A 56,442-nucleotide genomic window follows, 5' to 3' on the forward strand; every position below is an offset into this window, starting at 1 on the left:
AAGCGCCGTCATCGGCCAGCCCGGCCTGCAGCACGTCGAGGTTATTGGCCACGCTGGACACCGACCAACTGGCCATCTCCAGTGCCAGATCCTTGGCCTGGCTGAGCGAAACGAACTCGTCAAAGGCCTTGCGGTAAGCTCCCAAGGACTGCTCGACGTCATTCATCACCGGCACGTTGGCCGCAGACGCCGCTTTCAGTTGGGTTGCCAGAGCGAGCAGGCCGTCAACGCCCTCGCGCAGCGCGTCAGCGGTTTTCGGGTTGCCGTGCAAGGCGTATTCCTGCTCGAGCAGTCTCACCTTGAGCAAACCGCTGTTGAGCGACGACATCTGCTTGAGCCCGTCGAAGCGCTGGCTGATGGTTTGCAGGGACCATACGCCGATGGCCGCCACCAAGGCCGTCAACAGCAGCACCAGTACAAACCCGACACCCAGTTTTTTCGCCATACCGAGGTTGGCAAAACGTCCTTGCACGGCCGAAATCATTGCACTTAGTCCCCTGACATAGTCTGTTGACGCAGATTCGCAACGGGCCTGTATCAACACAAGTCTCTGGCGTCTGAATAATGGCAAAAAGCTACGCCTCCGTCGTTTTCAGAACGCTTGAGGTCGATCCAGAGCGGTGGCCTGAAAAAACGCCCGGGCTCGCGGATCACAGGCATAGGCCACATTGATACGCTGCCAGTCACTGGCCTCTGCGGTGGGACTGAATGCCGTCGCAGAAGACAACAGGACACCGAAGCGCTGGGCTTGTTTGCGCACCTGAGCGTAGTCGGACATCCGCGATCGCGCCCAGATGAACAGGCCTCCGACCGGCTTGCCGAAAACCTCCCATTCGGCGTCTTCAAGCACTTGCAACGCAGCCTCCCTGTCATTGCTCAAACGCTGGCGCTGGCGCTGGACCAATTTGCGGTAGGCACCGCTGGCTAAAAGGTTTGCCAGCACCGACTCGAAAAACCGTGAAGCGCCCATGCTGCTGATCATCTTGACCTCGGCCAGCCGCGAAATAACCGCAGTGCCGGCCACTACAAAACCGACCCGCAACGAACTGCTGAGGGTTTTGGAGTAGCTGCCGACGTAGATCACGTTGTCATCGATACCCAACGCAGCGAGGCGCGTACCGGGGCCGCTGTACAAATCCGCATAGACGTCATCTTCGATGACCAGAACGCCATAGGTTTTGGCCAGTTGCACAACCCGCTGCGCCACCGCCGGCGCCAGGCTGCTGCCAGTGGGATTGTGATAGAAGCTATTGATAAAGATCCCGCAGGGCCTGTATTTAACCAACAGTGCCTCAAGCGCTTCAACGTCCGGACCGTGCGGGGTTCGCGGCACCTCGATCATGCTGACACCGTGCAGCCGGAGCAAATCGAACAGCAAGGAATAACCGGGATTCTCCACCACCACGCAATCACCCGGCTTGAACAAGGTCCGCACGATCAGGTCCAGCCCCTGACTGGCCCCCGCCGTTGTCAGGATCTGGCTTTCCTCCACCTGGATATCGAGCTGTTTCAGCCGTTTGTGGATCTGCTGGCGTAAGGCTGGCAGGCCCAGCGGCGTGCTGTAGTTAAATAGGCCGCTCATGTCGGTGCGACTGACCTGACGGATCGCGTAGCTCAGGTCGTCAGTTTCGCGCCAGCTCTCGGGCAGTCCACCACACCCCAGTTTGAGTTCGCCCGAAGTGCCGCCCTGCTTCACTTCTGCCCCCTCGAACCTGGGACAATCCTGTTGCCCCTGAGCGGCCAGCGCTGGCGTGGCGACAATGAATCCGGCGCCATGACGCGACGCCAGCACCCCTTGAGCCACCAGGCGCTCACAGGCCTCAACGACGCTGGACTGACTGAGCAAATTGATCCGGGCGATTTGCCGCACGGAAGGCAAACGCGTCCCCGGTGGCACCTCGCCACGGCAAAGCCGGCAGGCTAGCGCGTCGACGATTTGCTGTACGACCGGCACCAATGCCTGTCGATCGATTCTCAACTCCATGAGCAAGCAAACTCCTGTCCGTTTTGCGGGAAACAGTTAATCACAGGAACGGTCAATCAGCTGTGCGACAACGCCGCTAAAACCGTCGGTTCTAACCATTTGAAACACATTGTCCGGCACCTTTAAGGAACCGAAAAAAAACCCGCACAAATGCGGGTTTTTTCCTACGTTTCACGGCCTGGATTCAGAACGCTGTCACGCCACCGTCCACCGCCAGTGAATGCCCCGTGGTGAACGCTGCGCCGTCGCTGCACAGGTACAGCACCGCACTGGCGATTTCCTCGACCTTGCCGATGCGCCCGACCGGGTGCATGGCATTGGCAAACTCGCCTTTCTTCGGGTCGGCCTCATAGGCACGGCGGAACATGTCGGTGTCGATCACTGCCGGACACACCGCATTCACCCGAATCTTTTTCTTGGCGTATTCAATGGCTGCCGACTTGGTCAGGCCGATCACCGCATGTTTCGAGGCCGCGTAAATGCTCATCTTCGGCGCAGCCCCGAGGCCGGCTACTGATGCGGTGTTGACGATTGCACCGCCGCCCTGGGCCAGCAGCAACGGCAACTGGTACTTCATGCACAACCAGACGCCTTTGACGTTGACGCCCATGATCGCGTCGAACTCATCGACCGTACCTTCGGCCAACTTGCCTTTCTCGATCTCGATGCCGGCGTTGTTGAAGGCATAGTCGAGACGGCCGTAGGTATTGACCACTTCGTCCATCAGATTTTTTACTTCGCTTTCCAGCGTTACGTTGCAGCGTACGAAGGTGGCTTCACCGCCAGCGGTACGAATCAGCGCCACCGTGCCCTCACCACCCGCCACGTCCAGGTCGGCCACTACCACTTTCAAGCCTTCAGCGGCGAATGCCTGGGCAGTCGCGCGGCCAATGCCATTGGCGGCGCCCGTTACAACGGCGACCTGGCCAGAAAACGTCATGCTCATTGTTATGTCCTCGAAGAGAAGATGCGGGGGATCGCGTGTTCTCAATCTAGCCACAAGGGCCTGCGGCACGGCAGCACTATCAGAAGGCCGGTTGGGCGCCCATGAGTGACAGTGATAAAACCGCCGGCACGACTATCACTGCACTGGATCGATGTGCATTCGCCGCATCAGCCAAACTTGCGGCATCGTTCATGAAGGTCTATCAACAAGTCTTCATTCATCTTGAGTGCCTGTCATGACTACCCAGACCAATCGCCAGTTCCTGCTCGCCAAACGTCCGGTGGGCGCGGCGACCCGCGAGACCTTCACCTATCAAGAAGTACCGGTCGGCGAACCGGCTGCGGGTCAGATCCTGGTCAAAAACGAATACCTGTCCCTGGACCCGGCCATGCGTGGCTGGATGAACGAGGGCAAGTCCTACATTCCGCCGGTCGGTATCGGCGAAGTGATGCGCGCATTGGGCGTAGGCAAAGTCGTTGCCTCGAATAATCCGGGCTTCGCGGTCGGGGACTACGTCAACGGTGCCCTGGGTGTGCAGGATTACTTCCTCGGCGAGCCACGAGGTTTCTACAAGGTCGATCCGAAACTGGCGCCTCTGCCGCGCTATCTGTCCGCGCTGGGCATGACCGGGATGACCGCTTATTTCGCCCTGCTCGATGTCGGCGCGCCGAAGGCTGGCGACACCGTGGTGCTGTCGGGCGCGGCCGGTGCGGTGGGCAGCATTGCCGGGCAGATCGCCAAGATCAAAGGTTGCCGAGTAGTCGGCATTGCCGGGGGCGCGGACAAGTGTCAGTTCCTGATCGACGAACTGGGTTTTGACGGTGCCATCGATTACAAAAACGAAGACGTCCACGCCGGCCTCAAGCGCGAATGTCCAAAAGGCGTCGATGTGTATTTCGATAACGTCGGCGGCGATATCCTCGACGCGGTGTTGAGTCGCCTGAACATGAAGGCGCGAGTGGTGATCTGTGGCGCCATCAGCCAGTACAACAACAAGGAAGCGGTCAAAGGCCCGGCCAACTACCTGTCGCTGCTGGTCAACCGCGCGCGGATGGAAGGTTTTGTGGTGATGGACTATGCCGCGCAGTTTGCCGCCGCCGGGCAGGAAATGGCCGGCTGGATGGCCAAGGGGCAGCTCACAAGCAAGGAAGATATTGTTGAAGGACTGGAGACGTTCCCGGAGACGCTGATGAAGTTGTTCAGCGGCGAGAATTTCGGGAAGTTGGTGTTGAAGGTTTAACGCAGAAGATCAAAAGATCGCAGCCTTCGGCAGCTCCTACACAGGATCGCATTCCCCTGTAGGAGCTGGCGCAGCCTGCGATCTTTTTAGGCCAGTTCGGCGACTACGGCTGCCAACGCCTTGGCCGGATCCGCTGCCTGGCTGATCGGACGGCCGATCACCAGATAATCCGAACCGGCATCCAGCGCCTGACGCGGCGTCAGAATGCGGCGCTGATCGTCCTGGGCGCTGCCCGCCGGACGAATCCCCGGAGTCACCAGTTGCAGCGACGGGTGCGCCGATTTCAGGGCCCGGGCTTCCAGGGCCGAGCACACCAGACCGTCCATCCCGGCTTTTTCCGCCAACGCGGCCAAGCGCAACACTTGCTCCTGCGGCTCGATATCCAGGCCGATACCCGCCAGGTCTTCACGCTCCATGCTGGTCAGCACGGTCACGCCGATCAGCAGCGGTTTCGGACCGGTGCGCTGGTCAAGCACTTCGCGGCACGCGGCCATCATGCGCAAACCACCGGAGCAGTGCACATTGACCATCCACACGCCCATTTCCGCAGCCGCCTTGACGGCCATGGCGGTGGTGTTCGGGATGTCATGGAACTTGAGGTCCAGGAACACTTCGAAACCCTTGTCACGCAGGGTGCCAACGATTTCCGAAGCGCAGCTGGTGAACAGTTCTTTACCGACTTTGACCCGGCACAGCTTCGGGTCCAACTGATCGGCCAGCTTCAGTGCGGCGTCACGGGTGGGGAAATCCAGGGCGACGATGATAGGAGTCTGGCAGGCGGACATGAGTGGGCTCTCAGGCAGGTCGAAATCGGCGCGCATTGTAGCGGAACCAGCGCCTCTGCGGGACCCGATGATCGGTAATTCGTCGAGGCGGCTCAAGCAAGACTAGCCCTTGCGCCCATTGTGTCGAGTCAGATACACACATGACACGCCTGCAACACCCTTCAACGTTACCTTCGGCAGCCGCAACACGTCCTACAGCACTTCCCGCCTCCGGGCCGGACGCCTATGCTGAAACCACAACCTCGCAGCCTATCTTTGTGGTTGGCAGCCTACCTGGCAGATGAACGCACGCATGCACAACCTCCACGCACCTGTGAACGACGATCAAAAATCGCCCGGCGACGACAAACGCTGGAGCATTCGCGCCCTGATCGTCGACGATGACGTCCCGATCCGCGAACTGATGATCGACTATCTGGCCCGGTTCAACATTCACGCCAGCGGCGTCACCGATGGCGCCGCGATGCGCCTGGCGCTGCAAGCGGAGCATTTCGACGTGGTGGTGCTCGACTTGATGCTGCCCGGCGAAGATGGTTTGTCACTGTGCCGCTGGCTACGCGCCGAATCGGACATCCCGATTCTGATGCTCACCGCCCGCTGCGAACCCACCGACCGGATCATCGGCCTGGAACTGGGCGCCGACGACTACATGGCCAAGCCGTTCGAGCCCCGCGAACTGGTGGCGCGCATCCAGACGATCCTGCGCCGGGTACGCGACGATCGCACTGAACAGCGGGCCAACATCCGTTTCGACAACTGGCGCCTGAACAGCGTGCTGCGCCAGTTGATCGCCGCCGATGGCCTTGTGGTGCCGTTGTCCAACGCCGAGTTCCGTTTGCTCTGGGTGTTCATCGAACGTCCGCGTCGGGTACTCAGCCGCGAACAATTGCTGGACGCCGCTCGCGGTCGCTCGATCGAAGCCTTTGATCGCAGCATCGACTTGCTGGTCTCGCGCCTGCGCCAGAAACTTGGTGATGACCCGAAAGCGCCGCAGCTGATCAAGACCGTTCGCGGTGAGGGTTACCTGTTCGACGCCCGAGACATCGGCTGATGCGTGCGCGCTTCGATACGCTCTTCGGCCGCCTGTTTGGCATGCTGCTGGTGGCGATCATCCTGGCGCACGTGTTGGCGTTTTTCTGGTTTCACTATTACGGCCCGCCCCCGCCCCCGCCGCCGCCGGGGTTTTCCGAAAACTTCGACGGACAGCGCCCGCCGATGGACCCGCGCTTCGGAAATCGGCCACCGCGGCCGTGGTTCGGCGGCCCGTTGGTACCGCTGACCTTTCAACTGGTCTCGCTGATCATCGCCGCCTGGTACGGCGCCAAACTGCTGAGCAGGCCGATCCAGCGCCTGAGCGATGCGGCCGAGCGACTGAGCGAAAACCTCGACAGCCCGCCTCTGGATGAGTCCGGCCCACGGGAAGCCCGGCAAGCGGCGCACACCTTCAACAAGATGCAGCAACGCATTCGTGAACAAGTGCAGCAACGCTCGCGGATGCTTGGCGCCGTCTCCCACGACCTGCGCACGCCGCTGTCGCGGCTCAAGCTGCGGCTGGAGCAGATCGACGACAACAAACTGCAAGGCCAGATGCGTCAGGATCTGGACGACATGATCGGCATGCTCGACGCCACGCTGACTTACCTGCACGAGCAGCGCACCAGTGAGGCCCTGCAGTGGATGGACGTGCAGGCGCTGGTCGAATCCCTCAGTGAAAACGCCCAGGACCAGGGTGCCGATGTTCTGACCAGCGGCCACTGCGCACCGTTGCAAGTGCAGCCGATGGCCTTGCGCTCGTGCATCAACAACCTGCTAGACAATGCCCTGCGCTATGCCGGGCAGGCAATGATTACGCTTGAAGACACGCGCGAAACCCTGGTGATCCGGGTCATCGACCATGGGCCGGGTATTGCGGCGGATAAACGTGAAGCCGTGTTCGAGCCGTTCTTTCGTCTGGAAGGATCGCGCAACCGTAACTCCGGCGGGGTCGGGCTGGGCATGACCATCGCCCGCGAAGCGGCCGAACGCCTGGGTGGGCAGTTGAGCCTGGAAGAGACGCCCGGTGGTGGCCTGACAGCAGTGATTCGTCTGCCCCGATCCTGATCACCGCTCTGTGTACCGCTCGGTACAAACCTCACATACCCACGACAACTTGCCCCTTGAGGCTGCATAAGCCGGTGCACCCACCGGCTATCCATTCCAAGGAGTGAGCGCAATGATCGGTAGCGTCAGCAGTTACACGAGCTATACCAGCACCAGCAGCACCACAACCAACACCGCCCGCAGTCAGCAGTTTCAGAAAGATCTGCTCGCCAAACTCGACAGCAACAGCGACGGCGCGGTGGATCAGGATGAACTCAAGAGCGCCCTGTCGCAGAAAACCGACGACGGTCTACTGGTCAGCCTGAGCAAGAATTTCGCCGACCTGGACAGCGACGAGAGCGGCAGCCTGAGCAGTGAAGAAATGGCCGCGATGGCTCCTCCGCCACCACCGCCACGGGACCAGGCACCGAACACCGAACTGGCTGACGCGCTGATCAGCGCTCTGGACGCCGACGGTGACGGCGCCATCAGCAGCGATGAACTGAGCAACGGCCTGGCCAGCGCCGGCAGCAGCGCCGACAGCACAGAAATCTTCTCGGCCCTGGACAAGAACGAAGACGGCTCCGTCAGCCAGGACGAACTCGCCGCCAGCCTCGCCCCGCCTCCACCGCCACCTCAACAAGTGTCCAGCGAAGAACTGTTCAGCCAGCTCGATACGGACAGCGACGGCAGTGTCAGTGCCACCGAACTGACCAGCGCGTTGCAGACCAGCAGCACCTCTTCGACCAGCACCGATACCAGCGCCGCGTTGCTCAAAGTGCTGGATAGCGACAGCAATGGCGGCGTCAGCAGCGACGAGTTGAACGCGGTGTTGCAAGCCGGCCGCGAGCGAAACACCGACAGCTCCACCGATCAGTCGAACGTGACCGAAGCCCTGAACAAAATGATCGCCAACCTGAGCAAGCAGTACTCGCTCGACAACGTGGCGACCGTGGGTAAGTACCTGAACGTCGCGACCTGAATCAAAAGCTTCGCGGGCAAGTCGGATCGCCGCACCGCTCGCTCCTACAGGTTTAGTGCATGACCGTAGGAGCGAGCGGTGCGGCGATCCGACTTGCCCCAGAAGGGGCCCTAAGCTTCAACCAAAAATCTCAGGGCCGGCGATCCTCAACCCGAGCCTGACTTTTGCTCCAGTCGTTCAGCAGGCTGTAGGCCACCGCCAACAACGTCGGGCCGATGAACAAGCCAATAAACCCGAAGGCAATCAACCCGCCAAACACCCCGAGCAGGACAATCACCAGCGGCAAATTCCCGCCCCGGCTGATCAGGTACGGTTTGAGCACGTTGTCGACGCCACTGATGATGAACATCCCCCAAATCCCGAGAAACACCGCCATCCCGTACTCACCCTTCCAGGCCAGCCAGGCCGTGGCCGGAATCCACACCAGCGGCGGCCCCATCGGAATCAGGCTCAACAAAAACGTGACGATCCCCAACACCAGCGCCCCGGGCACCCCGGCAATCAAAAACCCGATCAACGCCAGAACCGCCTGGGCCGCCGCCGTCCCGATCACGCCGTTCACCACCCGCTGCACCGTGCCCGCCACCAATTCAATGTAATACCCGGCACGGTCACCAATCAGACGTTCCAGCAACCCGTGAACAAACGCCGCCAGACGCGGCCCGTCACGGTAGAAAAAGAACACGAAGACGATACTCAACGTCAGCTCAAGAATCCCGCCACCAATCTGCGCGCTGCGCGCCAGCAACCAATTGCCGACCTGGCCCAGGTAAGGTTTGACCGCCAGCATCATCGCCGCGCCCTGCTGATCGATGCTGTTCCAGACCCCGACCAACCGCTCGCCCACCAAGGGAATGCTGCCCAGCCAGATCGGCGCTTCCGGCAGCCCGTCGACCTGCACATCCTTGATGAACGCCGTGGCATCGCGCACATGGTCCGCGAGGTTGAACCCCAGCCAGACCAACGGCAACGCCACCAGCAACATCCAGCCCAGTGTCAGCACTGCGGCCGCCAGAGATTCGCGACCATTGAGCAAACGCGTCAGTAAACGCATCAGCGGCCAGCTGGCAAACGCCAGCACCGCGCCCCAGAACAGCGCCGACCAGAACGGCGCCATCACCCAGAAGCTCGCGCCAAAAAGCACCAGGAGCAGGATCTGCACCAACAGCCGATCGTTATTGATCATCTAAATCTCGAAAAAAGTCAGTCCGCAAAAGAGTAGGCGAACGCAGTGTCTGCGTTCGCCTGATAAAGCTTACCGCAACAGTTCGATGTGCAAGCCAGCGCCTTCGACGTTACCAGCTTCCATCCTGGCGGCACGCACACCCTGCCCGATCAGTGCCTGACGCCAGGCTTCGGCCTTCGGCCCGGAAACACTGACCCGCAACGTGGTGTCCAGATTCAGCCCACGAGAGATCAGGCGCAGCCAGGCATCGTCAGGATCGCCGGTCAGTTTGGGGAAATCGAGCTCACCGGTGCTTTTGAGCTCTCGAAGCAAGGTTGCAGACGTCGGCAGCAAATCACCCAGCGGCGCAGCGGCGCTGAACTGTTCGACGTGCAGATACGCTTTGCGATTGCCACGCGTGATGCTGTAAAGCGCCACCAGTGTGTTGTCCTGTGGGGCCGCCAGGCGCAACAGCAAGAAGGCTTGCTGATCATCAGCGCCATAGAGCTTGGCATTGCCGAAGACATCATTGGCCCACAGACTGCTTTCGCCGCAATCACGGGCCTGGCACCAGAACAGCAACTGGGCGTCCTGCTTCTGCAACGCTTCACGAGCGGCGGTGAAGGCCTCGGTGGAGGAATGCTCCGGCGGCAACTCGTAGGTCACCGAAGTGGTTTGCCCCCGGGCAGCGACCTGGCCGTCAAAGCGCAACTGGCCACTGATTTTGCGGATCGAGCCCAGTGGATAGATCCGCTCAAGTTCGGCGACCGGGCGATAGTCAACGATCTGCGCATCGGCCATACGCGGCACGATCGGCAGGTCCTGACTGCCCGGGACATCGGCAGCAAACAACAGGGGACTGAAACAACACAGCGCCAGCAGATTGAGTGAACGCATGGATAGACTCATCGGATCAGCATGGCCTGGGCACCCTTGATGATACTGGCGTCATCGATACGCTCAGGCACCAGCAAACCACGCTGTACCGCCGGACGCGCCTCCATGGTTGCCATCCAGCGCTGCAAGGCCGGCAAACCGTCGACTTCGACACCCGACCACTCATGGCCACGAACCCACGGAAAAGTGGCGATGTCGGCAATGCTGTACTCACCGGCCAGAAACTCCACGGCTTGCAGGCGCGTGTCGAGCACTTCATAGAGGCGGCGGGTTTCATGTTGATAGCGATCGATGGCGCCTTGGAGTTTCTCCGGGAAATAACGGAAAAACACGTTGGCCTGGCCCTGCATCGGGCCGATTCCACCCATCTGGAACATCAACCATTGCAGGACCACTGAACGCCCCTTGGGGTCTTTTGGCAGCAGTTTTCCGCTCAGTTCAGCCAGGTAAATCAGGATCGCGCCGGATTCAAACACGGCGAAATCGCCGTTGGCGCGGTCGACAATCGCCGGAATTCGGCCATTGGGATTGATCTTGAGGAAGCCCTCGGACTTCTGTTCCTTTTTGTCGAAACTCAAGGCGTGCACCGTGTAGGGCAGGCCGAGTTCCTCGAGCACGATAGAGACCTTGTGGCCATTCGGGGTCGCAGCGGTGTAGAGATCTATCATGGTTGTCTCCCATTTCAACCCGCCCAGCCTCGACAGTTGCCCGGCGCAAGTCAAGGAACGGCGAAGAACCGATTGAAACAGTCTGCGACAAGATCGGCACCGGGTTCGTCATTCAGGTGCAAATGATGACCGCCAGGCAGCTGTTCACGGCTAAAGGGTAGACGCTCCAGCAACTCGGGATGTTTGGCGAGCATGCCGCCGGCAGCCACCACCAGTTTTGCAGGACAACTGACCCGCTGGACGAAGGCCATCGCCTGTTCGGTGGTCAGACGCAGCGGCGACGGTAAGGTCAGGCGGTTGTCGGTGCGCCAGGTATAACCGCCCGGCACCGGCATCAATCCACGTTGGGCCAGCAGTTCTGCGGCTTCGCGACTGACAGCGACCAAGCCTTTCATGCGCGCCTCGATGGCCCGGTCGAGGGTGTTGTAGACCGGTTTGCGCTTCTCCCGCAAATCCAGCTGCGCTTGCAGGGCCATGCCCATCCGTTCGGCAGCGTTTTCGCCTTTGTCTGTAGGAGGAATGACGCCGTCGATCAACGCCAGATGGGTCACGCGCTCCGGCAACGAACCGGCCAGCACCAGCGAAACGATCGCGCCCATGGAGTGCCCCAGCAGGCCAAAGCGCTTCCAGCCCAATTGCTCGGCCACTTGCAGCACGTCATGGGCGTAGTCCCACAGTGCGTAACCGGCACCGGTCGGCCGATGCCCGGAATGACCGTGACCGGCCATGTCCAGCGCGATGATGCGCAAGCCTTTGAGCTTCGGTGCCAGCCGGGCGAAGCTGTTGGCGTTGTCCAGCCAGCCATGCAAGGCGATTACCGGCAGGCCGTCTTCGGGGCCGAACAAGTGCGCTGCCAGCTCGATGTGCGGCAGACTCAGGCGAACTTCTTCAACGACATTGTTCATGCGCAATCCTGTTGGCGGCGACCTTCCCAGCGGCTGAACAGGTTCTTCAGCAGCGTGGCCGTGTCCTGGGGACGTTCGAGGGGAAACATGTGGCCGCCCGGCATGGTCAGGGACTCGCCCTGCGGCAAGCGCCCCACGAGGCTTGCGTGATGACGCATCACCACCCGGCTCTTGTGCCCGCGCACCACCGCCAGCGGCACTTTCAATTGCCGTGTGCGGCCGGGACTGGTGTGCGGCACGCCGCGGTAGATACTGATTTCCGTGGCCGGGTCGAAGCGCAGGCGCAGCGTGTCGCCCACCTTGTGCAAGCCGTGTTGCAGGTAAGCGTCGAAGCATTCCGGGTCGAAACTGCGGAACAGGGTTTTGCCAGCGAAATAGAGTCGGGCAGCTTCCAGATCGGCGAATTCTTCCCGACGTCCCAACGTACGGCCGGCCGGGGTCAGGCGATCGATGAAACCGAAGCGTTTGGCGGCGCGGATCACCCATTGATCAGCGCGGGTCAGCACCGGCGAATCAAGCATCACCACGCCGCGATAGAGCTCGGGACACCGCAACGCCGCGTGCAGATGCAGCACGCCACCGAAGGAATGGCCGACGCCCCACACCGGTTCCGGTTGCTGCTTGAGGTGATGAATCAGCTCGTCGACCAGGTTGTACCAGTTGTCGTCCGCCGGAAAACGCGGGTCGTGGGCGTGCTGCTGCAGATGCGTCACCTGATACTCGGGCGCCAGCGCCGCGAACAACTTGCCATAGGTGCCCGAGGGGAAGCCGTTGGCGTGGGCGAAAAATATCTGTTGCGACATACCGGTGATCCATCAACGAAAACAAGGATTGATTGTCCGTAAGACGACGTTCTACAGCAATGACCGTAAGTGCCAGGAATGATGACAGTCCGGTCAAGGGGGATGCGAGACTGTGGATGTTCTGAGTTTGTTGCAAGCCTCAAGATCCACCCCTCACCCCAGCCCTCTCCCCACGGGGGAGAGGGGGGAAAGGGAGCAGATCGGGGGCTTTTCAAGACCGGAGTTCGACTCGGACTTTCAGGTCGATGTAACTCGAAAGAACACCTCGGTCAGTCCCCTCGCCCCCGTGGGGAGAGGGTTAGGGTGAGGGGTGGATCTAATTGAAGAAACACACTCTTACCGCGCCGGTGGATTCTCACCCAACGGCACCACCGCCATGGTCAATCGCGACACACAACTGGCCTTCCCCTCATCACTGGTCAACCGGATATCCCAGACATGCGTCGTGCGGCCAATGTGAATCGGTTTGGCCACCGCCGTGACCCGCCCGCTGCGCAAGCCGCGCAAATGGTTGGCGTTGATTTCCAGGCCCACGCAGTAAAACTTGCTGGCGTCGATGCACAGATAACTGGCCATCGAGCCGACCGTTTCGGCCAGCACCACCGAGGCGCCGCCATGCAGCAGGCCGTAAGGCTGGTGAGTGCGATGGTCGATGACCATGCTCGCAGTCAGGGACTCGTCGTCGAAGGCTTCGAAGCGAATATCCAGCACTTCGCCGATGGTGTTTTTCTGGATTGCGTTCAACTGTTCAATGTTGGGATGGGTACGCCACAAGCTCATTGCTGACATCCTTTGTTGGTTTTATTCGTGACTCAATCCTGCCACAGCACCGCTTCGCTGCGCGCGCTCCATTCTTCGAAACGGGCGCCGTAAGCCGCTTCAATCACGTTGCGTTTGATCTTCAGGGTCGGCGTCAGGAAGCCGTTTTCCACTGCCCAACTGTCCTTGACCACCACCAATCGACGCAAGCGTTCGTGTTTGTCGAGGACGCCGTTGACCTCCTCCAAAAGTTTTTCCAGGCTTGAATGCAGGCCCGCCCTCGCCGTTCCGCTGGCGTCCTGCTGACCGACCGCCGAGAGCACGCACAACCCCAGCGGCGCACTCAGGCCATCGCCCACCACGCAAACCTGTTCGATGCGCGAATGCTCCGCCAGACGATTTTCGATCGGTGCCGGGGCGATGTATTTGCCTTTGCTGGTCTTGAAGATTTCTTTCAGTCGCCCGGTCAGGCGCAGGTTGCCTTCGGCGTCCTCTTCGCCCTTGTCCCCGGTGCGCAGGAAGCCATCCTCGGTGATGGTTTCGGCGGTTTTCTCAGGTTCCTTGAAATACCCGAGCATGGTCGCGCCGCTGCGCACCATGACCTCGCCCGACTCGGCGATCCGCACCTCGACCTCCGGGCAGGGTTTGCCGATCCAGCCGGGTTTGTTCTGGCCCGGCAGGCCAACGTGCGAATAGCCGCAGCTTTCGGTCATGCCGTAGACCTCCAGCACATCCAGCCCCAGTTTGCGGTACCACAGCAGCAAGGTCTGCGGCACTGGCGCGGCGCCGGACAAGGCGATGCGCAAGGCATCCAGCCCAAGCCCGGCCAGGACTTTGTGGCCGACCCGCTTGCCGATGATCGGCAGACCGAGCAGGAAGTCGAGGCGCTTTGCCGGGATCTTGCTGTACACGCCCATCTGGAATTTGGTCCAGATCCTCGGCACGCCGAACAGCGCGGTCGGACGTGCACGGCGCAAATCGGTCAGGAAGGTGTCGAGGCTCTCGGCAAAAAACACCGTTTGCCCGGTGTAGATCGACGCCAGTTCGACGAACATCCGCTCGGCGACATGGCACAGCGGCAGGTAGGACAGCAGCCGATCCGACTCATTCAAGTCAAACAGCTGCGTGCCGCGAGTGGTGGCAAACCCCAGATTGGCGAAGCTGTGCATCACGCCTTTGGGCATGCCAGTGGTGCCGGAGGTGTAAATGATGGTCGCCAACTGGTCGGCGGACGGCTTGGGATCGTCCTGGATCGGTGAGCTCTTTTGCAGGTCGGCCCAGCTGAAATCGAACGTCCCAGGTGGATGCAACGGCAGGCTGATCGTCGGCAGATCAGCGCTGACCCCGCGAGACATGCCAGGCCAGTCATCGAGTTTGCCGATGAACGCCAGCGCCGCTTCGGAGTGTTCAAGGACCTGGGCCACGGTCTCGGCGGTGAGGTTCGGGTAGAGCGGCACCGACACATGGCCGGCCATCCAGATCGCCAGGTCGGCGATGATCCAGTGCGCGCAGTTTTTCGAGATCAAGGCGATGTGGCTGCCTTGGGGCAGTTCGCGTGCGCGCAGCCAATGCGCGGCGCAACGCGCCTGATGCCCGACGTCTTCCCAGGTCAGCGTTTCGACCTGGCCGCCGCCCGTGGGCTGGACCAAAAAGCGCTGGCGGGGATGGCGCGCTTCACGCTCGTAGAAAACGTCCAGCGGCAAACGAAAAGCAGCAGGCATGCGACTCGCTCCTTTATTTCTGGTCTGGAGCAAGCGTAGCCAACCAAGCAGTTGCTCGGCTGACTATTTTACGGGTGCTTGATGCCGTTGAGCTTCATCGCGCCGGCCAGCGGCAAATCACCTTCAAGTTCTGCAAGGCCGGCGGTGCGGACCGCTTCCGGGTCCTGCACATGTCCATGCTGAAGGTAACCCAGCAAGTTACCCACCAGCGGGTTATGACTGACCAGCAACGCGTGATCCACAGACACCAACTGCTCCGCCACCGCTTGCGGGCGGTTGTCGGGTGTCAGCCAGTCGACAGTGCGAATCTCCGGCGCGAAATTCAGCGCTGTACGCACAATTTCTGCGGTCTCCTGCGCTCGCAGGTAAGGACTGGCGTAGATCGCGGTCAGCGGCTTGCCGGCCAACTCGGCGGCACTGCGCAGCACTTCTTCACGACCATGGGCAGTCAGTGCCCGTTCCGAATCAGGACGCTTGCCGTGTGGCTCGGCTTCACCATGACGCAATACCCAGAGTTTCATAGTTTCGGTTCCTCATCTCGAGCCGGATGCGGGGCTGGCGCCACAACGTGCGGCGCTTCACCTTCCGGTGTACGCGGCGTCGGCCAGTCGGCGAACGGCCACGGTTTCTGGTCGCTGTGGAAGCTGCCGAAACGACCGATCTGCGCCAGGAACTGGCTCAGGCTGTCGCCGAAGTTCATCAGGCTGGCGCTCGGGGCGCCATATATCAAACGATAGATCAGTTGAACCAACACCACGGCGCCGAGGATGAATTGCGCCACTTGCCAGACCAGCACGTAGACGATCATCCACAACACGCGCAGCAGGATGGATTCGTACTTGGCTTCTGTTTTCGGATCGTTCATGTCTCGCTCCCTGCCCCTGTAATTGAGTGCTCAGTTGAAACCGCTGGTGGAAATAAAGTCGACGTCGGTTTTCGGCTCGGCACGCATCAATAGACCGATTACCTGCTCCAGCGTGCGCCCTTCGAACAGAATGGCATGCAGCCCGGCGACCAGCGGCATGTACACGCCCACCTCCTGAGCCTTGGCCTTGAGCACCTTGAGGGTGTTCACGCCTTCAGCGACTTCGCCCAGGCGCGTCACCGCGTCTTCCAGGCTCAAGCCCTGACCGAGGGCGAATCCGACCTGGTAGTTACGGCTTTTCGGCGACGAGCAGGTGACGATCAAATCCCCGACGCCCGCCAAACCGAGGAAGGTCATCGGGTTGGCGCCCTGATTCACCGCAAAGCGGGTCATTTCCGCCAGCGCCCGGGTGATCAACATGCTCTTGGTGTTTTCGCCCATGCCCAGCGCCACCGCCATGCCGGCGATGATGGCGTAGACGTTTTTCAGTGCTCCGCCCAACTCCACGCCGAAGCGGTCGGCGCTGGCGTACACGCGAAAGGTCCGGCCGTGCAACGCCTCCTGGACCCGCTGGCAGAGTTCTTCGTCTTCGCTGGCGACCACCGTGGCGGTCAGCGCGTGTTCGGCGATTTCACGGGCCAGGTTCGGCCCGGACAGCACGCCGATTCGCGCTTGCGGGGCGATCTCTTCGAGGATTTCGCTCATCAGTTTGAAGGTGTGGGCTTCGATGCCTTTGGTCAGGCTCACCAGCAATTTGCCGGTCAAACGTTCGGCGTGCGGCATCAATACCGAGCGCAGCGCGCTGGACGGCAGTGCGACGAAGCACAAGTCGCAGGCTTGCAGAGTGGCCAGCAGGTCGGTGACCGCTTCCACGGCCGGCAGAATCTTGATGCCTTTGAGGTAACGCGGATTCTCGCGATTGACCCGAATGGCCTCGGCCTGCTCGGGGTCACGCATCCACAGCCGGACCTGATGCCCGTTCTCGGCCAGCAGGTTAGCCACGGCGGTACCAAAACTTCCGCCTCCCAGGACCGCAATTGGGCGCTGTTCAGTCATATGCAATCCGTTAATCCATACCAGTGGCGATGTCGGCATTATACGGAGCGGCCCAGTGGCGGCCAGCCCCCGCATCAATTACCGGTACTTGTAGGAAGAAGACCAAGAAAACCGAGGAAAATGCCCACAACGTGACTGGAAAAGTCATTGCGCTCGGTTAACATGCGCGCCAATTGTTCGCTATCAAGGATGTGTTGTGTCGTTTGGCTCTCCATCACCTCGCTCGCCGCTGGTACTGGCGCTGATTTTCAGTTCGCCATTGCTTGCCGACGACTTGTTCCTCGACAGCGAGCCGCTGCCGCAAGTATTGACCGCGACGCGACTCAAGCAGTCGCCGGCCGCGGTACCGGGGAGCATGACGGTGATCGACAGCGAACTGATCAACGCCAGTGGCGCCAGGGACATCAGCGAGTTGCTGCGACTGGTGCCGGGCATGATGGTCGGCAACATCAACGGTAACCAGGCGGCAGTGAACTATCACGGCACCAATGCGACCGAAGCGCGGCGCATGCAAGTGTTGATCGACGGCCGTTCGGTGTACCGCGCCGGCCTGGCCACGGTGGACTGGAGTGATATTCCGGTGGCCCTGGAAGACATCGAACGCATCGAGGTTTTTCGCGGCCCGAACACCGTCAGCTATGGCGCCAATGCGCTGATGGCGGTGGTCAACATCATCACGCGCAACCCGGCCGACAGCCACGGCACGCGGATGAAAGTCACCCGTGGGCAGCGCGGCATCGACGACTTTTACGCCAGCCAGGGCGTGGGCTGGGACGGCGGCGACCTGCGTCTGTCACTGTCAGGCCAGCAAGACGACGGTTTCGACTCGGACCGTAATGGCGCCGATTATCGCGACAGCCGCCGCTTGAACCGCTTCAACCTTGCCGTCAGCCAGACGCTCACTGAAAACCAGAGCATCGACTGGCAATTGAATGCCAAGGACGGGAGCAACCAGCGGCCGTATACGTACCGCCCGGTCTTCTCGGGGATTACCGATGCCGGGAACAATTCCGACGTCATCGCCAAGGACTACGCCGGCTCGCTGCGCTGGAACCTCGACATCAATCCCGATCACAGCCTGTACATCCAGGGCTCGGCGCAACACTGGGATCGTCAGCAGACCTGGCGTGCCTGCGATGCCGAGGTTTCGTTCAGCCCGCAGTTGACCGAACTCTGGCAGCTCAACCCGAATTACACCGAACGCCTGGCACGCAACATGGAACGCTACACCGGCCCCGGCGCACCCGCAGGTGATCCGACCCAGCGCGCACTGGCCAATCAAGTGCTGGATCAATGGCGAAACGGCGCCCGGCAAACCCTCTGTGGCGATATTGACCAGAGCACCCGGGAATCGCGCTACGACCTTGAGTTGCAGGACACCCTCAGCCTGTCCGACAGTCTGCGGCTGGTCAGCGGCATGAACTATCGTTACGACCGGGCAGATTCCGAGACCTACTTCAATGGCACCCTCGACGACACCACCTGGCGGGCGTTCGGCCAGCTCGAGTGGCGCGCCACCGAGCATTGGTTGCTGCAGGGCGGCGCAATGTTCGAAGACACGCAATTGATCGGCAGTTCGCTCACTCCGCGGGTGGCGGTCAACTACCTGATCAATCCGCGCCATGGCCTGCGGGCGGTGTATTCGGAAGCCGTCCGCTCGCCGGACATGTTCGAGAACAACGTCAACTGGAGCTATCAGGTAAAGAACCTGCGGCCCAGCGCCTATGGCCAGTCCAGTGCCCGTTATTTCGTCAAGACCCGTGGCCCCGGCGACCTCGAACAGGAACACATGCGCTCCCGGGAGCTGGGCTACAACGGCTACTTTGCCGAAGTCGGGCTGGCGGTCGATGTGAAGCTGTTCTACGACGAAATCACCGGGATGATCAGCGAACCGCTGCGCAACAATCAGTACATCGCCAGCAACTCAAACAGCGCGCGCCTCGAAGGGGCAGAAACCCAGCTCGACTGGCGGATCAGCAGCGCCGATCGCCTGCGCCTCACCTATGCCTACGTCGATGCCGAGGCGAGCAACCCGTTGGATGCACAACAAACTGCCCGAAACAGCGGTTCCGCCGGTTGGCTGCGCAACTGGGGCCATGGCTGGAACAGCGCGCTCTTCTACTATGGTGACGATGCCCTGAACGGCTACCGCTTCGAACGGGTCGACACGCGCATCGCCAAACGCATCGGCCTGGGCAAGGCCAGCCTGGAACTGGCCGGCGTCCTCCAGCAACGCCTCGACAGCCAGCCCACAACCTTCGTCGACAACAACTACGACGAGCGCCGAGTGCTTTACTTCAGCGCGGAGCTGACGTTTTAAGATGCTGTATCGCCCGTCACGCAAGACGCCAATCCTTGGCCGCCTGCTGGCCGGGTTGTGCCTGGTGTTTGCCGGGCTTCTGAGCAGCCTGGAGGCCAGCGCCGCGGACATTTTGCTGACCGGCGCCGAGGACAGCCCGGGCATGCAATCCTTCACTCAGGCCCTGAGCGCTTTGCGGCCTGCCGATAACGTGCACTTCCAGCCGCTGGCCAGTCTGCCGGCGCCAGGCAAACTGCCCGCCGGCACCCGTTTGATTCTGCTCGACCTGCCGAGTCTCGACTGGCGCCTGCAAGACGCCCAGGGCCCGGCGACGCTGGTGCTGCGCATCAGCCGCCTGCAAGCCCGTCAGCATCTGGGAGCCACCCTGCCCTCGCACCTCAGCCTGCTCTGGAGCGATCCGCCCCTGGACCGACAATTGCGCCTGACCCGACTGCTGCTGCCGCAGGCCAAACGGGTCGGCGTACTCTTCGACAGCCACAGCGAATTTCTCTTGAAAGAACTGCATCAGGCCGCCCACGCCCTGGACCTTGAAGTGGTCACCGAGCGCTGGGATAACACCAACGACAGCCGGCCGTTGCAGGCGTTGCTGAAGAACAGCGACGTGTTGCTGGGCCTCGACGACCCCGATCTGTACAACCCGAAAACCGCGAAAAACCTGTTACTCAGCAGCTATGCACGGCAATTGGCGCTGATCGGCCCTAACGCCGGGTTCGTCAGGGCCGGGAGCCTGGCCAGCACCTACAGCGATCAGAGCGATTGGCTGGCGATGCTCGACGAACTGCTCGACCGGCCACCGGCCACGTGGCCCCGCACGCACTACCCGCAACGCTTCAAAGTCTTAAGCAACCCGCAAGTGGCTCGTTCATTAGGGATTAAACAGATGAACGAAGCGTCTGTCGCAACACAGTTGGCCGAAGGAGAAAACCGCCCATGACCTTCCGTCGCCGTTGGGACATCAATACCCGCACACAAATTATCAGCCTCGGCCCTGCCCTGTTGCTGACGTTGCTGTTGATCAGTTTCTTCACCTTCGTGCGGATCCAGGACCTGCGTCAGGAGCTCAACCACACCGGGCAATTGATCGCCAACCAACTGGCACCGGCCACCGAATACGGGGTGATCTCGGGCAACAACGAAGTGCTCGACAGTTTGCTCAAAGCCACCCTGGCCACGCCCAATGTGCGCTTTCTGGAAGTCCAGGACAGTGCCAACCGGATTCTGGTGTACGTCGAGCAACCGTCGGAAACCCACAACCGCTCGCACCAGGTCGAAGTGTTCCAGGCCCCGGTGCGGCTGCAACGCATCCCGCTGCACAATGATTTCCTGCAAGGCAGCCGCGTCGCCAACACAGCGCCCTCCGAGGATTATCTGGGTCGGGTGATCGTCGGCCTGTCCAATGACGCCTTCAGCCAGCGTCAGCAGGAAATCCTGTTCAAGGCCGGGATCCTGGCGCTGTTCGCCCTGTTGTTTACTTTTCTGCTCGCCCGGCGACTGGCCGGCAGCCTGTCGCAACCGATTCGCGACATCGGCAACGCGGTCAAGGCGATTCAGGACGGCGACTACAAAACGCCGCTGCCGATCGTTGACGACACTGAACTGGGCGCGCTGTCGCAACACATCAACAACCTCGCCAACGGGCTCGAACAAGCCAGTCGCGAACAGCATCAAGCGATGGCGCAGTTGATTCAGACTCGCGAGGAAGCGGAAAAGGCCAACAACGCCAAATCCGATTTCCTTGCAATGATGAGCCATGAACTGCGCACGCCGATGAATGGCGTGCTGGGCATGCTGCAACTGCTGGAAACCACCGAGATGACCGAGGAGCAGGTCGAATACGCGGCGCTTGCCTCGGAGTCCACCGAACACCTGCTCAAAGTCATCAACGATATTCTCGATTTCTCGCGCATCGAGCGTTCGGAACTGGAGCTGGAGCACATTCCGTTCAACCTCGCGGACCTGATCGGCAATTGCGCCCAGTCGTTCTCGCACAGCGCCGTGCAACGCGGGCTCGACCTGGCGCTGTCGATTCCGGACGACATGCGCGCATTGCAGGTGCAGGGCGACCCGACGCGGATCCGGCAGATCCTGGTCAACCTGATCGGCAATGCGCTGAAATTCACCGAACAGGGCCGCGTCAGCATCGAACCGCAATGGCAGTCGCTGGATCACGAACTGCTGTGGTTCACCTGCACCGTACGCGACAGCGGGATTGGGATCTCGGCTGAAAGCCTGGAGTTGATGTTCAACGCCTTCCAGCAGGCCGACAGTTCTATTTCGAGGCGATACGGTGGCACCGGGCTGGGCCTGCCGATTGCTCGCACGCTGGCTGAACGCATGGGCGGCACGTTGCGCGCCCAGAGCGAGGAAGGTCGCGGCTCGGTGTTCACCCTGGAAATCCCGCTGGCGCTCTATAAACAGACGCTGCCAGTGCTGGCGCCGCGCGCGCAGACCCGCACCGGTGATGGCGAAGGGCGCAACGTGTTGCTGGTGGAAGACAATCCGGTCAATCAGACGGTCATCGAAGCAATGTTGCGCAGTCTGGGCTTTACTGTCAGCGTCGTCACCGATGGCGCCCAGGCAGTACGCAGCGCCGAGAGTCTGATTTTCGAAGCGATTCTGATGGACTGCCGGCTACCGATCATCGACGGCTACGAGGCTACCCGACAGATTCGCCAATTACCCGGCTGCACAGACTTGCCGATCATCGCGCTGACCGCCAACGCCTTGCAGGGTGACCGCGAAGCCTGTTTATCGGCGGGAATGAACGATTACCTGGCCAAGCCCTTCAAACGCACAGATTTGCAGCAAATTCTGCAGCGCTGGGTGCAGTAGTGCAGGCCTTTCGGCTATCTGCGACTGGCGTGAAAGGCGAAAGTGCGGCAGTCTTAGGCACCCGAACAGGCCCGAAAAGGGGCTTGAATAATAATTTCAGTGCACAAGTGTACATTCATGTCCTTGGTGCTGTGACTTTCACCACAACGCAATAGTCTATGAGTAGGCTGCTGACTCGAGGCATGAACGCTTCGATCGGCCGGGAAGATTTGCCCCACCTGCCGCATGGGACTATTGAGGAGCTCGCATGACCAAACAAAACGCCTTTACTCGGGAAGACCTGCTGCGCTGCAGTCGCGGTGAGCTGTTCGGCCAAGGTAACGCGCAACTGCCCGCCCCGAACATGCTGATGGTGGATCGCATCACCCATATCAGCGAAGAGGGCGGCAAGTACGGCAAAGGTGAATTGGTCGCCGAGCTGGATATCACTCCGGACCTGTGGTTCTTCGCCTGCCACTTCGAAGGTGATCCGGTGATGCCAGGCTGCCTGGGCCTCGACGCCATGTGGCAACTGGTCGGCTTCTTCCTCGGCTGGCAAGGTCTGCCGGGCCGCGGTCGCGCCCTGGGTTCGGGCGAAGTGAAATTCTTTGGTCAGGTTCTGCCGACCGCCAAGAAAGTAACCTATAACATTCAGATCAAGCGCGTACTGAAGGGCAAGCTGAACCTGGCCATCGCCGATGGTTCGGTCAGCGTCGACGGCCGCGAGATCTACACCGCCGAAGGCCTTCGGGTCGGCGTTTTCACCTCCACTGACAACTTCTAAGGGTTATCCGCATGCGCCGCGTCGTTATCACTGGTCTGGGCATCGTTTCGTGCCTGGGCAATGACAAAGAGACCGTCTCCGCTAACCTGCGTGCAAGCCGCCCTGGCATCCGGTTCAACCCGGAATATGCCGAAATGGGTCTGCGTAGCCAGGTTTCCGGCTCCATTGACCTTCCCCTCGAAGAGCTGATCGATCGCAAGATCTTTCGCTTCGTCGGCCACGCGGCGGCTTACGCCTACCTGGCCATGAAAGACGCCATCGCCGACTCCGGTCTGACCGATGAGCAAGTCTCCAACGTGCGTACCGGCCTGATCGCCGGCTCCGGTGGCGCGTCGACCTTGAACCAGATGGAAGCGCTGGACATCCTGCGCGAGAAAGGCGTCAAGCGCGTAGGCCCGTACCGCGTCACGCGGACCATGGGCAGCACCGTTTCGGCCTGCCTGGCCACGCCGTTCAAGATCAAGGGTGTGAACTACTCGATCTCCTCCGCTTGCGCCACCAGTGCTCACTGCATCGGCAACGCCATGGAACAGATCCAGATGGGCAAGCAGGACATCGTGTTCGCCGGCGGCGGTGAAGAAGAACATTGGAGCCAATCGTTCCTGTTCGACGCCATGGGCGCACTGTCCAGCCAGTACAACGAAACCCCGGAAAAAGCTTCCCGTGCCTACGACGCCAAGCGTGACGGTTTCGTCATCGCCGGCGGTGGCGGCATGGTCGTGGTCGAAGAGCTGGAACACGCTCTGGCCCGCGGCGCGAAGATCTACGCGGAAATCGTTGGCTACGGCGCGACCTCCGACGGCTACGACATGGTCGCCCCAAGCGGCGAAGGCGCCATCCGCTGCATGCAGATGGCCATGTCCACCGTTGACGCTCCGATCGACTACCTGAACACCCACGGCACCTCGACTCCGGTCGGCGACGTCATGGAAATGAAAGGTGTACGTGAAGTGTTCGGCGACAAGGCACCGGTCATCAGCTCCACCAAGAGCCTGTCGGGTCACTCCCTGGGCGCCGCCGGCGTTCACGAAGCGATCTACTGCATGCTGATGATGGAAGGCAACTTCATGGCGGGTTCCGCCAACATCGACGAACTGGACCCGGAAGTGGCTGACATGCCGATCCTGACCAAGACTCGCGAAGACGCCACCATCAACACCGTGATGAGCAACAGCTTCGGCTTCGGTGGCACCAATGCCACGCTGGTACTGAAGCGCTGGGCCGGTAAGTAATACCCCCGCCTACGCCGCACATAAAAACGCCCCGACTGGTTCGGGGCGTTTTTTTTGTGCTGAATAAATGTGGAACACCGCAATCCCTCGAGGTTCCAACCGCGGTTTTCGTCGTCGCAAACATGAAGCTTTTGTCATGAAACTCAACGCCCTGCGACCAAATGCCGCGTGTTTAGCGGGCTGCAGGACTTTTACCGAACTCGCAAAAGTCCGTTACCAAACTCAGTCGTTTACTTAGCAGGCTAACCAAACATATAACGGAGTCCTGCACACGCCTTGCTGCAGATAACAGAGATTGGAGCTAGCAGATGACTGTAAAAGTAACTGAACGCGACGATTCACATAAGTCCCACGAAGGCGTAGCCGCCGGTATCCGGATCTGGGACGTGCACCAACAAGACATGCTGGTGGGGATGTTCCACTCCGAAACCGATGCCCACAGCTACAAGGCCGAGCTGGAAAAACTGGAGCAGCAACGAGAGCTCCAATCCGCATAAGCAATGACAGCATTGAAAACGACAAACCCCGCCATGAGCGGGGTTTGTCGTTGTTGCAGCCTTTAACGGCTTACCACATCAGATCGTCGGGGATCTGATAGGCGGCGTACGGATCGTCCTCGGCAGCGACTTCTTCGGTCTTCACGTTCATCTGCACGATACGCTGTGGATCGCGCTCCTGGATCTTCAGGGCCGCTTCACGCGGAATGACTTCGTAGCCGCCGGCGTGGTGCACGATGGCCAGCGAACCGCTGCTGAGCTTGTTGCGCATCAGCGTGTTGACGCAGATGCGCTTGACCTTCTTGTCGTCGACGAAGTTGTAGTAGTCCTCGGTCGTCAGCTTCGGCAGACGCGAGACTTCGATCAACTGTTTGACCTGAGCAGCACGAGCCTTGGCCTCGACCTTCTCCTGTTGCTGACGGTTCAGCTCCTGATCGCGCTTGACCTTCTCGGCCATGGCTTCCTGAGCCGCCCGCTGCTGCGAATCATCAAGTTCGATCTGACCTTTGTGGGCCAGACGCTGCTGTTTCTGCTTCTCTTTGCCGACCTGTTTGGCCTGCTTCTGGTTGACCAGCCCTGCTTTGAGCAACTGGTCGCGAAGGGAAATGCTCATGGTGCTTATTACTCACTTAGGCAACTGCTCAACCGCAGCTGGGCAAATTCTTTTCCTGACGTTTGGCTTCGCCCCACAAGGCGTCCAACTCTTCGAGGGTGCAATCTTCTATGGGACGGTGGGTGTCGCGCAATGCCTGTTCGATAAAACGGAAGCGTCTTTCGAACTTGCTGTTGGCGCCACGCAGTGCAGTTTCGGGATCGACCTTGAGATGACGCGCCAGATTGACCACGGAAAACAACAGATCACCGACTTCATCGGCAATCGCTGCCGAGTCATTGTCGGCCATGGCCTCGAGCACTTCATCGAGCTCTTCGCGCACTTTGTCGAGCACCGGCAAGGCGTCAGGCCAGTCGAACCCGACCTGCCCCGCGCGTTTCTGCAACTTCGCCGAACGGGACAATGCCGGCAGAGCTGCGGGTACGTCGTCGAGCAACGACAACTGCGTTGGCGTGGATGATTTCTCGGCGCGCTCTTCAGCCTTGATCTCTTCCCAGCGCTGCTTGACCTGATCTTCATTCAAACGCGGAACATCCAGCGGCGCGTACAAATCACCGGTAGGAAACACGTGAGGATGACGGCGGATCAGCTTGCGAGTGATGCTGTCGATGACACCGGCGAATTCGAAGCGCCCTTCTTCCCGTGCCAGCTGGCTGTAATAAACCACCTGGAACAGCAAATCCCCCAACTCACCCTGCAAGTGATCGAAGTCACCGCGCTCGATGGCGTCGGCGACTTCGTAGGCTTCCTCAAGGGTGTGCGGGACGATGGTTTCGTAGGTTTGCTTGATGTCCCACGGGCAGCCGAACTGCGGGTCGCGCAGACGGCTCATCAGGTGAAGCAAGTCTTCAAGGCTGTACATCGGTTTCACGGCGTCCGGTTACGGCGGGTTTCGATGATGTTCGGCAACTGGGAAATCCGCCCCAGCAACCGCCCCAGTGCATCCAGCCCCGGAATCTCGATGGTCAGGGACATCAACGCGGTGTTGTCCTCTTTGTTCGAGCGGGTGTTCACCGCCAGCACGTTGATCCGCTCGTTGAGCAGCACTTGCGAAACGTCACGCAGCAGACCGGACCGGTCGTAGGCACGGATGATGATGTCCACCGGATAGGTGAGCACCGGCACCGGGCCCCAGCTGACCTGGATGATCCGCTCGGGCTCGCGCCCGCCCAGTTGCAGCACCGAGGCGCAGTCCTGACGGTGAATACTCACGCCGCGGCCCACGGTGATGTAACCGACGATCGCATCCCCCGGCAGCGGCTGGCAGCAGCCGGCCATCTGGGTCATGAGGTTGCCGACGCCCTGGATCTGGATGTCGCCGCGCTTGCCCGGTTTGTAACCGGTGGCCTTGCGTGGAATCAATTCCAGCTGTTCGTTGCCGCGCTCCGGTTCGACCAGTTGCTGCGCCAGATTCACCAGTTGTGCGAGACGCAAATCGCCTGCGCCCAACGCGGCGAACATGTCCTCGGCGGTTTTCATGTTGGCCTTCTCGGCCAGCTTGTCGAAATCTACCGCTGGCAGACCGAGGCGATTGAGTTCGCGCTCGAGCAAGGTTTTACCGGCGGCGACGTTCTGATCGCGCGCCTGCAATTTGAACCAGTGAACGATCTTCGCCCGTGCCCGCGAGGTGGTGATGTAACCCAGGTTCGAGTTCAGCCAGTCGCGGCTCGGGGTGCCGTGTTTGCTGGTGATGATCTCGACCTGTTCACCGGTTTGCAGGCTGTAGTTGAGCGGAACGATGCGCCCGTTGATCTTCGCGCCACGGCAGTTGTGACCGATTTCGGTGTGCACGCGGTAGGCGAAGTCCAGCGGCGTCGAGCCTTTCGGCAAGTCGATGGCGTGACCGTCCGGGGTGAAGATGTAGACCCGGTCCGGCTCGATATCGACCCGCAGCTGATCCGCCAGGCCGCCGATGTCACCCAGTTCTTCATGCCACTCGAGGACCTGACGCAGCCAGGAAATTTTCTCTTCGTAGTGGTTGGAACCGGATTTGACGTCGGTGCCCTTGTAGCGCCAGTGCGCGCAAACGCCCAGCTCGGCTTCTTCGTGCATGGCGTGGGTGCGGATCTGCACTTCCAGCACCTTGCCCTCGGGGCCGATCACCGCGGTGTGCAGCGAGCGGTAGCCGTTCTCTTTCGGGTTGGCGATGTAATCGTCGAATTCTTTCGGGATGTGCCGCCACAGGGTGTGGACGATACCGAGCGCGGTGTAGCAGTCGCGCATTTCCGGCACCAGCACGCGAACGGCACGCACGTCGTAGATCTGGCTGAACTCCAGACCCTTGCGCTGCATTTTGCGCCAGATCGAATAAATGTGTTTGGCCCGGCCGCTGATGTCGGCATCGACGCCGGTCGCGGTCAGCTCATTCTTCAGTTGGCTCATCACGTCAGCGATAAAGCGCTCGCGATCCAGACGTCGCTCATGCAGCAACTTGGCGATCTGCTTGTACTGATCGGGCTCAAGGTAACGGAAGGACAAGTCCTCCAGTTCCCACTTGATGTGACCGATACCGAGACGGTGAGCCAAAGGCGCGTAGATGTCGAAGACTTCACGGGCGACGCGGTTGCGTTTTTCGTCATCGGCGGTTTTCACCGCACGGATCGCGCAGGTGCGTTCGGCCAGTTTGATCAGCGCAACGCGAACGTCGTCGACCATGGCGACCAACATCTTGCGCAGGTTCTCGACCTGGCCCTGCGTGCCCAGCACCAGGGATTGACGGGGGCTGAGGCTGGCGCTGATCGCCGCCATGCGCAACACGCCGTCGATGAGTTTGGCGACCACCGGACCGAAGCGCTGGCTGATCGCCGGCAATTCAATCTGGCCTTCGCGCACGCCGCGATACAGGATCGCGGCAACCAACGAATCCTGATCGAGTTTGAGGTCGGCGAGAATCTCGGCGATCTCAAGGCCCGTGCGGAAACTCGAGGTCCCTTCGGACCACAGGTTTTTTGCCGCATTGGCTTGCTGTTCGGCCTGTCGAGCGAACTCGCAGGCTTCCTTCAAGGCTTCGCGATCCAGTGCCGGATCGACACTGACCGCGTGATCGAGCCAAGCCTCGAGATTGATACTGCCGTCGGTGTTGATCGGCTGGTGTGCTCTCACCTGTACCATCTTGCTTACCTTCCCTACGACGCAGATTCAATGCGTCAAATCGCTGACCTTCGTTGCCCGTGCGCCCACATCAGGGCCGGTACGCGGCTGCACGGGCGGGCCAGTCGGACCAGACGAGCCGTCCTAGCTCGCTTCAAATAACGCCATGGCCTCGACATGTGCCGTCTGAGGAAACATATCGAGAATCCCGGCACGTTTTAACCGGTAGCCCTGCTTGATCAATTCGACCGTATCGCGCGCCAGCGTTGCCGGATTGCACGACACATACACCAACCGTTTGGCGCCCAGGGACGCAAGCTTGCGCACTGCCTCGAAAGCACCGTCACGCGGTGGGTCCAAGAGTACCGCACAAAAGCCTTCGCGCGCCCATTCGGCATCGGCCAAAGGCTGGGATAAATCGGCCTGAAAAAACGTCGCATTATGAAGATTGTTGCTAGCAGCGTTTGCAGCTGCCCGCTCGACCATCGCCTGCACACCTTCCACCGCCACCACTTCGCGAACGACCTTGGCCAGCGGCAAGGCAAAGTTACCCAAACCACAGAATAGATCGAGAACGCGTTCATCCGCCGTCGGTTTCAACCAGTCCAGCGCCTGGGCGATCATCGCTTCGTTGACCCCGGCGTTGACCTGGATGAAATCTCCCGGTCGGTACGCCAGGTTCAAATCCCACTGCTCAAGCCGATAACCCAGCGACTGGAAAGCCTCGACCGGTTGCGGTTCGCCGTCACCGTGCAGCCACAATTGGGCTTCATGGAAGGCGCAGAAATCCTTGAGGATCGTCATGTCGGCGTCGGACAGCGGCGCCATGTGCCGCAACAACACCGCCAACGACGAACCGCTGAACAACTCCACATGCCCCAGCGCCTGAGGTTTGCTCAAGCGCCGAAGCATTTCCGGCAAGCGGGTCATGATCGGTTGCAAGGGTTGTACCAGCACCATGCATTCGTTGATCGCAACAATGTCCTGACTGCCAGCGGCGCGGAAACCGACTTCGAGTTTTTTCGCCTTCATGTCCCAGCGCACCGCCACTCGGGCGCGACGCCGGTAACCGAATTCCGGACCGATCAACGGCGCGGCCCATTCTTCGGGTTCGACACCGGCGACCTTCGACAATTGCTCGGCGAGCATGCGCTGTTTCAGGGCGAGTTGTTCGTTGTGCGGCAGATGTTGCACGCTGCAACCGCCACAGCGACCGGCATGCGGACACGGTGCCGGGCGACGCAGTTCGCTGGCCTGGAACACCCGTTCGGTGCGCGCCTCGACCACTTTGCCGTGGGCGCCCAACACACGTGCTTCGACTTCTTCACCGGCCAATGCGCCGATGACGAACCAGGTGCGACCTTCAAAAAACGCGATACCGCGACCGTCATTAGCCAGGCGCTCGATACTCAAGCGCTGCTTTTTGCCGGTCGGAATTTGCGGGGCCTTGCTGCCGCCGGTGGGCTGGAAGCGCAGGCCTCTCTCTTGTTTGGCCATCAGTTAGGCGCGTCGAAAATGCCGGTCGACAAGTAACGGTCGCCACGGTCGCAGATGATCGCGACGATCACCGCGTTTTCAACTTCTTTGGACAGACGCAGCATCGCTGCCACCGCACCGCCCGAGGACACGCCGCAGAAGATGCCTTCTTCGCGGGCCAGACGACGGGTCACGTCTTCGGCTTCGCTTTGCGCCATATCGACGATCCGGTCCACGCGCTCGGCCTGGTAGATCTTCGGCAGGTATTCCTGCGGCCAGCGACGGATGCCCGGAATCGCCGAGCCTTCCATCGGTTGCAGACCGATGATCTGCACGCTCTCGTTCTGCTCTTTCAAGTAGCGCGAGACGCCCATGATGGTACCGGTGGTGCCCATGGAACTGACGAAATGGGTGATGGTGCCTTCGGTCTGACGCCAGATTTCCGGGCCGGTGGTGGTGTAGTGCGCTTCCGGGTTGTCGCCGTTGGCGAACTGATCCAGCACCTTGCCGCGGCCTTCGGCTTCCATTCGCTGGGCGAGGTCGCGGGCGCCTTCCATGCCCTCTTCCTGGGTGACCAGAATCAGCTCGGCGCCATACGCCGTCATGGCGGCTTTACGTTCGGCGCTGGAGTTGTCCGGCATGATCAGGATCATCTTGTAACCCTTGATCGCGGCGGCCATCGCCAAGGCGATCCCGGTGTTACCCGAGGTCGCTTCGATCAGCGTATCGCCGACGTGGATCTGCCCGCGCAATTCAGCGCGGGTGATCATCGACAGCGCCGGACGGTCCTTGACCGAACCCGCCGGGTTATTCCCTTCGAGCTTGAGCAAAAGGGTATTGCTGGTGGCGCCAGGCAGGCGCTGCAAACGGACCAGCGGAGTGTTGCCGACGCAATCGGCGATGGTTGGGTACTGCAAGGTCATGGCGTAATTCGCAATCCAGACTGCGGGGGCGCCTATCATACCGGCAAACCTTCGCAGGCCATATCACGCAAAGTACGGTGCTTATGGTTTATCGGAATAAGGGGCTGGATCAGTACTCTTCGCCTTGCGCGACATTCAATGCATAGAACTCATGCAACTTGGCCTGCAACAACTGTTTGTCCGGTAGCTGCACCTGGTATTCAGCGATCAGCGCTGGCGACAGGCTGCGGTTAAGGGCGTATTCGACCACCTCGTCATCCTTGCTGGCGCAGAGCAATACACCAATGGCCGGATTTTCGTGGGGTTTGCGCTCCTTGCGATCCAGCGCTTCCAAATAGAAGTTCAGCTTGCCCAAATACTCCGGCTCAAAGCGACCGACCTTAAGTTCAATGGCCACCAGGCAGTTAAGCCCACGATGGAAGAACAGCAGATCCAGGGCAAAATCACACCCACCCACTTGAAGCGGATACTCGGAACCGACAAAGCAGAAATCGCGGCCGAGCTCGCTCAGGAATTCTTTGAGGCGCGCCATCAACCCTTTATGCAGATCAGTTTCGGCATGGCCACCCGGCAGGTCGAGAAACTCAAGCATGTAGGCGTCGCGGAATATCTCAAGCGCTGCCGGGTGGGCTTGTCTCAGCACTGCTGAGATTTTTGCGGGCTGGGTCACGCTTCGTTCGAACAGTGCGGTCTTGAACTGACGCTCCAGTTCGCGCTTCGACCATTTTTCCTGAACTGCCAAACGGACGTAGAACTCCCGCTCTTCCGGCCGTTTACTCTGGCTGAAAATGATCAGGTTGTGCGACCAGGACAATTGTCGCACCAGTGGTGCGACTTTCTTTTCAGCGTGGTAGATCTCATAGAATTGACGCATCCGGAACAAATTCGACCGGGTAAATCCGCGCAATCCTGGTTGAGTCTGAGCCAGATGTTCAGCCAGTTGGCTGACCACAGAATCGCCCCACTCAGCCTGTTCCAGCTTGCGACTGATGTAAGCACCCACCTGCCAATACAGCTCGATCAACTGGGTATTCACCGCCTGCATGGCCTGCTGTTTGGCGCTTTGAATCAGCGCAAGCACTTCATTGAAACGGTCGTCGGCTGCGTTGCCGGGGACGCTGGATGCATTCATGCCGAACTCCTGGAAGACGAGAAAAACGCGAGTCTATTCCGTCAAGTCAGGCTTAAGGTGTCGGCAATACCCTTTAGGAAAGGTCGTACAAGATAACGGGAACGCTCCGGCAAAATCAGAATGGTGGTGTCAGTGACGACGCTATCGCGAGCAAGCTCGCTCCCACAGGGGGATCGGGGTGATCACACCATTTGTGGCCGACACACATCCACTGTGGGAGCGAGCTTGCTCGCGATAGCGTCATCACTCACACCATCAATATCAGCCACCAACCGCATATTCAGCCGCAACCCGGACTTAGTATTCTCAGCCCAAAGACTCCCGCCCTGACGTTGCACCGCGTTGCGCGCAATGCTCAACCCCAACCCGAACCCACCATCCCCCGGCCGCGAACCGTCGAGCCGAATGAACGGCGAGAAGATCCGCTCAAGATCCGCCTCAGCCACCCCGCCGCCCTCATCCTCCAGCCACAAATGCCAGAAGTCGCCATCGCGCTGCCCACCAAGACGCACAACGCCGCCCTGCGGTGAATGACGAATGGCATTGCGCAGGATGTTTTCCAACGCCTGAGCCAACGTATTGAGATGGCCGCGCACCCAGCAGGACGAATCCACCGCACACCGCAACTGGCTCGCCGGCCAGCCACTTTCATAGCAGGCATTTTCCGTGAGCATTTCCCACAACGCCTGAATCTGGATCGATTCGTCGGGCAGCGGCGCGCGCTCGGTGTCGAGCCAGGCCAGTTGCAGGGTGTCTTCCACCAGACGCTGCATGCCATCGACCTCTCGGCCAATGCGCTCGCGCAATTGCGTCAACCCCTGCTCGCTTTCGCTGGCCACCCGCAGGCGACTCAGTGGCGTGCGCAATTCGTGGGACAGGTCGCGCAACAGTTGTTGTTGCAGGGCCACCGTGCTTTGCAGGCGCTCGGACATGTGATCGAAGGCCCGGCCCAGTTCACCCAGCTCATCCGGGCGATTGGTGATGCGGCTCGACAACCGCACGTTCAACGGGTCGGCACGCCAGGCATTGGCCTGTTCGCGCAGACTGTTCAAAGGCACGACCAGCAACCGATACAGACCGACGCACAACAGTAAGGTGAACAGCCCGGGAATCACCCCGTTGGTGATCACCCGCCAGAACACCCGGTAACGGCCGGGCACGAAACGCTGGGGCAGTTCGATCACCAGACTGCCAGCGGACGGATCGTTGGGAAAAGGCACCCTCAACCACGGCAAACCTTTGGTATGGCGACTTGTCGGCCAATCCAGACCGCGTAAAAAAGTCAGGCGCTGGGTTTCTTTTTCCGTCAGCGGGTAACTGCTCAATGACTGCAAATCGCCGCCAATCACACCGACCCATGTCGACTCGCGATGGCCGACGCTATGCAACCAGGCATCGACGCCTGCACTCTGACGCAGATTCCACGCCTGCTCGGCCTCGGTGGCGTAGCGCATCAGCGTGCCCCGTGCCTCGTCGGACAGGAACAGGTTTTTCTGTTCCATGTAGCGCCCCCAGGACCAACTGAGCCAGATCATCAGCAGACAGAACGCCACCAACAAACACGCCAGTTTCCAGAACAGCGAATGCTTGCCCGGCAGGTCAGTCCACTTCATCGACAGCACTCAATACGTAACCCTTGCCCCACACCGTGCGCACTTCGCGCTCGAGGTAACCGACGGCCTTGAGCTTGCGACGGATCTGGCTGATGTGCATGTCGAGGCTGCGGTCATGGGGTGCGTAACCGCGCTGCAATACATGCTGATAAAGGAAGGCTTTGCTCAGGACTTCATCGCCATTGCGATTCAGCGTTTCCAGCAACCGGAACTCACTGCGGGTCAGGCCGGCAGCGTGTTCGCCATAAAAGACATCACAGCATTCATCGTCGAAACGCAGGCTGTCCGCCGAAGGGGCAATCGGTGCTGGCACTGGCCGGCGGTCGAGCGCAACACGCCGCAGGATCGCTTCGATGCGCACCCGCAACTCGACCATGCTGAAGGGTTTGGGCAGATAATCATCGGCGCCCAGCCGAAAACCACTGATGCGATCCGCCTCGGCACCGAGCGCCGACATCAGCACCACCGGGGTGGAATGGCTCTGGCGCAACTGCGTCAGTACATTCAGCCCGTCCAGGCCCGGCAGCAGAATATCCATCAGCACCACATCGAAGGCTTGCTGGCGGGCGATGGTCAAGCCTTCCAGACCGTTCTGGCACCACGTCACCTGAAAACCGCAACGTCCCAGGTGCTCATGAACATAAGCACCGAGCACGAGGTCGTCTTCTATAGACAGGATACGAGGGTGTCCAGCAGCGATGGGAGTCATGACTATCTGCAAATAATTCTCAGTTGTGGATTATTCAAGATTGCCTCGCCGCGGGCAACACAAGGTTTGCCCGTGAGGTAAAAGTGGCGATCCTGCCGACGAATGCCGACATCAATTTTACGAAGATTGCCCGCCTGCAAATCGCTACACTGCGCAGGTGGCGCGTGCTGGACGTACGTGCAGGTCATTAAATCGCTGGATGCAGGAGAGATGCGTGCTCAAGAAACTGGGAATTAAAGGCCGCGTGCTATTGCTGACCCTGTTGCCGACCAGCCTGATGGCCTTGGTTCTGGGCGGCTATTTCACCTGGATGCAGCAATCCGACCTGCAAACCCAGCTTATGCAGCGTGGCGAAATGATCGCCGAACAACTGGCGCCCCTGGTGGCCCCGGCCATGGGCCACAAGAACACCGAGCTGCTGGAACGCATTGCCACCCAATCCCTCGAACAACCGGACGTGCGCGCCGTATCGTTCCTCGCGCCCGACCGCTCCCTGTTGGCCCATGCCGGCCCAACCATGCTCAATCAGGCGCCGATCGGCAACAGTTCGCAGATGCTGCGCCGCAGCGGCAATGACGCGACGCGTTACTTGCTGCCGGTGTTCGGCAAGCACCGCAATCTGGCCGGTGACTTGATTCCCGAAGAAGCCGACCGCCTGCTGGGCTGGGTCGAACTTGAACTGTCCCACAACGGCATGTTGCTGCGCGGTTACCGCAGCCTGTTTGCCAGCCTGCTGCTGATCGGCGCAGGCCTGGCCGGTGCAGCGCTGCTGGCGTTACGCATGGGCCGGAGCATCAATCGGCCGCTGAGCCAAATCAAGCAAGCGGTGGCGCAACTCAAGGACGGTCATCTGGAAACCCGTTTGCCGCCCCTCGGCAGCCAGGAGCTGGACACACTGGCGTCCGGCATCAACCGCATGGCCGGCACCCTGCAAAACGCGCAGGAAGAATTGCAGCACAGCATCGACCAGGCCACCGAAGACGTGCGTCAGAACCTGGAAACCATCGAAATCCAGAACATCGAACTGGACCTGGCACGCAAGGAAGCCCTTGAAGCCAGCCGGATCAAATCCGAGTTCCTGGCCAACATGAGCCATGAAATCCGCACGCCGCTCAACGGCATTCTCGGTTTCACCCATCTGCTGCAAAAAAGCGAGCTGACCCCTCGCCAGCTCGACTATCTGGGCACCATCGAAAAGTCCGCCGACAGCCTGCTGGGGATCATCAACGAGATTCTCGACTTCTCGAAAATCGAGGCCGGCAAACTGGTGCTCGACCATATTCCGTTCAACTTGCGCGACCTGCTTCAGGACACGCTGACCATCCTCGCCCCGGCCGCCCACGCCAAGCAGCTGGAGCTGGTGAGCCTGGTTTATCGCGATACGCCGCTGTCGCTGGTGGGTGATCCGCTGCGGCTCAAGCAGATTCTCACTAACCTGGTCAGCAACGCGATCAAGTTCACCCGCGAAGGCACCATCGTCGCCCGGGCCATGCTCGAGGAAGAGCACGAAGACAGCGTGCAACTGCGCATCAGCATTCAGGACACCGGCATCGGGCTGTCGAACCAGGACGTGCGCGCCTTGTTCCAGGCTTTCAGCCAGGCTGACAATTCGCTGTCGCGGCAACCGGGTGGCACCGGTCTGGGGTTGGTGATTTCCAAACGTCTGATCGAACAGATGGGCGGCGAGATCGGTGTCGACAGTACGCCCGGCGAAGGCTCGGAATTCTGGATCAGCCTGAGCCTGCCCAAAACCCGCGACGACGCCGAAGACCTGCCCGGTCCGCCGTTGCTCGGGCGTCGGGTGGCGGTGCTGGAAAACCACGAACTGGCCCGTCAGGCGTTGCAGCATCAACTGGAAGACTGCGGCCTCGAGGTCACCCCGTTCAATACGCTGGAAAGCCTGACCAATGGCGTGACCGGCGCGCATCAAACCGATCAGGCGATCGACCTGGCGGTGCTCGGCATCACCAGCAACGACATGCCGCCAGAGCGCCTCAACCAGCACATCTGGGACCTCGAACATCTGGGCTGCAAGGTGCTGGTGTTGTGCCCGACCACCGAACAGACGCTGTTCCACCTCTCGGTGCCCAACCCGCACAGCCAGCTCCAGGCCAAACCGGCCTGCACCCGCAAGCTGCGACGGGCCTTGTCCGACCTGGTCAACCCGCGTCAGCAACGCAGCGAACCCGGCGAACCGGTGTCCAGCCGTGCGCCAAAAGTGCTTTGCGTCGACGACAACCCGGCCAACCTGCTGCTGGTGCAAACCCTGCTCGAAGACATGGGCGCCAAAGTCCTCGCGGTGGAAAGCGGTTACGCGGCGGTCAAGGCGGTGCAGACCGAAACTTTCGACCTGGTGCTGATGGACGTTCAGATGCCTGGCATGGACGGGCGGCAAAGCACCGAAGCGATTCGCCAGTGGGAAAGTGAACGGCATTGCACGCCGCTGCCGATCGTTGCCCTCACCGCTCACGCCATGGCCAACGAAAAACGCGCGCTGCTGCAAAGCGGCATGGACGACTACCTGACCAAACCGATCAGCGAACGGCAACTGGCCCAAGTGGTGCTGAAGTGGACCGGCCTGGCGCTGCGCAATCATGGGCCCGAGCGCTCCAGCGACAGCCACGGTGGCAGTCATGAATTGCAGGTGCTCGATCACGAAGAAGGTTTGCGCCTGGCTGCCGGCAAGGCTGATCTGGCGGCGGACATGCTGGCAATGCTGCTGGCGTCGCTGGAAGCCGATCGCGAGGCGATTCGTTTCGCCCGGGAAAACAACGACCAGAACGCCCTGATCGAGCGCGTCCATCGCCTGCACGGCGCGACCCGTTATTGCGGCGTCCCGCAACTGCGCGCTGCCTGCCAGCGCAGCGAAACGCTGCTCAAGCAACAGGACCCCAAAGCCCCCAACGCACTGGAAGACCTCGATCGGGCCATCAATCGCCTGGCCGCCCATGCCCGTATAAATGCTTGATGCACATTCCAGGAGGACCGCATGCGTACGATTCTTTTCAGCAGCCAGACCTACGACCGCGACAGTTTTCTCAGTGCCGAGCTACCAGCTGGCATTGAACTGCACTTTCAATCGGCGCGACTGAGCCTTGATACGGTGGCGCTGGCCGAGCATCACGAAGTGGTCTGTGCCTTCATTAATGATGACCTCAGCGCGCCGGTGCTCGAACGCCTGGCTGCGGGCGGCACACACCTGATCGCACTGCGCTCGGCCGGTTACAACCATGTCGATCTGGCAGTGGCGAAGCGTCTAGGGCTGGCGATTGTGCGCGTCCCCGCCTACTCGCCCCACGCGGTGGCGGAACATGCGGTGGCGCTGATCCTGGCGCTCAACCGACGCCTGCACCGCGCTTACAACCGCACGCGCGAAGGGGATTTCAGCCTGCACGGGCTGACCGGCTTCGACCTGGTGGGCAAAACCGTCGGCGTGGTCGGCACCGGGCAGATCGGCGCGACCTTCGCGAAAATCATGAACGGCTTTGGCTGCCAATTGCTGGCGTACGACCCCTTCCCCAACCCGCAAGTCGAAGCCCTCGGTGCCCGTTACCTGAGCCTGCCGGAACTGCTGGCCGAGTCGCAGATCATCAGCCTGCACTGCCCGCTCAACGAACAAAGCAAACACTTGATCAATCGCGAGTCACTGGCGCACATGCAAGCCGGTGCGATGCTGATCAACACCGGCCGCGGTGGTCTGGTGGACACGCCGGCGCTGATCGACGCGTTGAAGGACGGTCAACTGGGTTATCTGGGGCTGGATGTCTATGAAGAGGAGGCACAGCTGTTCTTCGAGGACCGCTCCGACCTGCCGCTGCAGGACGATGTGCTGGCGCGGCTGCTGACCTTTCCGAACGTGATCGTCACCGCTCACCAGGCCTTCCTGACCCGCGAAGCCCTGGGCGCGATTGCCACGACCACCCTGCAGAACATCGCCGCCTGGGCGGCAGGCGCGCCAGCGAATCTGGTAAAGGGTGACTGAACCAGATCGAAGGTCATACGCCCGCGCCATGCTGCGCTGATGTCCGTGCTAGCATGCCGCGCATATTTGGAGGACCCATGGTCGAACACGATTTCCGCTATAGCCTGATGAACCCGCAACACACCCTCACCGAATGCCGCGCCCTTGTGCCGGGGCGTTATCAAGTCACCGGCAACGGCGGCTCGATTCGTAACAACGACGTGCTGGTCGTGACCCTCAAAGGCGCGAAGGACTTGTCCATGCGCCTGACCGTCGAAACGGTTCGCCACTTGATCAATCCGCCAGGCCAATGGGTCGCGGTGGCCAGTGGTCCGGTATTCGGCGAACTGGCGATCCACACCTGGAAAGTCAACTGCGACAGCTGCGCCAAAGAGCTGAACTTCGAGTTCGCGGTTGACGCCAAGCTGGGCAACAAGGCTGAAAAGCCTGCTGCCACTGCACGGATTGCCGAGCTGGGCTGGACCACGGTCGGCGAGAAGCACCTGTGCCCGAAATGCCAGGAGCCCGCGTGATGAAACGCCTTGCTCTGACCACGATGGTTGGTGCCAGCCTGCTGGGCTGCGCCGCCGAGCCGGTGCAATTGCAACAGAACCGCAGCTACATTCTGGAGTGGATCGGCGAACGTCCGTTGATGGATTACAGCCACCTGACCGTCACCCTCGGTGAAGACGGTCGGGCCTACGGCAACGGCGGCTGCAACCACTGGTTCGCGCCGTACACCCTGGAAGGCGACAAGCTTAGCTTCGGCAAGGTCGGCAGCACGCGCAAACTGTGTGCGCCGGCGTTGATGGAGCAGGAAAAGCGTTTCCTCCAGGCGTTGGAAAACGTTCAACGCTGGGACATCTCGCCGATCGACCAGATGCGCTTCTGGCCGGCAGAAGGGAAGCCGTTGCGTTGGTGGCTTGAAGAGGGTTAAGCAGTTAGATCGCCAGCCCTCACCCTAGCCCTCCCGAAACGTCGGACCGCCCAGAGGTAGAGGGAACTGACCGAGTGGGTTTTTATACATTCTGCGACCGGGAAAATCGAGTCGACCTCAGGTTTTGAAAAGCCCCCGTTCGGCTCCCTTTCCCCCTCTCCCCCGTGGGGAGAGGGCTGGGGTGAGGGGTGGATCTGAAGCTCAACACAGAATCCCCCCTTCCCCCTTCAATTCTTCGCCTGCAACGCCTCAAGCTTGGCCATCACCCCCGCTGCCGTCTGCTCTCCCATCAACTGTTCCCGTACCTTGCCCTTGTTATCGATGATGTAAGTCACCGGCAACGCCTCGCTACGTGGCAACTCAAAAAGATCGGCCGGATCAGAAGCCAGCACGGTGAACTTGATGCCCAGCTTCTCGCTGGCGCTTTTCAGCTCTTCACCCTGCACATTGTCGAAGTTGACCCCGAACACACCAATCTTCTTGTCCTTGAGCTGATCAGCCAAGGTGTTCAATTCCGGGATCTCGGTCCGGCACGGCCCGCACCATTCCGCCCAGTAATTGAGCACCAGCCATTGTTTGTCCAGACGTTCGGCGGCAACTTTCTGGCCGCTCTGGTCGATGCCATAGTCGTTACCGCAGCCCCCCAGCAATAACGTACCGATGATCGCCAATGCCGCTGCCAGTCGCCTAGTCATGTCGTATTCCTTGTTCAAAATTGAATGCGCCTGCGACCCATCGCCTCCCAAGGTTCTGGATTACGCGCTGCACAGTTAGAATAGCCGTCACCTTACGCAAGATGCGAACCGCACATGACCGATCTGACGCTTTATCACAACCCGCGCTGCTCGAAATCCCGCGGTGCGCTCGAACTGCTCGAAGCCCGTGGCCTGACCCCGACGGTGGTCCGCTACCTGGACACCCCGCTGAACGCCGCGCAAATCCAGAGCCTGCTGACCAAGCTCGGCATCAGCGCCCGGCAACTGCTGCGCACCGGTGAGGACGAGTACAAGACTCTCAACCTGGCCGACAGCAGCCTGAGCGAGGCGCAATTGATCGCCGCCATCGCCGCCAACCCGAAACTCATGGAGCGACCGATCCTCGAAGTCGGCGACAAAGCCATCATCGGCCGTCCGCCGGAGAATGTGCTGGAGTTGCTGCCGTGAGTGCGCCGTACATTCTGGTTCTGTATTACAGCCGCAGCGGCTCGACCAATGAAATGGCCCGGCAGATTGCCCGTGGCGTCGAGCAGTCCGGGATGGAAGCGCGCCTGCGCACGGTGCCGCCGATTTCCACCGAGTGCGAAGCCGTGTCACCCGACATCCCGGACGAAGGCGCGCTGTACGCCAGCCTCGACGATTTGAAGAACTGCGCGGGCCTGGCCATGGGCAGCCCGACCCGGTTCGGCAACATGGCGGCGCCGCTCAAGTACTTCCTCGACGGCACCAGCAACCTGTGGCTGACCGGCGCGCTGGTGGGCAAACCGGCTGGCGTTTTCACCTCCACCGCGAGCCTGCACGGCGGGCAGGAAACCACGCTGCTGTCGATGATGTTGCCCTTGCTGCACCACGGCATGCTGATCACCGGCCTGCCTTACAGCGAATCGGCCTTGCTGGAAACCCGCGGCGGCGGCACGCCTTACGGCGCCAGCCATCACGCCGGGGCCGATGGCAAAAGCGGCTTGAATGAACATGAAGTCGCGCTGTGCCGGGCCTTGGGCCTGCGCTTGGCGAAGACTGCACAGAAACTGGGGAACTGACGTGGCCAAAAAGCCGAAGATTTTGCCCTCTATCGAATGGCTCGAACCGCGGGTCCGGGCGATGCGCGTCATCAGCCTGCTGTGCTACTTCGGTTTGGTGGGTTTGTTGTGCGCCTACTACCTGGTGATCGCCGACCTGCACGGCGCCCGGCCGTGGGTGATTCTGCTGATCGAACTGGTGCCGCTGCTGTTGCTGGCGCCGGGGATGATTATCGGCAGTGCGCGCGGGCATTCATGGGTGTGCTTTGTGGTGAACCTGTATTTCATCAAGGGCGCACTGGCGGCGTATGACCCGAACCGGCAGCTGTTTGGTTTGCTGGAAATGGGCGCGAGCCTGGCGGTGTTCTGCTCGGCGCTGTTGTATGTGCGGTGGCGGTTTCAGTTGAACCGCAAGTTGGCTGGCGAGGGCGAAACCTCCGTCGCCTGATCGCCCTCACAGTGATCATTCCCACGCTCTGCGTGGGAATGCATCAAGTGACGCTCCGCGTCACAGGGACGCGGAGCGTCCCGGGCGGCATTCCCACGCAGAGCGTGGGAACGATCATTTTCGTCAGTGATTCACTGTGTAGGCGAGCATCATCGATATCTGGCTCATCGGCCGCCCACCACTTTCTTCATGCCACTGGTTGAACACGCCCTGCACCGTGGCCAGATCCCGCAGACTGGTCGGCACCTTGTCGACGATCTTCTGCGCATTCAACGCCGCGACCACGTCGTAGCTCGGCACAAACGTGTCCTTGCCGACCATGCGCAAGAACCGCGGTGCCGACAACCCGCCCAATTGATGACCGCGCTTTTTCAGGTAGGTCCACAACCCAACAATATCCGTGACCGGCCAATCGGCGATCAACGCGCCGAAGCTGCCCTTCTCATGCGTCACATCCAGAATGAACTGCGCGTTGCGCGGCACGCTCTTGAGTTTGCCCAGGTGACGAATGATCCGCGCGTCCTGCATCAAACGCTCAAGGTGTTCGGCACTCATCAGCACGACTTTCTCAGGGTCGAACTTGAAGAACACCTCTTCGAACGCCGGCCATTTGGCGTCCACCAGACTGTGCTTGAGCCCGGCGCGGAAGACGCGCAGCGCCATGGTCGAGAGGTAGCGGTCGTCGCTGATCTTGCGCAATTGCGCCGGGGTTTTCGGAACGGGCAGATGGGCTTCCAGTTCAGCCGCTGAACCGAAGCGGTTCAGACAGTATTCGTGCAGCCACTTGTAATCGCGCATGCCCTCTCCTGAGGAATTTAAATGAAACCTGTGGGACCCAGCCTGCTGGCTCCCACAGTGATTGTGTCTAGAGGTTTACAACGTTGACGAAGCGCGAAGCGGCAGTCTCGTCGATACGCAGGTTGGTGAAGTCGAACAGATTGCGGTCCGCCAGTTGCGACGGGATCACGTTCTGCAAGCTGCGAAAAATGCTTTCGGTGCGGCCAGGCGTCTTGCGTTCCCACTCCTGAAGCATGTCCTTGACCACCTGGCGTTGCAGGTTTTCCTGAGAACCACAGAGGTTGCACGGGATGATCGGGAATTGCTTGAAGTCCGAGTAGGCCTGGATGTCTTTTTCGTTGCAGTAGGCCAGCGGACGGATCACCACGTTGCGGCCATCGTCGGCGCGCAGCTTCGGCGGCATGGCTTTGAGCGAACCGTTGAAGAACATGTTCAGGAAAAAGGTCTCGACGATGTCGTCGCGGTGATGACCGAGGGCCATCTTGGTCGCGCCGATTTCGTCGGCGAAGGTGTAGAGCGTGCCGCGACGCAGGCGCGAGCACAGCGAACAGGTGGTCTTGCCTTCCGGGATCAGCTCCTTGACCACCGAATAGGTGTCTTTCTCGACGATGTGGTACTCGATGCCCAGCTCTTTGAGGTAGGCCGGCAGCACGTGCTCAGGGAAACCCGGCTGTTTCTGGTCCATGTTCACGGCCACGATCTCGAATTTGATCGGGGCGACCTTCTGAAAGTGCATCAGCACATCGAGCATGGTGTAGCTGTCCTTGCCACCGGACAGGCAGACCATGACCTTGTCGCCGTCTTCAATCATGTTGAAATCGGCAACAGCCTCACCGGCCTGGCGGCGAAGGCGCTTTTGCAGTTTGTTCTGGTTGACCGTAAGAGTGCCCATGACGCGAAATCCGTGAGGTGTGACGAAAGGCCGGCATTTTACGCAAATCGCCGGTAGATCAAAAGATCGCAGCCTGCGGCAGCTCCTACAAGTCATAACCGCGATTAAGCCAGGGGTTTACAGCGCAATTTGCTCTAAAGCCCTGCAACCTGCGCTGTTAAGACCTTTCTATACTGCGACATAAGGTCGCACACATATCCAGACCTTTCCTTACTCGGCCACTTTGGCCCGTAGGCGCTCCACTGGGGGGCGACGGTAAAAACAAGAGGAGTGACTGGCATGATCCATCACGTAGTGGGGCTCTTCACCCACCCTGACCAAGAATGGAAAGAGATTCGTGGCGATCAGGAGGAAAGCATCAGCCACATGTATCTCACTCACACGCTGATTCTGGCGGCGATCCCTGCGGTGTCGGCGTTTATCGGCACCACACAGGTCGGCTGGGTCATTGGCAGTCGCGCACCGGTGATGCTGACGGTGGAAAGCGCGATATGGATGACGGTCATGTCGTACCTGGCGATGCTCGGCGGTGTGGCGGTAATGGGCGCGTTCATCCACTGGATGGCTCGCACCTATGACGCCAACCCGAGTCTGGCACGCTGCGTTGCGTTTGCGACCTATACCGCGACACCGCTGTTCATCGGCGGTCTGGCGGCGCTGTACCCACACATGTGGCTTGGGATGATCGTCGGCACCGCGGCCATCTGCTACACGGTGTACCTGCTGTATGTGGGGCTACCCACTTTCATGAACATTCCATCAGACGAGGGATTTCTGTTTTCGAGTTCGGTGCTCGCTGTAGGCCTGGTGGTGTTGGTCGCCATCATGGCGTTCACGGTAATTGTCTGGGGACTCGGCGTGGGGCCGGTCTACACCAATTAGCAACACATCACCCAAAAACAAGATCTGCCAACACAGGCCGCCGCAAGGCGGCCTTCTAATGCTCAAGGATAGAAAACGGTGACGACCATTCGGCGCCTCGGCGATTCGCAACTCTCAAGGGTTGCGGCATACTCGACGTCTCTGGAGATCCATCAAGCATGCCCGAGCAACTCAATACCCGCGTCGAAGACTGTTACCAGCTAGCCGAATCCTTTTTCAAACGACCTTTCAAACGCCCCGTGGTGAGCCTCAAGCTGCGCGGGCAAAAAGCCGGTGTCGCGCATTTGCACGAGAACCTGCTGCGCTTCAATCCGCAGCTGTACCGGGAAAATGCCGAAGACTTCCTCAAGCAGACCGTGGCCCACGAGGTTGCGCACCTGATCGCCCATCAACTGTTCGGCGACCGCATCCAGCCGCATGGCGAAGAGTGGCAACTGATCATGCGCGGCGTGTACGAACTGCCGCCCAATCGCTGCCACACCTATGACGTCAAACGCCGTAGCGTGACCCGTTACATCTACAAATGCCCGTGTGTGGACAGTGACTTTCCGTTTTCAGCCCAGCGCCATGGTTTGGTGAGACAGGGGCGGCGGTATTTGTGTCGGCGGTGCCGGAGCACGTTGGTGTTCAGTGGGGAAATGCGGGTCGAGTAGCAAGATTTGTGGTGCCTTTGCTGGCCCCATCGCGAGCAAGCTCGCTCCCACATTGGATTTATGTCACGCCGAAGATCCCCTGTGGGAGCGAGCTTGCTCGCGATGAGGCCAGTACAAGCGCTACACAACCACCCTGGCACGGCGCAATTCCTCGATACGCTCAGCGCTATACCCCAACTCCCCCAACACCTGATCCGTATGCTGCCCTATGGCCGCGCCGATATGCCGCGGCTCGGGCAACCCTTGCGAAAACTTCAACGGACACGCCATCTGCGCCTGAGTCGTCCCGTCACCACGCGGCACTTCGGTCACCAGCGCCCGCGCCTTCAACTGCGGATGGCGCACCGCTTCGCCCAAACTCAACACCGGCTCGACACACGCATCCAACGAGGCAAACAACGCGCACAATTCGGCGAAATCGCGGGTCTCGAACTCAATCCTCAGCGCGTTCTTCAGCGCCTTTTGCAAGGCCGGTTCCGGTGATAAGCCCAAGGTTTCCAGCTCCTCCAGCCCCAGCGCCGCACACAGCTGTTTCATGAACGCAGGCTCCAGACTGCCCACCGAGAACCAGCGCCCATCGCGGGAACGGTAATAGTCATAGAAACTGCCACCGTTGAGCATCTGATCCTCCCTTCCCGGCTCCACGCCACAGGCCAGATACCCGGCGCCGGCCATGGCGTTCAGGCTAAACACGCAGTCGGTCATGCTCACATCCAGATGCTGCCCCTGCCCGGTTTGCTGCCGGGCGATGACCGCCGCCAGCAGCCCGATCACCCCGTGCAACGAGCCACCGGCGATATCCGCTACTTGCATGCCCAACGGCAACGGCCCGCTGTCGGCGTGGCCGGTGTAGCTCGCCAGCCCCGCCAGGGCCAGGTAGTTGATGTCGTGGCCGGCGCGGTCCTTGTAGGGGCCGGTCTGGCCGTAACCGGTAATCGACACGTAGATCAGTTTCGGATTGATCGCCTTCAAGGCTTCATAACCCAGGCCCAATCGTTCCATCACGCCGGGGCGGAACTGCTCCAGCACGATGTCGTAGTCCTGCAGCAACTGCTTGACCACCTCCAGCGCCTCAGGCTGCTTGAGGTCCAGCGCAAGGCTGCGCTTGTTGCGATTGAGGTAGGCGTGACTGGCGGAGACGCCCTGATCGTGAGGCGGCAAGACCCGCAGCAGGTCCATGCGCGTTGGCGATTCGATGCGCAGCACCTCGGCGCCCATGTCTGCCAGCAACAACGAGGCAAACGGCCCCGGCAGCAGTGTCGAGAAATCCAGAACCTTGAGTGATGCCAGTGGACCGAGCATGGGCGTTCTCCGTAAACGATGTTCCCAGACTAGGCAGCCGACGGCATTGCAGCAATCACCTTATGCGTCAGATGCGCTGACCGTTGCGCTCAAATCGCAGGCATGAAAAAACCCGCCGAAGCGGGTTTTTTCAGTGCAGCCGTCTTACTTGACGTTGCTTGGGGTTGGGCCTTCGGCCACGCCCAGGTCGTCTTCTACGCGTTCGTCGGAGATGCCGCGACCGCCAGAAGCCAGTTCAGCGTGCATCACGTCAACGTCCAGCTCCTTGACCCACTTGGCCACGACCAGGGTGGCAACAGCGTTACCGACCAGGTTGGTCAGGGCACGGGCTTCGGACATGAAGCGGTCAATACCGAGGATCAGCGCCAGGCCGGCAACCGGCAAGTGGCCAACGGCGGACAGGGTGGCCGCCAACACGATGAAGCCACTACCGGTCACACCGGCGGCGCCTTTGGAGGACAGCAGCAACACCACCAGCAGGGTGATCTGGTGAGTGATGTCCATGTGGGTGTCGGTTGCCTGAGCAATGAACACTGCCGCCATGGTCAGGTAGATCGCCGTACCGTCGAGGTTGAACGAGTAACCGGTCGGGATCACCAGACCCACAACGGATTTCTGCGCGCCCAGGCGTTCCATCTTGATCAGCATGCGTGGCAGCACCGATTCCGAAGAAGAAGTACCCAACACGATCAGCAGTTCTTCACGGATGTAGCGAATCACTTTCAGCACGCTGAAGCCGTGAGCGCGAGCGATACCGCCCAGCACCACCAGCACGAACACCAGGCAAGTGATGTAGAAGCACAGCATCAGCTGGCCCAGTTGCACCAGCGAACCGACGCCGTAGGCACCGATGGTGAAGGCCATGGCGCCCAGGGCACCGAGTGGCGCGAGCTTCATGATCATGTTGATGATGTTGAACATCACGTGGGCGAAACGATCGATGAAGTCCAGGATCGGCTTGCCGTAGGCACCCAGGCGATGCAGGGCGAAACCGAAGATCACCGAGAACATCAGCACTTGCAGGATATCGCCTGTGGCGAACGCGCCGACGATGGTGGACGGGATCACGTTCAACAGGAAGCCAACAACGCTTTGATCAGCACCGGCCGCCACATAAGCAGCGACTTTGGAGGCATCCAGCGTAGCGACGTCGATGTGCATGCCGGCACCCGGCTGCACAATGTTGACCACCACCAGACCCACCAGCAAAGCGATGGTCGAAACGATTTCGAAGTACAGCAGCGCGTAACCGCCGGTCTTGCCGACCGACTTCATGCTCTGCATGCCCGCGATACCGCTGACGACGGTGCAGAAAATGATGGGGGCGATGATCATTTTGATCAGTTTGATGAACCCGTCACCCAGCGGCTTGAGGGCCACACCGGTCTGCGGGTAGAAGTGACCGACCAGGATGCCGATGGCAATAGCAACGATCACCTGGAAATACAGGGATTTGTACAGTGGCTGACGAGTCGTCATTGCAAAGTTCCTCAAGAGTGCCCGGTGACAACATCCATCTGTTGCCAAAGACACTTCAATTGCGAACCCTCCTGCACTGGAGGGATTTGTTTTGTCGAGCTGCGCAACGGCAGGCATCTGCGGGTTGTATCGCAAGGCCCGTGCCACCTTCGTCAAATCGCCAGCAAGCCTTTTGACATCAAGGGTTGCAGGTTTTTCTTTGTCACCAAACGGTTACGGCAAAGTGGCGGATTTCCGCCCATCGACCAGACCTCGTCCTACAAATTGGCGGATATCCGCCTTGTTCATCATCAGGCACCACGGCTACCATCCGACGTTCAATGGACGGACCTGCCTTCTATGCGCGAACGCACCATCGCCAGTCATTTCGCCCGTGCCGCCCTCGGTGGTGCACGCCGGCTGGGTTACGACTATTCAATCCTGCTGCAACAACTGGGCATCAGCCCCGAGTTGCTTGAAGAGCCACGAGCGAGAATCGCGCCTGAACAGTTCACCCGATTGATCCAGGGACTGTGGCTGGCACTGGACGACGAATACCTGGGCTTCGGGCCGGTTCCGAGTAAAACCGGCAGCTTCGCGATGATGTGCCATGCGGTGATCCACTGCCGCAATCTGGAGAAAGCACTCCACCGCGGCTTATTATTTTATAGCTTATTCCCTGACGGTCCGCGTCTGACCCTGACCCGCGAAGACGACATGATTCGCCTGAGCCTCGACGATTCGCAGTTCCGCGACCCGGACCACTTCCTCACCGAGAGCCAGCTGATGGTGTGGCATCGCCTTGGCAGCTGGCTGATCGGCCAGCGCATTCGGCTGGAACAGGCGACGTTCAGCTACCCGAAACCCGAGCACGGCGCCGAATACGATTTGCTGTTCCCCTGCCCCATGGTCTTTTCCACGGCGCAGAGCAGTCTGCTGTTTCACAGTCGCTACCTGAACATGCCGCTGTTGCAGGACGAACGGACACTTAAACATTTCCTCGAACACTCCCCCGCCGACCTGTTGTCGCGTCCCGATGACGGCGACAGTTTGAGCAGCCAGCTGCGCCGATTGCTCAGCCGCGACAGTTCACGCTGGCCGGATCTGGAAGAGGTGGCTGCGCACTTGCACATCAGCCCGCAGACCTTGCGGCGGCATTTGCGGGAAGAAGGGTCGAGTTTTCAGGAGTTGAAGGATCAGCTGCGGCGGGACATTGCGATTTATCACTTGGGGCGGGCGGATCTGTCGTTGCAGCAGATTGCCGAGCAGTTGGGGTTTTCAGAGCCTTCGGCGTTTCATCGGGCGTTCAAGAAGTGGACCGGGCTGACGCCCGGGGCTTATCGCGCACAAGAGAACTGACGCTTCGGTTGAATTGACTGGCCCCTTCGCGAGCAGGCTCGCTCCCACTTTTGATCTCGGGTGTCCACAATCAGTGTGGTCACCGAAGATCCCTTGTGGGAGCGAGCCTGCTCGCGAAGAACGATGACACGGTCTATCTGACTAAACTGCTACGAAGGATCAAGTCTATCCAGCGCCCGATTCACCGCCAGCTCCCCCAGCATGATGATTTGCGCAATCCCCAACAGCGAATTGCGACTCGCCCCCTCCAAATGGTCCACCAAATCCATGGCCATGACATTGGCCGAGGCCAGCGACTCGCACGCGTGGGCCAGCAGGGTTTCGGTATCGAGCTCCGGGTTGACGATGAACATGGTGCCGGGTGTGCGCGGGGTGGCTTTGATGTGGGCAGCCGGGTTTAGGTAATAATCGAGGGCGCGGTCGGCGGTTTCGTTGAGCTTTTTGGAATCAGGGGTTTCGTGCGGGGAAACGTCGTCGGTTTCTGGCGGGTTGGGTGTGATCTTGAACATATGAAACTCCGTGGTTGATTGAGCCGCCACGACCTATCGCTAAACAAGTAAAGGTGGCGGCTGTACGCAGGTTAGCGATCCGGGTCACAGAAACCCCGGGTAGACCTCGAAGGTCTCCCACGCACAGCCACCATTACGCAAATTGCAGGCACTAAAAACTGCAATCAAAACTTGGGCGCTTTTGCGTCTGTGTAGGGGATCGGATCGCTAAACCCGATCGCTGATTCGTCAGCGACACGGAAACGATAGAGCCCACGCCCCAGGCGCACAAGCCGGCGGATTCTGGCGTAGTCGTAGGCAACGACGCAAGGATGTGTAGCCTGAGTGAGTGTCTGGAGATGTCTTTTAAACATCTCCGTTTATCACTCCTGCCCAAGGGACAAAGATAGGGACAGATAAATAAATTCACCCTCATTCTTCTTAAAAATTCATTGTAAAATTATCCAAATCTGCATCTGTTCCTTCAATAATTATAGTTTTTATTCTACGTGGTACCGGGGGAATATATTGCTCCCATACGGTTATCTGCGAGCCGAACGGTGGCGAATTACGAATTACCAGAACTTTATCTTGTTCATCAAAATAGCTGATTAAGCACGGCACCCGATCAGTATCACCTAACGCAAATTTAATATTTTTTGCACCCTGTTGTAATTCTATTTTTATAGAAAAGTTTAAGTCCCCCAATAAAGTCCTGCCGGCAGTGTAAGGAGGATAATGTACCGTCGGATTTCTTATCATAGCCCTCCCGCGAACAGGAGTAATTTTCATGTGTAGAAATTGCATTGAAGAACCGATGGGTATAACCCCTAAAGGGCTTGATTCAAAAGTTTCATATAGTGTATGCAGAAAGCTTTTAATTATATAACTAGCAATTGGAAATATAGTCGCCCCAGCCTCGTTGGCGACGCCATAAAAGTTAACCCTGAACGTAATCGTTACCGCAGTACCATGTTTGAGTGTATTCAACCAGTCAACCAATACCGGGCGGGTCAACCCCTGCGCCTCGTTGTGCGGCACGCCTTTAAGATCGTCGAAAAAAATCCGCGCCCCATTGCTATTAAACCCGTCATACCGCAACCACACATAATGACCCGCCACTTGAAGCGGCCACGGAGCAATACTCAATTTATCGCCAGCCACCAGTTTGGTGACATCCAGTTCCTGCCCCGTCTGACCGGCAACAACCGGCGTTGGAAACCGCGCATCCCCATCCGCAATCCGCTTCACGCTCAACACAAGCGGCCCTGACCGGGCAATCTCCTTGCCTCCCCGAATCAGCGCCCAGCGAAACTCCAGTTGTGTTCCGTGCCGTTCCGCGAGAAAGGCCTGGGTCAGGACGGTGTTCGTCCGCTTGTTCGCGTTGAACTCCACCGCCGGAAATGGCGTGGCTCCCGGAGCAGGGTTGATTTCGATCAGACGAGCCTTGTCCCCGGCAACTGCGGCCAGGAACTCGATGCGCACGGTGACGCCGGTCGGATAGAGCCACAGGTCGATGGGGCTGACTGCCGGTGCAACCAGTGTCGCCGGATTCAATTTGATAACGCCTTCGCCAATGACCTGTGCCGTGGCGGTTTTAGAACTGGCGATAACCGTATCGCCTCTTTCCAGCGTATACGCAGCCGTCACCAAACTTTTGGCGATGACCTTATCGTTTGTCACCTTGAGGATGCAGGGCTTTTTCTGCCCGAAAGAATCGGCCTCGACCACACCGCTCACCGGTACCACCACATCCACCGGTTGCCCTGATACCTTCGCGGTGTAGGTTGCTTCAACCGTGTCGCCAGGCAGGAACCGGTTATCGGCGGTGACGACGATCACCAACAGCGGACCACCGGCCAGCTTGTCCAGCTCGATCAGGGTGGCATCATCCCCCGGAAAATCCTCCATTCTTTCGAGCAGAATAGGCGCCGACAAACGAGTGCCGGCCAAGTCTTCGTCCACGGTTTGCGACGCCGACCAGACCGCGTCCGTGTCCGGGGTGTTGCCCAGTTGGTCAGTGACTGTGTAAGAAAAGTCGAGCTTTTCACTCGGTCTTTTTGCGCTTTCCAGGTAGGCACGGGTCACGGTAAAACACACTGTGGTGGGGATCGCCGAACCCGGATTCGGTGGCTGTGGTGCTTCATCCTTGCCGACCTTATACGTCATGATTTCGCCGTTACACTTCAACGTAATCGTGTCGTAGGCTCGGCAATACGGATAGGACACGCACACTTGCGCGCTGACAAAATCGGCGCCGACGCCATTCCTGATCGAATCGGGTAACAACAGCTCAAGTTCGGAATGCCCGTCGACCTCAGGTTTGGTGTCTTTCAGGCCCGGACGGATTTTGTTGTAGAGCAAGGTCAGCAGCGGCTCGGAGGTGCCGATGTTCTGGCTGCCGCGAGTAATGGTGTAAAAAAGCTCGTTGATCCGGTCCGGATGCAAGCGGCCCTTCGGAATACGCAGGGGCGTGATGGCGTCCACATCCTCAATAATTACGCTGTCCAGAAACGTGGTGTCCCCCACCAGCCACAGCTTTATCAAGTCCCCGGGATTCACCGTGCCCGACAGCTGCGGATCGACCTGGACGATCGCGCCCTTGCCATCGATGAGGAGATCGTAAATCACCAACGAAACGCCAATGTGCGCGTCAACGACCGGCTGGGTAGCGCCCAGCACTCGGGGTGGGTACAGCGCGAGTACGTCGTTGTTGGACGAGGCGAAAGTGGCCATGGCGACAGCTCCTGCAAGGGGTGATGTACAGGCGTCATGAAATAACGGCGGCGAGCCCTCTCGCTACTGTCAAATATGACAGTAGCGACGAGTGGTAAAGCAGAAGAGAAAGGCAATGCAATGCCTGACTTGAGCGCACCTGCGCTTTTAAACCACCGGAAAATGAATCCGAAACGCCGCCCCGCCCATCGGCGAATCCCCCAGCGTCAGCTTGGCGCTGTAGCTCTCAATAATGTCCTTCACCACCGCCAACCCGATCCCCTGCCCCGGATGCTGCCGGTCCAGCCGCTCTCCCCTTTGCAGAATCCGCGCCCGCTGATCCGGTGGCACACCCGGCCCGTCATCCTCAACACACAACTCAACCCCGCCATGGCTTTCACGCACGCTGATGCGCACTTCACCGAGGCACAGGCGATAGGCGTTTTCCAGCAGGTTGCCCATCATTTCCAGCAACGCACCCTGTTCGATCGGCACGTAACACTGCTCCGGCAGATCGAAGGCGACCCGCACGCGTTTGTCGCGGTAGACCTTGTCTAGGGTGTCGCACAGGCTTTGCAGCACCGGGCGCAGGCGGACCTGATGGCGCACCAGACCGCTTTTGCGCAGGCTGGCGCGTTGCAGTTGATAGCTGATCTGCTGGCTCATGCGTTCGATCTGGGTTTGCAGCACCCAGGCCTGATTGCGATCGGCCGGGCGCTGGGCCATGTCTTCGCTGACGCCTTGCAGCACGGTCAGCGGGGTTTTCAGGCTGTGGGCCAGGTCATCGAGGGAATCGCGATAGCGGCTGCGTTGTTCGCGCTCGCTGTGCAGCAAGCGGTTGAGGGAGCCGGTCAGGCGCAGCAGTTCGCGCGGGTGTTGTTCGCTGAGGCTTTCGCGGGTGCCGCTTTCGATCTCGTCCAGTTCCTGACTGAGCCGGCGCAATGCCTGCAAGCCCCAGGTCAGGCCGATCCACAGCAGCGCGAGCAACACCAGCAAGGCGGCACCGAATCCGAGGTAGAGGTTTTCCCGCAGGCCTTCGAGAGTGGCTTCGTACTCACGCACCGGTTGCAGCGCGACGATGCTGAATGCCGCGCTCTTGCCGCCGAGTAGTTTGACTTCGACGTCGTAGACGAAGAATTCCTGACCGTCGGCCTCGCGAATTCGGGCGAACTCGTTGCCGCGTCCGTCGTAACGCGGTTTGTAGTTGATCTTCTCTTCGCGGGTGGCTTTCGAGCGCCACACCAAGTGAGCTTCGCGGTCGTAGATGTAGCCGAGCAAACGGCTGTCGGTCAGGTTGAAGCGCTCGTCGGGCAACTGCGCCGGCATTTGCAGGGTGTTATTTTCCACCCGGGCGGCGGAAATCAGCGTGGTGACGTCCGACGCCAGGCGTTGTTCGATCGAGTCCTGCAACGCCAAACTGAACGCGCCCTGCATTGCCGGCAGCAACGCCAGCATGAACAACACCGCCAGGATCGTGGCGGCGAGCATCAAACGGACACGAAGGGAACGAATCAAGTGCAGCGCTCATTGAACAGGTAGCCAAGGCCACGCACGGTATCGATCGGTTTGAAGCCGGCCGGGCCTTCAAGCTTGCGGCGCAGACGGCCGACCAACACTTCGATCACGTTCGGATCGCGCTCGTCGTCGTCCGGGTAGAGCTGCTCCATCAAGCGGTCCTTGGCCACCACTTGCTGGTGATGCCGCATCAGGTACTCGAGAATCCGATACTCGTAAGCGGTCAGCGCCAGCGGTTGTTCATCGAGGGACGCCTGTTTGCGATTGAGGTCCAGCAGCAACGGCCCGGCGACGATGGTCGACTGGGTGAAACCGCTGGAACGGCGCAGCAAGGCATTCAGCCGGGCATCGAGTTCTTCGAACTGGAACGGCTTGACCACGTAATCGTCGGCGCCGGCGGCGAGGCCTTCGACCTTGTCCTGCCAGTTGCCGCGCGCGGTGAGGATCAGGATCGGGAAGGTCTTGCCGCGCGAGCGCAGTTGACGGATCAGGTCGAGCCCGCCCATGCCCGGCAGGCCGAGGTCGATCACCGCCAGGTCATGGTTGTACTGCTCGGTCTGGTACAGCGCCTCTTCGGCATTGGCCACGGACTCGACCACGTGGCCGCTGTCCGTCAGGCGGGTTTGCAGGTGATGGCGCAACAGCGCTTCATCTTCGACGACCAGCAGTTTCATAACGCTCTCCTACGCAAATCATTATCTCCAGCAGCACGGTTTCGCACCTCTATGCCTGACAGGGCGACGCCAGTCAGTCAAGCGCAGAACCTGTGGGAGCGGGCTTGCTCGCGAAAGCGGTGTGTCAGGCGACATCAATGTCGACTGTGCTGCCGTCTTCGCGAGCAAGCCCGCTCCCACAGGGATTGCGCTTAACTGACTGGCAATGCTTGTCAGAAAGCGTAGTTCGCCGACAGGTAGGTCTGGGCGCTGCTGGTCAGGTCCAGCGAACCCTGTTTGCTGCCACCGCGCTCGCTCATCTCGGTGCTGGCGTTGCTGCGCAGGTAACGGTAACCCAGTTCCACCGAGGTGTTTTGCGAAACCTGTTGCAGGACACCCAATTGGCCGCCGATGGCGTAACCGATGTCGCTGTCGCGGCTGAAGCCTGGGGAATCCTGAGTCATTTTGGTCAAACCGGCCGTGGCGCCGCCGAACAATTTGGTGCTGCCGCCCACCGGGTAGAACAGATCGTAGCTGCCCAGGAGGTTTTCCTGACGCAGTTTAATGCCATTGTGCGAGCCCGACACGTTGTCGTAAGTGGCGTAGTAGCGACCCTGGCTGTTTTGCTGACCCAGACGCACACCCCAGGTGTTGTCTTTGCCGATCACGCCGTCGGCGTTCGGGTGGTTGAGATTGTCATTCAGGGCGTGGGACTTTTTGACTTTGTCGCTGGTCTGTCCAAAAGTAAGGCTGGCGAAATTGTCGTCGGAAGCGAAAGCCGCGGTACTCGCGCTCAGGACAGTGAAAGCCAGAAGCAGTTTTTTGAAACCAGTCATAGGGGAGTTCCTTATGCGCTATGTGCTATTTGGGTACGGGGCAAGGTTACTCACCCGGCCCTGAACTCCCCCTGAACGCACTCTGAACCTGAGCTGAATCAAATCGACTCGGCTGTTTTGATGACTCTTTGCAGGAGATCCGACGATGCGCATTTTCCTCGCCCTCGTATTACTGGCCTTGAGCGGGCTCAGCCAAGCCGCGATCAAGACTCAGGAAATCCCCTATCAAAGTGCTGACGGCACCAAGATGATCGGCTACTTCGCCTATGACGACGCCATCAAAGGCATACGCCCTGGCGTGGTGGTGGTGCACGAATGGTGGGGGCTCAACGAATACACCAAGCGCCGCGCCCGTGATCTCGCCGGTCTGGGTTACAGCGCGCTGGCCATCGACATGTATGGCGATGGCAAGAACACTGAGCATCCCAAGGACGCCATGGCCTTCATGCAGGCAGCGTTGAAAGACAGTGACGCGGCGAGCGCGCGCTTTCAGGCCGGGCTCGATCTGCTGAAGAAACAGCCGCAAACCGACCCGAACAAAATCGCCGCTATCGGTTATTGCTTCGGCGGTGGCGTGGTGCTGAATGCGGCACGTCAGGGTTTGCCGCTGGCGGGCGTGGTGAGTTTTCACGGTGCGCTGGCGACCAAGTCGCCTGCGGCGCCGGGTAGTGTGAAAGCGAAAATCCTTGTTGAACATGGGGCGATGGACAGCATGGTCACGCCGGATAACGTGGCAGCATTCAAGGCTGAGATGGACAAGGCTGGGGCTGACTATAAGTTCGTCAGCCTGGAGGGCGCCAAGCATGGGTTCAGCAATCCTGATGCGGATCGGTTGAGCCATGGCGATCATGGTGGGCCGGACATTGGCTACAACAAAGCGGCGGATGAAAAATCCTGGGCGGACATGCAGGCGTTTTTCAAAAAAATCTTTGGCTGATCAGGTAGACCGCGGCGAGGCCTTCGCGAGCAAGCCCGCTCCCACATTGGATTTGTGTCACGACGTAGATCCAATGTGGGAGCGGCGGTGCGGCGATCCGACTTGCTCGCGAATGGCAACACCTCGGTCTAACGTCAAGACTACCCAGCCCCAAGGCAACCCGGCAAAATGCCCCACATGAATCGCGCCCCCGCCCTCCCCGTCTGCTGCACTCCACTCGATGCCCATTGGCCGCTGCCGTTTGCGCTGCCCGATACGGTGCTGTTGAGCACTCACTTCGATACCTCGCAACTGGCCAGCGATGATTTCCAGCGCAGCGCCATCGAGCCGCCGCCCACCATCCAGCGTTCGGTCGCCAAGCGTCAGGCTGAGTTCCTCGCCGGGCGGGTTTGCGCTCGGGCGGCGTTGCAACAGTTGGAAGGGCTAAGCTTCATCCCGGCCATCGGCGAGGACCGGGCACCGGTGTGGCCGACACACATCACGGGCTCGATCACCCACAGCACCGGCCGGGCCTCGGCGATTGTCGCGAAGAAAACCCACTGGCGCGGCCTGGGGATGGACCTGGAAAACCTGCTCAACCCTGAACGGGCCGAGCGACTGGCCGGGGAAATCCTCACCCCGCCCGAGTTGCAACGCATGGCCGCTGGCCGTCGCGATCAGTTGGCGATGCTGGTGACCCTGACGTTTTCGGTGAAGGAAAGCCTGTTCAAAGCGCTGTATCCGATCGTTCAGCAGCGCTTTTATTTTGAACATGCCGAAGTTCTGGAGTGGGCCGAAAGCGGTGAGGTGCGGCTGCGGCTGCTGACAGATCTGTCCAG

Annotated in this window: 53 protein-coding genes and 1 pseudogene (2 of these 54 running past the window's edge); 22 read left to right on the plus strand and 32 right to left on the minus strand. The window is 60.1% G+C overall.

From position 1 onward, the window contains the following. From ACYZTZ_RS20520 to ACYZTZ_RS20530, 3 genes and pseudogenes are all read right to left on the minus strand, one after another. Window positions 1–484, minus strand: a pseudogene (locus tag ACYZTZ_RS20520) (HAMP domain-containing protein); its annotated part reaches 620 nt to the left of the window's first position; the annotation flags it as partial. Window positions 485–592: 108 nt separating this feature from the next. After that, the gene (locus ACYZTZ_RS20525) at window positions 593–1,984 is read right to left on the minus strand and encodes an aminotransferase-like domain-containing protein (protein ID WP_461999537.1); all 1,392 of its coding nucleotides are present in this window, start codon (window positions 1,982–1,984) and stop codon (window positions 593–595) included. A 184-nt stretch (window positions 1,985–2,168) separates the two neighbouring features. Further along, on the minus strand, window positions 2,169–2,930 hold the full coding sequence (locus tag ACYZTZ_RS20530) for an SDR family oxidoreductase (protein ID WP_461999538.1): 762 nt from the start codon (window positions 2,928–2,930) through the stop codon (window positions 2,169–2,171). Window positions 2,931–3,165: 235 nt separating this feature from the next. On the opposite strand from ACYZTZ_RS20530, the gene ACYZTZ_RS20535 reads away from it, so the two are divergent. Next, on the plus strand, window positions 3,166–4,170 hold the full coding sequence (locus tag ACYZTZ_RS20535; RefSeq protein ID WP_056742714.1) for an NADP-dependent oxidoreductase: 1,005 nt from the start codon (window positions 3,166–3,168) through the stop codon (window positions 4,168–4,170). Window positions 4,171–4,256: 86 nt separating this feature from the next. Here ACYZTZ_RS20535 and pyrF read toward each other — a convergent pair whose 3' ends face one another. Further along, window positions 4,257–4,955 (minus strand): orotidine-5'-phosphate decarboxylase, encoded by a 699-nt coding sequence (gene pyrF / locus ACYZTZ_RS20540; RefSeq protein ID WP_185752715.1) that lies wholly within the window; start codon window positions 4,953–4,955, stop codon window positions 4,257–4,259. 292 nt (window positions 4,956–5,247) lie between these two features. Between pyrF and ACYZTZ_RS20545 the strand changes: the two genes are divergently transcribed. From ACYZTZ_RS20545 to xopAW, 3 genes are all read left to right on the plus strand, one after another. After that, window positions 5,248–6,006: a response regulator gene (locus tag ACYZTZ_RS20545; RefSeq protein WP_461999539.1), complete on the plus strand. Its 759-nt coding sequence runs from the start codon at window positions 5,248–5,250 to the stop codon at window positions 6,004–6,006. Further along, complete coding sequence (locus tag ACYZTZ_RS20550) at window positions 6,006–7,055, plus strand: sensor histidine kinase (protein ID WP_461999540.1); 1,050 nt, start codon at window positions 6,006–6,008, stop codon at window positions 7,053–7,055. Before ACYZTZ_RS20545 ends, ACYZTZ_RS20550 begins: the two co-directional genes overlap by 1 nt. 112 nt (window positions 7,056–7,167) lie before the next feature. Then, window positions 7,168–8,016 carry a XopAW family type III secretion system calcium-binding effector gene (xopAW, locus tag ACYZTZ_RS20555; protein WP_461999541.1) on the plus strand — a complete coding sequence of 283 codons (849 nt, stop codon included), beginning with the start codon at window positions 7,168–7,170 and terminating at the stop codon, window positions 8,014–8,016. Window positions 8,017–8,146: 130 nt separating this feature from the next. Here the strand turns inward: xopAW and ACYZTZ_RS20560 are convergent, their stop codons facing one another. The 10 genes from ACYZTZ_RS20560 to ACYZTZ_RS20605 form a co-directional block, all read right to left on the minus strand. Further along, window positions 8,147–9,202: an AI-2E family transporter gene (locus ACYZTZ_RS20560; RefSeq protein WP_056745051.1), complete on the minus strand. Its 1,056-nt coding sequence runs from the start codon at window positions 9,200–9,202 to the stop codon at window positions 8,147–8,149. A gap of 69 nt (window positions 9,203–9,271) precedes the next feature. Next, complete coding sequence (locus ACYZTZ_RS20565; RefSeq protein WP_461999542.1) at window positions 9,272–10,078, minus strand: DUF4892 domain-containing protein; 807 nt, start codon at window positions 10,076–10,078, stop codon at window positions 9,272–9,274. An 8-nt stretch (window positions 10,079–10,086) separates the two neighbouring features. After that, entirely contained in the window at window positions 10,087–10,746 is a 660-nt protein-coding gene (locus ACYZTZ_RS20570; RefSeq protein ID WP_150657102.1) for a glutathione S-transferase family protein, read from the minus strand. Between the two features lie 50 nt (window positions 10,747–10,796). After that, window positions 10,797–11,651 (minus strand): alpha/beta hydrolase, encoded by an 855-nt coding sequence (locus ACYZTZ_RS20575; RefSeq protein WP_461999543.1) that lies wholly within the window; start codon window positions 11,649–11,651, stop codon window positions 10,797–10,799. Further along, window positions 11,648–12,454 carry an alpha/beta fold hydrolase gene (locus ACYZTZ_RS20580; protein ID WP_461999544.1) on the minus strand — a complete coding sequence of 269 codons (807 nt, stop codon included), beginning with the start codon at window positions 12,452–12,454 and terminating at the stop codon, window positions 11,648–11,650. The genes ACYZTZ_RS20575 and ACYZTZ_RS20580 overlap by 4 nt, the downstream gene beginning before the upstream one ends. Before the next feature lie 336 nt (window positions 12,455–12,790). After that, the gene (locus ACYZTZ_RS20585) at window positions 12,791–13,234 is read right to left on the minus strand and encodes a hotdog fold thioesterase (protein WP_056743253.1); all 444 of its coding nucleotides are present in this window, start codon (window positions 13,232–13,234) and stop codon (window positions 12,791–12,793) included. A gap of 32 nt (window positions 13,235–13,266) precedes the next feature. After that, window positions 13,267–14,934, minus strand: a complete 1,668-nt coding sequence (locus tag ACYZTZ_RS20590; protein WP_461999545.1) for an AMP-binding protein — start codon at window positions 14,932–14,934, stop codon at window positions 13,267–13,269. 68 nt (window positions 14,935–15,002) lie between these two features. Beyond that, on the minus strand, window positions 15,003–15,455 hold the full coding sequence (gene sixA, locus ACYZTZ_RS20595; RefSeq protein ID WP_461999546.1) for a phosphohistidine phosphatase SixA: 453 nt from the start codon (window positions 15,453–15,455) through the stop codon (window positions 15,003–15,005). Beyond that, window positions 15,452–15,799 carry a DUF4389 domain-containing protein gene (locus tag ACYZTZ_RS20600; RefSeq protein ID WP_007957804.1) on the minus strand — a complete coding sequence of 116 codons (348 nt, stop codon included), beginning with the start codon at window positions 15,797–15,799 and terminating at the stop codon, window positions 15,452–15,454. The genes sixA and ACYZTZ_RS20600 overlap by 4 nt, the downstream gene beginning before the upstream one ends. A 30-nt stretch (window positions 15,800–15,829) precedes the next feature. Then, a complete protein-coding gene (locus ACYZTZ_RS20605; RefSeq protein WP_461999547.1) occupies window positions 15,830–16,855 on the minus strand; it encodes an NAD(P)H-dependent glycerol-3-phosphate dehydrogenase in 1,026 nt (341 codons plus the stop codon). A gap of 196 nt (window positions 16,856–17,051) precedes the next feature. On the opposite strand from ACYZTZ_RS20605, the gene ACYZTZ_RS20610 reads away from it, so the two are divergent. From ACYZTZ_RS20610 to ACYZTZ_RS20635, 6 genes are all read left to right on the plus strand, one after another. Next, a complete protein-coding gene (locus tag ACYZTZ_RS20610) occupies window positions 17,052–19,175 on the plus strand; it encodes a TonB-dependent receptor plug domain-containing protein (protein WP_461999548.1) in 2,124 nt (707 codons plus the stop codon). 1 nt (window position 19,176) lies between these two features. Then, window positions 19,177–20,109 (plus strand): ABC transporter substrate-binding protein, encoded by a 933-nt coding sequence (locus tag ACYZTZ_RS20615; protein ID WP_461999549.1) that lies wholly within the window; start codon window positions 19,177–19,179, stop codon window positions 20,107–20,109. After that, entirely contained in the window at window positions 20,106–22,007 is a 1,902-nt protein-coding gene (locus ACYZTZ_RS20620; RefSeq protein ID WP_461999550.1) for an ATP-binding protein, read from the plus strand. Before ACYZTZ_RS20615 ends, ACYZTZ_RS20620 begins: the two co-directional genes overlap by 4 nt. A gap of 247 nt (window positions 22,008–22,254) precedes the next feature. Then, window positions 22,255–22,770 carry a 3-hydroxyacyl-[acyl-carrier-protein] dehydratase FabA gene (gene fabA, locus ACYZTZ_RS20625; RefSeq protein ID WP_046046480.1) on the plus strand — a complete coding sequence of 172 codons (516 nt, stop codon included), beginning with the start codon at window positions 22,255–22,257 and terminating at the stop codon, window positions 22,768–22,770. An 11-nt stretch (window positions 22,771–22,781) separates the two neighbouring features. Then, window positions 22,782–24,002, plus strand: coding sequence for a beta-ketoacyl-ACP synthase I (fabB, locus tag ACYZTZ_RS20630; protein ID WP_461999551.1), 1,221 nt, complete (start codon window positions 22,782–22,784; stop codon window positions 24,000–24,002). A gap of 308 nt (window positions 24,003–24,310) precedes the next feature. Then, on the plus strand, window positions 24,311–24,499 hold the full coding sequence (locus tag ACYZTZ_RS20635; RefSeq protein ID WP_095132420.1) for a hypothetical protein: 189 nt from the start codon (window positions 24,311–24,313) through the stop codon (window positions 24,497–24,499). A gap of 70 nt (window positions 24,500–24,569) precedes the next feature. On the opposite strand, the gene ACYZTZ_RS20640 is transcribed toward ACYZTZ_RS20635, so the two are convergent. From ACYZTZ_RS20640 to ACYZTZ_RS20675, 8 genes are all read right to left on the minus strand, one after another. After that, window positions 24,570–25,112 carry a DUF2058 domain-containing protein gene (locus ACYZTZ_RS20640; protein ID WP_461999552.1) on the minus strand — a complete coding sequence of 181 codons (543 nt, stop codon included), beginning with the start codon at window positions 25,110–25,112 and terminating at the stop codon, window positions 24,570–24,572. A 28-nt stretch (window positions 25,113–25,140) separates the two neighbouring features. Further along, on the minus strand, window positions 25,141–25,974 hold the full coding sequence (mazG, locus tag ACYZTZ_RS20645) for a nucleoside triphosphate pyrophosphohydrolase (RefSeq protein WP_461999553.1): 834 nt from the start codon (window positions 25,972–25,974) through the stop codon (window positions 25,141–25,143). Between the two features lie 5 nt (window positions 25,975–25,979). Further along, window positions 25,980–28,223: a GTP diphosphokinase gene (gene relA / locus ACYZTZ_RS20650; protein WP_461999554.1), complete on the minus strand. Its 2,244-nt coding sequence runs from the start codon at window positions 28,221–28,223 to the stop codon at window positions 25,980–25,982. 123 nt (window positions 28,224–28,346) lie between these two features. Then, window positions 28,347–29,699 (minus strand): 23S rRNA (uracil(1939)-C(5))-methyltransferase RlmD, encoded by a 1,353-nt coding sequence (rlmD, locus tag ACYZTZ_RS20655; protein ID WP_461999555.1) that lies wholly within the window; start codon window positions 29,697–29,699, stop codon window positions 28,347–28,349. Further along, window positions 29,699–30,601, minus strand: coding sequence for a cysteine synthase CysM (cysM, locus tag ACYZTZ_RS20660; protein WP_008148007.1), 903 nt, complete (start codon window positions 30,599–30,601; stop codon window positions 29,699–29,701). Before cysM ends, rlmD begins: the two co-directional genes overlap by 1 nt. A gap of 109 nt (window positions 30,602–30,710) precedes the next feature. Then, entirely contained in the window at window positions 30,711–31,733 is a 1,023-nt protein-coding gene (locus ACYZTZ_RS20665) for a PDDEXK nuclease domain-containing protein (protein WP_461999556.1), read from the minus strand. Window positions 31,734–31,915: 182 nt separating this feature from the next. Further along, window positions 31,916–33,346, minus strand: a complete 1,431-nt coding sequence (locus ACYZTZ_RS20670; protein ID WP_461999557.1) for a histidine kinase sensor domain-containing protein — start codon at window positions 33,344–33,346, stop codon at window positions 31,916–31,918. Further along, on the minus strand, window positions 33,333–34,055 hold the full coding sequence (locus ACYZTZ_RS20675) for a response regulator transcription factor (protein WP_461999558.1): 723 nt from the start codon (window positions 34,053–34,055) through the stop codon (window positions 33,333–33,335). Before ACYZTZ_RS20675 ends, ACYZTZ_RS20670 begins: the two co-directional genes overlap by 14 nt. Before the next feature lie 214 nt (window positions 34,056–34,269). On the opposite strand from ACYZTZ_RS20675, the gene ACYZTZ_RS20680 reads away from it, so the two are divergent. The 4 genes from ACYZTZ_RS20680 to ACYZTZ_RS20695 all read left to right on the plus strand — a co-directional run bounded on the left by ACYZTZ_RS20680 (window position 34,270) and on the right by ACYZTZ_RS20695 (window position 38,953). Continuing rightward, window positions 34,270–37,023 (plus strand): response regulator, encoded by a 2,754-nt coding sequence (locus tag ACYZTZ_RS20680; protein ID WP_461999559.1) that lies wholly within the window; start codon window positions 34,270–34,272, stop codon window positions 37,021–37,023. 21 nt (window positions 37,024–37,044) lie between these two features. After that, window positions 37,045–38,037: a 2-hydroxyacid dehydrogenase gene (locus tag ACYZTZ_RS20685; RefSeq protein ID WP_461999560.1), complete on the plus strand. Its 993-nt coding sequence runs from the start codon at window positions 37,045–37,047 to the stop codon at window positions 38,035–38,037. A gap of 77 nt (window positions 38,038–38,114) precedes the next feature. Continuing rightward, complete coding sequence (locus ACYZTZ_RS20690) at window positions 38,115–38,549, plus strand: hypothetical protein (protein WP_008147995.1); 435 nt, start codon at window positions 38,115–38,117, stop codon at window positions 38,547–38,549. Next, window positions 38,549–38,953 carry an META domain-containing protein gene (locus ACYZTZ_RS20695; RefSeq protein WP_056743280.1) on the plus strand — a complete coding sequence of 135 codons (405 nt, stop codon included), beginning with the start codon at window positions 38,549–38,551 and terminating at the stop codon, window positions 38,951–38,953. Before ACYZTZ_RS20690 ends, ACYZTZ_RS20695 begins: the two co-directional genes overlap by 1 nt. 227 nt (window positions 38,954–39,180) lie before the next feature. On the opposite strand, the gene ACYZTZ_RS20700 is transcribed toward ACYZTZ_RS20695, so the two are convergent. Then, entirely contained in the window at window positions 39,181–39,648 is a 468-nt protein-coding gene (locus ACYZTZ_RS20700; RefSeq protein ID WP_415757493.1) for a TlpA disulfide reductase family protein, read from the minus strand. Between the two features lie 114 nt (window positions 39,649–39,762). On the opposite strand from ACYZTZ_RS20700, the gene arsC reads away from it, so the two are divergent. The 3 genes from arsC to ACYZTZ_RS20715 are packed head-to-tail and all read left to right on the plus strand — an operon-like array spanning window position 39,763 to window position 41,136. Beyond that, window positions 39,763–40,116: an arsenate reductase (glutaredoxin) gene (gene arsC / locus ACYZTZ_RS20705; RefSeq protein WP_129437568.1), complete on the plus strand. Its 354-nt coding sequence runs from the start codon at window positions 39,763–39,765 to the stop codon at window positions 40,114–40,116. Next, window positions 40,113–40,709: an NAD(P)H:quinone oxidoreductase gene (gene wrbA / locus ACYZTZ_RS20710; RefSeq protein WP_046046494.1), complete on the plus strand. Its 597-nt coding sequence runs from the start codon at window positions 40,113–40,115 to the stop codon at window positions 40,707–40,709. Before arsC ends, wrbA begins: the two co-directional genes overlap by 4 nt. Before the next feature lies 1 nt (window position 40,710). Beyond that, complete coding sequence (locus ACYZTZ_RS20715) at window positions 40,711–41,136, plus strand: DUF2069 domain-containing protein (RefSeq protein ID WP_461999561.1); 426 nt, start codon at window positions 40,711–40,713, stop codon at window positions 41,134–41,136. Window positions 41,137–41,259: 123 nt separating this feature from the next. On the opposite strand, the gene ACYZTZ_RS20720 is transcribed toward ACYZTZ_RS20715, so the two are convergent. Both ACYZTZ_RS20720 and ttcA read right to left on the minus strand, forming a co-directional pair. Then, window positions 41,260–41,934, minus strand: a complete 675-nt coding sequence (locus ACYZTZ_RS20720) for a DNA-3-methyladenine glycosylase I (RefSeq protein ID WP_461999562.1) — start codon at window positions 41,932–41,934, stop codon at window positions 41,260–41,262. 67 nt (window positions 41,935–42,001) lie between these two features. Continuing rightward, on the minus strand, window positions 42,002–42,826 hold the full coding sequence (gene ttcA, locus ACYZTZ_RS20725; protein WP_033055258.1) for a tRNA 2-thiocytidine(32) synthetase TtcA: 825 nt from the start codon (window positions 42,824–42,826) through the stop codon (window positions 42,002–42,004). Window positions 42,827–43,105: 279 nt separating this feature from the next. Here ttcA and ACYZTZ_RS20730 point away from each other — a divergent pair, with 279 nt between their 5' ends. Together ACYZTZ_RS20730 and ACYZTZ_RS20735 are read left to right on the plus strand one after the other, a co-directional pair. Next, window positions 43,106–43,708, plus strand: coding sequence for a Yip1 family protein (locus ACYZTZ_RS20730; protein WP_008147981.1), 603 nt, complete (start codon window positions 43,106–43,108; stop codon window positions 43,706–43,708). 158 nt (window positions 43,709–43,866) lie between these two features. Further along, window positions 43,867–44,361, plus strand: coding sequence for a SprT family zinc-dependent metalloprotease (locus ACYZTZ_RS20735; protein WP_461999563.1), 495 nt, complete (start codon window positions 43,867–43,869; stop codon window positions 44,359–44,361). A gap of 120 nt (window positions 44,362–44,481) precedes the next feature. Here ACYZTZ_RS20735 and ACYZTZ_RS20740 read toward each other — a convergent pair whose 3' ends face one another. Both ACYZTZ_RS20740 and ACYZTZ_RS20745 read right to left on the minus strand, forming a co-directional pair. Further along, window positions 44,482–45,663 (minus strand): CaiB/BaiF CoA transferase family protein, encoded by a 1,182-nt coding sequence (locus ACYZTZ_RS20740; RefSeq protein ID WP_461999564.1) that lies wholly within the window; start codon window positions 45,661–45,663, stop codon window positions 44,482–44,484. Between the two features lie 144 nt (window positions 45,664–45,807). Further along, window positions 45,808–47,142 carry a dicarboxylate/amino acid:cation symporter gene (locus ACYZTZ_RS20745; protein ID WP_461999565.1) on the minus strand — a complete coding sequence of 445 codons (1,335 nt, stop codon included), beginning with the start codon at window positions 47,140–47,142 and terminating at the stop codon, window positions 45,808–45,810. 339 nt (window positions 47,143–47,481) lie between these two features. On the opposite strand from ACYZTZ_RS20745, the gene ACYZTZ_RS20750 reads away from it, so the two are divergent. After that, on the plus strand, window positions 47,482–48,480 hold the full coding sequence (locus tag ACYZTZ_RS20750) for an AraC family transcriptional regulator (protein ID WP_461999566.1): 999 nt from the start codon (window positions 47,482–47,484) through the stop codon (window positions 48,478–48,480). A gap of 149 nt (window positions 48,481–48,629) precedes the next feature. Here the strand turns inward: ACYZTZ_RS20750 and ACYZTZ_RS20755 are convergent, their stop codons facing one another. The 5 genes from ACYZTZ_RS20755 to ACYZTZ_RS20775 form a co-directional block, all read right to left on the minus strand. Continuing rightward, window positions 48,630–48,989: a DUF6124 family protein gene (locus tag ACYZTZ_RS20755; protein ID WP_461999567.1), complete on the minus strand. Its 360-nt coding sequence runs from the start codon at window positions 48,987–48,989 to the stop codon at window positions 48,630–48,632. A gap of 420 nt (window positions 48,990–49,409) precedes the next feature. Continuing rightward, complete coding sequence (locus ACYZTZ_RS20760; RefSeq protein ID WP_461999568.1) at window positions 49,410–51,704, minus strand: hypothetical protein; 2,295 nt, start codon at window positions 51,702–51,704, stop codon at window positions 49,410–49,412. A gap of 147 nt (window positions 51,705–51,851) precedes the next feature. Beyond that, a complete protein-coding gene (locus ACYZTZ_RS20765; RefSeq protein ID WP_461999569.1) occupies window positions 51,852–53,198 on the minus strand; it encodes an ATP-binding protein in 1,347 nt (448 codons plus the stop codon). Then, entirely contained in the window at window positions 53,195–53,872 is a 678-nt protein-coding gene (locus ACYZTZ_RS20770; protein WP_046046505.1) for a response regulator, read from the minus strand. Before ACYZTZ_RS20770 ends, ACYZTZ_RS20765 begins: the two co-directional genes overlap by 4 nt. Window positions 53,873–54,084: 212 nt before the next feature. After that, a complete protein-coding gene (locus ACYZTZ_RS20775) occupies window positions 54,085–54,687 on the minus strand; it encodes a hypothetical protein (protein ID WP_461999570.1) in 603 nt (200 codons plus the stop codon). 145 nt (window positions 54,688–54,832) lie between these two features. Here ACYZTZ_RS20775 and ACYZTZ_RS20780 point away from each other — a divergent pair, with 145 nt between their 5' ends. Together ACYZTZ_RS20780 and ACYZTZ_RS20785 are read left to right on the plus strand one after the other, a co-directional pair. Then, a complete protein-coding gene (locus ACYZTZ_RS20780) occupies window positions 54,833–55,624 on the plus strand; it encodes a dienelactone hydrolase family protein (protein ID WP_461999571.1) in 792 nt (263 codons plus the stop codon). A 177-nt stretch (window positions 55,625–55,801) separates the two neighbouring features. Next, window positions 55,802–56,442, plus strand: partial view of a 4'-phosphopantetheinyl transferase family protein gene (locus ACYZTZ_RS20785; protein WP_461999572.1) — the 5' portion only. 85 nt of this gene lie beyond the right edge of the window; only the first 641 of its 726 coding nucleotides appear in the window; its start codon is at window positions 55,802–55,804; its stop codon lies beyond the right edge, outside the window.

This window comes from Pseudomonas sp. LB3P58 (genome assembly GCF_054897895.1).

Bases quoted from the DNA above. Each gene is read 5' to 3' on its own strand.
- ACYZTZ_RS20675 (WP_461999558.1), bottom strand. From the start codon at position 34,055: ATGACTCCCATCGCTGCTGGACACCCTCGTATCCTGTCTATAGAAGAC.
- ACYZTZ_RS20600 (WP_007957804.1), bottom strand. From the start codon at position 15,799: ATGAACGATCCGAAAACAGAAGCCAAGTACGAATCCATCCTGCTGCGC.
- ACYZTZ_RS20565 (WP_461999542.1), bottom strand. From the start codon at position 10,078: ATGCGTTCACTCAATCTGCTGGCGCTGTGTTGTTTCAGTCCCCTGTTG.
- ACYZTZ_RS20740 (WP_461999564.1), bottom strand. From the start codon at position 45,663: ATGCTCGGTCCACTGGCATCACTCAAGGTTCTGGATTTCTCGACACTG.
- ACYZTZ_RS20750 (WP_461999566.1), top strand. From the start codon at position 47,482: ATGCGCGAACGCACCATCGCCAGTCATTTCGCCCGTGCCGCCCTCGGT.
- ACYZTZ_RS20760 (WP_461999568.1), bottom strand. From the start codon at position 51,704: ATGGCCACTTTCGCCTCGTCCAACAACGACGTACTCGCGCTGTACCCA.
- ACYZTZ_RS20580 (WP_461999544.1), bottom strand. From the start codon at position 12,454: ATGTCGCAACAGATATTTTTCGCCCACGCCAACGGCTTCCCCTCGGGC.
- ACYZTZ_RS20620 (WP_461999550.1), top strand. From the start codon at position 20,106: ATGACCTTCCGTCGCCGTTGGGACATCAATACCCGCACACAAATTATC.
- ACYZTZ_RS20735 (WP_461999563.1), top strand. From the start codon at position 43,867: ATGCCCGAGCAACTCAATACCCGCGTCGAAGACTGTTACCAGCTAGCC.
- arsC (WP_129437568.1), top strand. From the start codon at position 39,763: ATGACCGATCTGACGCTTTATCACAACCCGCGCTGCTCGAAATCCCGC.
- ACYZTZ_RS20780 (WP_461999571.1), top strand. From the start codon at position 54,833: ATGCGCATTTTCCTCGCCCTCGTATTACTGGCCTTGAGCGGGCTCAGC.
- ACYZTZ_RS20575 (WP_461999543.1), bottom strand. From the start codon at position 11,651: ATGAACAATGTCGTTGAAGAAGTTCGCCTGAGTCTGCCGCACATCGAG.
- ACYZTZ_RS20665 (WP_461999556.1), bottom strand. From the start codon at position 31,733: ATGAATGCATCCAGCGTCCCCGGCAACGCAGCCGACGACCGTTTCAAT.
- ACYZTZ_RS20700 (WP_415757493.1), bottom strand. From the start codon at position 39,648: ATGACTAGGCGACTGGCAGCGGCATTGGCGATCATCGGTACGTTATTG.
- ACYZTZ_RS20570 (WP_150657102.1), bottom strand. From the start codon at position 10,746: ATGATAGATCTCTACACCGCTGCGACCCCGAATGGCCACAAGGTCTCT.
- ACYZTZ_RS20525 (WP_461999537.1), bottom strand. From the start codon at position 1,984: ATGGAGTTGAGAATCGATCGACAGGCATTGGTGCCGGTCGTACAGCAA.
- fabB (WP_461999551.1), top strand. From the start codon at position 22,782: ATGCGCCGCGTCGTTATCACTGGTCTGGGCATCGTTTCGTGCCTGGGC.
- sixA (WP_461999546.1), bottom strand. From the start codon at position 15,455: ATGAAACTCTGGGTATTGCGTCATGGTGAAGCCGAGCCACACGGCAAG.
- ACYZTZ_RS20755 (WP_461999567.1), bottom strand. From the start codon at position 48,989: ATGTTCAAGATCACACCCAACCCGCCAGAAACCGACGACGTTTCCCCG.
- rlmD (WP_461999555.1), bottom strand. From the start codon at position 29,699: ATGGCCAAACAAGAGAGAGGCCTGCGCTTCCAGCCCACCGGCGGCAGC.
- ACYZTZ_RS20690 (WP_008147995.1), top strand. From the start codon at position 38,115: ATGGTCGAACACGATTTCCGCTATAGCCTGATGAACCCGCAACACACC.
- ACYZTZ_RS20640 (WP_461999552.1), bottom strand. From the start codon at position 25,112: ATGAGCATTTCCCTTCGCGACCAGTTGCTCAAAGCAGGGCTGGTCAAC.
- ACYZTZ_RS20685 (WP_461999560.1), top strand. From the start codon at position 37,045: ATGCGTACGATTCTTTTCAGCAGCCAGACCTACGACCGCGACAGTTTT.
- ACYZTZ_RS20560 (WP_056745051.1), bottom strand. From the start codon at position 9,202: ATGATCAATAACGATCGGCTGTTGGTGCAGATCCTGCTCCTGGTGCTT.
- pyrF (WP_185752715.1), bottom strand. From the start codon at position 4,955: ATGTCCGCCTGCCAGACTCCTATCATCGTCGCCCTGGATTTCCCCACC.
- ACYZTZ_RS20535 (WP_056742714.1), top strand. From the start codon at position 3,166: ATGACTACCCAGACCAATCGCCAGTTCCTGCTCGCCAAACGTCCGGTG.
- ACYZTZ_RS20590 (WP_461999545.1), bottom strand. From the start codon at position 14,934: ATGCCTGCTGCTTTTCGTTTGCCGCTGGACGTTTTCTACGAGCGTGAA.
- relA (WP_461999554.1), bottom strand. From the start codon at position 28,223: ATGGTACAGGTGAGAGCACACCAGCCGATCAACACCGACGGCAGTATC.
- ACYZTZ_RS20585 (WP_056743253.1), bottom strand. From the start codon at position 13,234: ATGAGCTTGTGGCGTACCCATCCCAACATTGAACAGTTGAACGCAATC.
- ACYZTZ_RS20545 (WP_461999539.1), top strand. From the start codon at position 5,248: ATGCACAACCTCCACGCACCTGTGAACGACGATCAAAAATCGCCCGGC.
- ACYZTZ_RS20530 (WP_461999538.1), bottom strand. From the start codon at position 2,930: ATGAGCATGACGTTTTCTGGCCAGGTCGCCGTTGTAACGGGCGCCGCC.
- fabA (WP_046046480.1), top strand. From the start codon at position 22,255: ATGACCAAACAAAACGCCTTTACTCGGGAAGACCTGCTGCGCTGCAGT.
- ACYZTZ_RS20695 (WP_056743280.1), top strand. From the start codon at position 38,549: ATGAAACGCCTTGCTCTGACCACGATGGTTGGTGCCAGCCTGCTGGGC.
- ACYZTZ_RS20605 (WP_461999547.1), bottom strand. From the start codon at position 16,855: ATGACTGAACAGCGCCCAATTGCGGTCCTGGGAGGCGGAAGTTTTGGT.
- mazG (WP_461999553.1), bottom strand. From the start codon at position 25,974: ATGTACAGCCTTGAAGACTTGCTTCACCTGATGAGCCGTCTGCGCGAC.
- ACYZTZ_RS20770 (WP_046046505.1), bottom strand. From the start codon at position 53,872: ATGAAACTGCTGGTCGTCGAAGATGAAGCGCTGTTGCGCCATCACCTG.
- ACYZTZ_RS20550 (WP_461999540.1), top strand. From the start codon at position 6,006: ATGCGTGCGCGCTTCGATACGCTCTTCGGCCGCCTGTTTGGCATGCTG.
- ACYZTZ_RS20775 (WP_461999570.1), bottom strand. From the start codon at position 54,687: ATGACTGGTTTCAAAAAACTGCTTCTGGCTTTCACTGTCCTGAGCGCG.
- ACYZTZ_RS20635 (WP_095132420.1), top strand. From the start codon at position 24,311: ATGACTGTAAAAGTAACTGAACGCGACGATTCACATAAGTCCCACGAA.
- ACYZTZ_RS20720 (WP_461999562.1), bottom strand. From the start codon at position 41,934: ATGCGCGATTACAAGTGGCTGCACGAATACTGTCTGAACCGCTTCGGT.
- ACYZTZ_RS20670 (WP_461999557.1), bottom strand. From the start codon at position 33,346: ATGAAGTGGACTGACCTGCCGGGCAAGCATTCGCTGTTCTGGAAACTG.
- xopAW (WP_461999541.1), top strand. From the start codon at position 7,168: ATGATCGGTAGCGTCAGCAGTTACACGAGCTATACCAGCACCAGCAGC.
- ACYZTZ_RS20615 (WP_461999549.1), top strand. From the start codon at position 19,177: ATGCTGTATCGCCCGTCACGCAAGACGCCAATCCTTGGCCGCCTGCTG.
- ttcA (WP_033055258.1), bottom strand. From the start codon at position 42,826: ATGGGCACTCTTACGGTCAACCAGAACAAACTGCAAAAGCGCCTTCGC.
- ACYZTZ_RS20730 (WP_008147981.1), top strand. From the start codon at position 43,106: ATGATCCATCACGTAGTGGGGCTCTTCACCCACCCTGACCAAGAATGG.
- ACYZTZ_RS20745 (WP_461999565.1), bottom strand. From the start codon at position 47,142: ATGACGACTCGTCAGCCACTGTACAAATCCCTGTATTTCCAGGTGATC.
- cysM (WP_008148007.1), bottom strand. From the start codon at position 30,601: ATGACCTTGCAGTACCCAACCATCGCCGATTGCGTCGGCAACACTCCG.